General features: G+C 66.0%; 47 protein-coding genes, 1 tRNA gene and 4 pseudogenes (1 of these 52 running past the window's edge). 23 read left to right on the plus strand and 29 right to left on the minus strand.

Annotated elements, in window-relative coordinates; genetic code table 11:
• Nucleotides 1–9: 9 nt before the first annotated feature.
• From AC5Y5O_RS24370 to AC5Y5O_RS24400, 7 genes are all read right to left on the minus strand, one after another.
• Nucleotides 10–82, minus strand: a tRNA-Arg gene (locus tag AC5Y5O_RS24370).
• A gap of 55 nt (nt 83–137) precedes the next feature.
• Entirely contained in the window at nt 138–962 is an 825-nt protein-coding gene (locus tag AC5Y5O_RS24375) for an LLM class F420-dependent oxidoreductase (RefSeq protein ID WP_096289955.1), read from the minus strand.
• 25 nt (nt 963–987) lie between these two features.
• Entirely contained in the window at nt 988–2,052 is a 1,065-nt protein-coding gene (locus AC5Y5O_RS24380; RefSeq protein WP_500027810.1) for a poly-gamma-glutamate hydrolase family protein, read from the minus strand.
• Between the two features lie 142 nt (nt 2,053–2,194).
• Nucleotides 2,195–2,515 (minus strand): DUF732 domain-containing protein, encoded by a 321-nt coding sequence (locus AC5Y5O_RS24385; protein ID WP_096289953.1) that lies wholly within the window; start codon nt 2,513–2,515, stop codon nt 2,195–2,197.
• A gap of 128 nt (nt 2,516–2,643) precedes the next feature.
• Nucleotides 2,644–3,873 carry an Nramp family divalent metal transporter gene (locus tag AC5Y5O_RS24390; protein ID WP_096289952.1) on the minus strand — a complete coding sequence of 410 codons (1,230 nt, stop codon included), beginning with the start codon at nt 3,871–3,873 and terminating at the stop codon, nt 2,644–2,646.
• A 137-nt stretch (nt 3,874–4,010) separates the two neighbouring features.
• Nucleotides 4,011–5,087 (minus strand): NAD(P)H-dependent amine dehydrogenase family protein, encoded by a 1,077-nt coding sequence (locus AC5Y5O_RS24395; RefSeq protein ID WP_096289951.1) that lies wholly within the window; start codon nt 5,085–5,087, stop codon nt 4,011–4,013.
• Between the two features lie 80 nt (nt 5,088–5,167).
• Nucleotides 5,168–5,959: an SDR family oxidoreductase gene (locus AC5Y5O_RS24400; RefSeq protein ID WP_096289950.1), complete on the minus strand. Its 792-nt coding sequence runs from the start codon at nt 5,957–5,959 to the stop codon at nt 5,168–5,170.
• Between the two features lie 239 nt (nt 5,960–6,198).
• Here AC5Y5O_RS24400 and pstS (AC5Y5O_RS24405) point away from each other — a divergent pair, with 239 nt between their 5' ends.
• The 4 genes from pstS (AC5Y5O_RS24405) (at nt 6,199) to pstA (ending at nt 10,534) form a co-directional block, all read left to right on the plus strand.
• Complete coding sequence (gene pstS, locus AC5Y5O_RS24405; protein WP_500027814.1) at nt 6,199–7,311, plus strand: phosphate ABC transporter substrate-binding protein PstS; 1,113 nt, start codon at nt 6,199–6,201, stop codon at nt 7,309–7,311.
• Nucleotides 7,312–7,496: 185 nt separating this feature from the next.
• Nucleotides 7,497–8,612 carry a phosphate ABC transporter substrate-binding protein PstS gene (gene pstS / locus AC5Y5O_RS24410; RefSeq protein ID WP_096289948.1) on the plus strand — a complete coding sequence of 372 codons (1,116 nt, stop codon included), beginning with the start codon at nt 7,497–7,499 and terminating at the stop codon, nt 8,610–8,612.
• 42 nt (nt 8,613–8,654) lie between these two features.
• Nucleotides 8,655–9,614 (plus strand): phosphate ABC transporter permease subunit PstC, encoded by a 960-nt coding sequence (gene pstC, locus AC5Y5O_RS24415; protein ID WP_500027816.1) that lies wholly within the window; start codon nt 8,655–8,657, stop codon nt 9,612–9,614.
• Entirely contained in the window at nt 9,611–10,534 is a 924-nt protein-coding gene (gene pstA, locus AC5Y5O_RS24420; RefSeq protein ID WP_096289947.1) for a phosphate ABC transporter permease PstA, read from the plus strand. The genes pstC and pstA overlap by 4 nt, the downstream gene beginning before the upstream one ends.
• 16 nt (nt 10,535–10,550) lie before the next feature.
• On the opposite strand, the gene ku is transcribed toward pstA, so the two are convergent.
• From ku to AC5Y5O_RS24450, 6 genes are all read right to left on the minus strand, one after another.
• A complete protein-coding gene (gene ku, locus AC5Y5O_RS24425) occupies nt 10,551–11,456 on the minus strand; it encodes a non-homologous end joining protein Ku (RefSeq protein ID WP_096289946.1) in 906 nt (301 codons plus the stop codon).
• 166 nt (nt 11,457–11,622) lie between these two features.
• Nucleotides 11,623–12,696, minus strand: coding sequence for a GGDEF domain-containing protein (locus AC5Y5O_RS24430; protein WP_243394178.1), 1,074 nt, complete (start codon nt 12,694–12,696; stop codon nt 11,623–11,625).
• Nucleotides 12,697–12,800: 104 nt separating this feature from the next.
• Nucleotides 12,801–13,703: a carbohydrate kinase family protein gene (locus AC5Y5O_RS24435; protein WP_500027819.1), complete on the minus strand. Its 903-nt coding sequence runs from the start codon at nt 13,701–13,703 to the stop codon at nt 12,801–12,803.
• Entirely contained in the window at nt 13,700–15,109 is a 1,410-nt protein-coding gene (locus tag AC5Y5O_RS24440) for a mannitol dehydrogenase family protein (RefSeq protein ID WP_500027821.1), read from the minus strand. Before AC5Y5O_RS24440 ends, AC5Y5O_RS24435 begins: the two co-directional genes overlap by 4 nt.
• Before the next feature lie 60 nt (nt 15,110–15,169).
• Nucleotides 15,170–16,027, minus strand: a complete 858-nt coding sequence (locus AC5Y5O_RS24445) for an HAD family hydrolase (protein ID WP_500027823.1) — start codon at nt 16,025–16,027, stop codon at nt 15,170–15,172.
• Nucleotides 16,024–17,547, minus strand: a complete 1,524-nt coding sequence (locus tag AC5Y5O_RS24450) for a mannitol dehydrogenase family protein (RefSeq protein WP_500027824.1) — start codon at nt 17,545–17,547, stop codon at nt 16,024–16,026. Before AC5Y5O_RS24450 ends, AC5Y5O_RS24445 begins: the two co-directional genes overlap by 4 nt.
• 130 nt (nt 17,548–17,677) lie before the next feature.
• Here AC5Y5O_RS24450 and AC5Y5O_RS24455 point away from each other — a divergent pair, with 130 nt between their 5' ends.
• The 3 genes from AC5Y5O_RS24455 to AC5Y5O_RS24465 all read left to right on the plus strand — a co-directional run bounded on the left by AC5Y5O_RS24455 (nt 17,678) and on the right by AC5Y5O_RS24465 (nt 22,818).
• Nucleotides 17,678–19,945 carry an ATP-dependent DNA ligase gene (locus AC5Y5O_RS24455; RefSeq protein WP_500027826.1) on the plus strand — a complete coding sequence of 756 codons (2,268 nt, stop codon included), beginning with the start codon at nt 17,678–17,680 and terminating at the stop codon, nt 19,943–19,945.
• A complete protein-coding gene (locus tag AC5Y5O_RS24460) occupies nt 19,942–21,876 on the plus strand; it encodes a fumarylacetoacetate hydrolase family protein (RefSeq protein WP_500027827.1) in 1,935 nt (644 codons plus the stop codon). Before AC5Y5O_RS24455 ends, AC5Y5O_RS24460 begins: the two co-directional genes overlap by 4 nt.
• Before the next feature lie 141 nt (nt 21,877–22,017).
• Complete coding sequence (locus AC5Y5O_RS24465) at nt 22,018–22,818, plus strand: enoyl-CoA hydratase/isomerase family protein (RefSeq protein ID WP_207768624.1); 801 nt, start codon at nt 22,018–22,020, stop codon at nt 22,816–22,818.
• A 3-nt stretch (nt 22,819–22,821) separates the two neighbouring features.
• Here the strand turns inward: AC5Y5O_RS24465 and AC5Y5O_RS24470 are convergent, their stop codons facing one another.
• The 3 genes from AC5Y5O_RS24470 to AC5Y5O_RS24480 form a co-directional block, all read right to left on the minus strand.
• Nucleotides 22,822–23,688 carry an LLM class flavin-dependent oxidoreductase gene (locus AC5Y5O_RS24470; RefSeq protein WP_096289937.1) on the minus strand — a complete coding sequence of 289 codons (867 nt, stop codon included), beginning with the start codon at nt 23,686–23,688 and terminating at the stop codon, nt 22,822–22,824.
• Nucleotides 23,689–23,786: 98 nt separating this feature from the next.
• A complete protein-coding gene (locus tag AC5Y5O_RS24475) occupies nt 23,787–24,560 on the minus strand; it encodes an STAS domain-containing protein (protein ID WP_243394176.1) in 774 nt (257 codons plus the stop codon).
• A gap of 257 nt (nt 24,561–24,817) precedes the next feature.
• Nucleotides 24,818–26,035 (minus strand): DUF4873 domain-containing protein, encoded by a 1,218-nt coding sequence (locus AC5Y5O_RS24480; protein ID WP_500027829.1) that lies wholly within the window; start codon nt 26,033–26,035, stop codon nt 24,818–24,820.
• Between AC5Y5O_RS24480 and AC5Y5O_RS24485 the strand changes: the two are divergent.
• Nucleotides 25,988–26,092, plus strand: a pseudogene (locus AC5Y5O_RS24485) (hypothetical protein); the annotation flags it as partial. The gene AC5Y5O_RS24480 and the pseudogene AC5Y5O_RS24485 overlap by 48 nt on opposite strands.
• 50 nt (nt 26,093–26,142) lie before the next feature.
• Here AC5Y5O_RS24485 and AC5Y5O_RS24490 read toward each other — a convergent pair.
• A pseudogene (locus tag AC5Y5O_RS24490) lies at nt 26,143–26,988 on the minus strand (AurF N-oxygenase family protein); the annotation flags it as partial.
• A gap of 125 nt (nt 26,989–27,113) precedes the next feature.
• On the opposite strand from AC5Y5O_RS24490, the gene cobF reads away from it, so the two are divergent.
• The 4 genes and pseudogenes from cobF (at nt 27,114) to AC5Y5O_RS24510 (ending at nt 29,563) form a co-directional block, all read left to right on the plus strand.
• Nucleotides 27,114–27,866 (plus strand): precorrin-6A synthase (deacetylating), encoded by a 753-nt coding sequence (gene cobF / locus AC5Y5O_RS24495; protein WP_096289935.1) that lies wholly within the window; start codon nt 27,114–27,116, stop codon nt 27,864–27,866.
• 42 nt (nt 27,867–27,908) lie between these two features.
• Nucleotides 27,909–28,151: pseudogene (locus AC5Y5O_RS24500) on the plus strand (DNA-formamidopyrimidine glycosylase family protein); the annotation flags it as partial.
• A gap of 150 nt (nt 28,152–28,301) precedes the next feature.
• Nucleotides 28,302–28,772: a zinc finger domain-containing protein gene (locus tag AC5Y5O_RS24505; protein ID WP_243394221.1), complete on the plus strand. Its 471-nt coding sequence runs from the start codon at nt 28,302–28,304 to the stop codon at nt 28,770–28,772.
• Between the two features lie 41 nt (nt 28,773–28,813).
• Nucleotides 28,814–29,563 (plus strand): SDR family oxidoreductase, encoded by a 750-nt coding sequence (locus AC5Y5O_RS24510; protein WP_096289933.1) that lies wholly within the window; start codon nt 28,814–28,816, stop codon nt 29,561–29,563.
• 1 nt (nt 29,564) lies between these two features.
• On the opposite strand, the gene AC5Y5O_RS24515 is transcribed toward AC5Y5O_RS24510, so the two are convergent.
• Nucleotides 29,565–30,884 (minus strand): oxygenase MpaB family protein, encoded by a 1,320-nt coding sequence (locus AC5Y5O_RS24515; RefSeq protein ID WP_096289932.1) that lies wholly within the window; start codon nt 30,882–30,884, stop codon nt 29,565–29,567.
• Nucleotides 30,885–30,975: 91 nt separating this feature from the next.
• On the opposite strand from AC5Y5O_RS24515, the gene AC5Y5O_RS24520 reads away from it, so the two are divergent.
• Nucleotides 30,976–31,560, plus strand: a complete 585-nt coding sequence (locus AC5Y5O_RS24520; protein WP_165796503.1) for a TetR/AcrR family transcriptional regulator — start codon at nt 30,976–30,978, stop codon at nt 31,558–31,560.
• On the opposite strand, the gene pgi is transcribed toward AC5Y5O_RS24520, so the two are convergent.
• Nucleotides 31,557–33,221 carry a glucose-6-phosphate isomerase gene (pgi, locus tag AC5Y5O_RS24525; RefSeq protein ID WP_096289930.1) on the minus strand — a complete coding sequence of 555 codons (1,665 nt, stop codon included), beginning with the start codon at nt 33,219–33,221 and terminating at the stop codon, nt 31,557–31,559. The two genes, AC5Y5O_RS24520 and pgi, sit on opposite strands and share 4 nt — an antisense overlap.
• 110 nt (nt 33,222–33,331) lie before the next feature.
• Nucleotides 33,332–33,655 carry a chorismate mutase gene (locus AC5Y5O_RS24530; protein WP_279304562.1) on the minus strand — a complete coding sequence of 108 codons (324 nt, stop codon included), beginning with the start codon at nt 33,653–33,655 and terminating at the stop codon, nt 33,332–33,334.
• Between the two features lie 299 nt (nt 33,656–33,954).
• Here AC5Y5O_RS24530 and pcrA point away from each other — a divergent pair, with 299 nt between their 5' ends.
• A complete protein-coding gene (gene pcrA, locus AC5Y5O_RS24535; RefSeq protein WP_500027831.1) occupies nt 33,955–36,294 on the plus strand; it encodes a DNA helicase PcrA in 2,340 nt (779 codons plus the stop codon).
• 80 nt (nt 36,295–36,374) lie between these two features.
• Here the strand turns inward: pcrA and AC5Y5O_RS24540 are convergent, their stop codons facing one another.
• Together AC5Y5O_RS24540 and AC5Y5O_RS24545 are read right to left on the minus strand one after the other, a co-directional pair.
• The gene (locus AC5Y5O_RS24540; RefSeq protein WP_500027832.1) at nt 36,375–36,938 is read right to left on the minus strand and encodes a hypothetical protein; all 564 of its coding nucleotides are present in this window, start codon (nt 36,936–36,938) and stop codon (nt 36,375–36,377) included.
• A gap of 1 nt (nt 36,939) precedes the next feature.
• Nucleotides 36,940–38,028: a M23 family metallopeptidase gene (locus tag AC5Y5O_RS24545; RefSeq protein WP_243394174.1), complete on the minus strand. Its 1,089-nt coding sequence runs from the start codon at nt 38,026–38,028 to the stop codon at nt 36,940–36,942.
• 264 nt (nt 38,029–38,292) lie between these two features.
• Between AC5Y5O_RS24545 and sucC the strand changes: the two genes are divergently transcribed.
• From sucC to AC5Y5O_RS24560, 3 genes are all read left to right on the plus strand, one after another.
• Nucleotides 38,293–39,456, plus strand: a complete 1,164-nt coding sequence (gene sucC / locus AC5Y5O_RS24550) for an ADP-forming succinate--CoA ligase subunit beta (protein WP_500027834.1) — start codon at nt 38,293–38,295, stop codon at nt 39,454–39,456.
• Between the two features lie 12 nt (nt 39,457–39,468).
• A complete protein-coding gene (gene sucD / locus AC5Y5O_RS24555) occupies nt 39,469–40,371 on the plus strand; it encodes a succinate--CoA ligase subunit alpha (protein WP_096289926.1) in 903 nt (300 codons plus the stop codon).
• Nucleotides 40,372–40,479: 108 nt separating this feature from the next.
• The gene (locus AC5Y5O_RS24560; protein ID WP_500027836.1) at nt 40,480–42,015 is read left to right on the plus strand and encodes an acetyl-CoA acetyltransferase; all 1,536 of its coding nucleotides are present in this window, start codon (nt 40,480–40,482) and stop codon (nt 42,013–42,015) included.
• Between the two features lie 14 nt (nt 42,016–42,029).
• On the opposite strand, the pseudogene AC5Y5O_RS24565 reads toward AC5Y5O_RS24560, so the two are convergent.
• Both AC5Y5O_RS24565 and AC5Y5O_RS24570 read right to left on the minus strand, forming a co-directional pair.
• A pseudogene (locus AC5Y5O_RS24565) lies at nt 42,030–43,361 on the minus strand (PPE family protein).
• A gap of 154 nt (nt 43,362–43,515) precedes the next feature.
• Nucleotides 43,516–44,364 carry an LLM class F420-dependent oxidoreductase gene (locus AC5Y5O_RS24570; protein WP_096289923.1) on the minus strand — a complete coding sequence of 283 codons (849 nt, stop codon included), beginning with the start codon at nt 44,362–44,364 and terminating at the stop codon, nt 43,516–43,518.
• A gap of 279 nt (nt 44,365–44,643) precedes the next feature.
• Between AC5Y5O_RS24570 and AC5Y5O_RS24575 the strand changes: the two genes are divergently transcribed.
• The 6 genes from AC5Y5O_RS24575 (at nt 44,644) to AC5Y5O_RS24600 (ending at nt 52,816) form a co-directional block, all read left to right on the plus strand.
• Nucleotides 44,644–45,489, plus strand: coding sequence for a DUF5336 domain-containing protein (locus AC5Y5O_RS24575; RefSeq protein ID WP_096289922.1), 846 nt, complete (start codon nt 44,644–44,646; stop codon nt 45,487–45,489).
• A gap of 39 nt (nt 45,490–45,528) precedes the next feature.
• Nucleotides 45,529–46,959 carry a cell division protein PerM gene (locus AC5Y5O_RS24580; protein WP_096289921.1) on the plus strand — a complete coding sequence of 477 codons (1,431 nt, stop codon included), beginning with the start codon at nt 45,529–45,531 and terminating at the stop codon, nt 46,957–46,959.
• A 233-nt stretch (nt 46,960–47,192) separates the two neighbouring features.
• Entirely contained in the window at nt 47,193–47,822 is a 630-nt protein-coding gene (purN, locus tag AC5Y5O_RS24585) for a phosphoribosylglycinamide formyltransferase (protein WP_096289920.1), read from the plus strand.
• A gap of 7 nt (nt 47,823–47,829) precedes the next feature.
• Complete coding sequence (gene purH, locus AC5Y5O_RS24590; RefSeq protein WP_500027840.1) at nt 47,830–49,401, plus strand: bifunctional phosphoribosylaminoimidazolecarboxamide formyltransferase/IMP cyclohydrolase; 1,572 nt, start codon at nt 47,830–47,832, stop codon at nt 49,399–49,401.
• 54 nt (nt 49,402–49,455) lie between these two features.
• Nucleotides 49,456–50,841 (plus strand): sigma 54-interacting transcriptional regulator, encoded by a 1,386-nt coding sequence (locus AC5Y5O_RS24595; protein WP_500027842.1) that lies wholly within the window; start codon nt 49,456–49,458, stop codon nt 50,839–50,841.
• Entirely contained in the window at nt 50,834–52,816 is a 1,983-nt protein-coding gene (locus AC5Y5O_RS24600) for a vWA domain-containing protein (RefSeq protein WP_500027844.1), read from the plus strand. Before AC5Y5O_RS24595 ends, AC5Y5O_RS24600 begins: the two co-directional genes overlap by 8 nt.
• Here the strand turns inward: AC5Y5O_RS24600 and AC5Y5O_RS24605 are convergent.
• The 5 genes from AC5Y5O_RS24605 to AC5Y5O_RS24625 all read right to left on the minus strand — a co-directional run.
• Nucleotides 52,813–54,168, minus strand: a complete 1,356-nt coding sequence (locus AC5Y5O_RS24605; RefSeq protein ID WP_096289916.1) for a WS/DGAT/MGAT family O-acyltransferase — start codon at nt 54,166–54,168, stop codon at nt 52,813–52,815. The two genes, AC5Y5O_RS24600 and AC5Y5O_RS24605, sit on opposite strands and share 4 nt — an antisense overlap.
• 3 nt (nt 54,169–54,171) lie before the next feature.
• Nucleotides 54,172–55,650: a condensation domain-containing protein gene (locus AC5Y5O_RS24610; RefSeq protein ID WP_096289915.1), complete on the minus strand. Its 1,479-nt coding sequence runs from the start codon at nt 55,648–55,650 to the stop codon at nt 54,172–54,174.
• Between the two features lie 294 nt (nt 55,651–55,944).
• Nucleotides 55,945–56,547 (minus strand): DUF1707 SHOCT-like domain-containing protein, encoded by a 603-nt coding sequence (locus AC5Y5O_RS24615; protein ID WP_096291347.1) that lies wholly within the window; start codon nt 56,545–56,547, stop codon nt 55,945–55,947.
• A gap of 74 nt (nt 56,548–56,621) precedes the next feature.
• Complete coding sequence (locus AC5Y5O_RS24620) at nt 56,622–57,473, minus strand: enoyl-CoA hydratase family protein (RefSeq protein ID WP_096289914.1); 852 nt, start codon at nt 57,471–57,473, stop codon at nt 56,622–56,624.
• Nucleotides 57,474–57,489: 16 nt separating this feature from the next.
• Nucleotides 57,490–57,671 carry the end of an acyl-CoA dehydrogenase family protein gene (locus AC5Y5O_RS24625; protein WP_500027847.1) on the minus strand. Its footprint extends 985 nt past the window's final position, so the window shows 182 of its 1,167 coding nt (coding positions 986–1,167); its start codon lies off the right edge, out of view — the gene reads right to left on this strand; it ends in the stop codon at nt 57,490–57,492.

Below are 57,671 nucleotides of genomic sequence, written 5' to 3' on the forward strand. Positions count from 1 at the left end.
TCCCTGACGTGCCCCCGGCAGGATTCGAACCTGCGACACCGGCTTTAGGAGAGCCGTGCTCTATCCCCTGAGCTACGAGGGCGGACGGGCCTGAGCTTACCGTGACGGCAGGCGCAGACCCCTTGGCGCGACTGTCGTCAGCGCAGTTCGGCGATCACCTTCGAGAAGTTGGCGATGTTGTTGTCCTGCACGGTGAAGGAGGACACGCCGTACTTCTCCCGGTAGCCGCGCAGCGTGTCGGCGATTTCGGCGGGAGAGCCGCTGAGCACCGACGCCTGGGACAGGATCTCCTCATCGGAGAGCTCCGGGGCGTAGGCACGGGTGAGCTTGAGGTCGGGCTCGGTCTCGCCGTCGCGCGGCATCGCCGTGATCGCCAGATTCAGCTCGAGGGACTCGAAACGGTCACCGGCGGCCTTGCGGACGAAGTCGACTCTTTCGGCGAACGGGTCCTCGACGTCGTTCACCTTCGAGCCGGTCAGCCCGATGATGTTGGCGTTGCGGGCCGCGATTCTCAGCACGCGGTCACCGTTGCCGGCGATAATCAGCGGTGTCGAGGGGTGGTGCTCCTTCAAATATTTCGTCATGTGCTCGAGGTAGTCGACCCGGGCACCGGCGCTCGGGTAGGGGATCTCCGCGGCTTCGAACTCTTCCCGGACGTAGCCGGTGCCGAGCCCGATTTCGAGGCGGCCGTCACTGAGTAGGTCCAGGCCTTGCATGTCCCGGCTGAGCAATGCCGGTTTGTAGAACGCGGAGTTGAGCACATACATGCTCAGCCGCAGTGTCGTGGTCACCATCGCGACCGCGGTCAGGGTGGGAAAAGGTGCCGCGGCGCCCAAATGGTCTGGCACACAAAGAATGTCGAAGCCGGAATCCTCAGCGCGCTTGGCCTTGTCGAGGAGCGCCTCGCGCGACTTGTAGAACCGCATGCTCATGCCAAATCGAAAATCCTTGGCCACCAACAACCTCCGTAAAATGAGTTAGGAATAATTACCAGGAGCGAGCCGCGGCCGCCAACCCCTGAACCAGGGCAGAGGTGACCGACGATAGGCCATCAGGTCCCGGCAGCGGGCTGCGCGGACTGAGACCCCTGACGCGAACGGACAATTCGAGTTGTGTTCCGCCTTCGCGTACCCGGTTTACCGGGTTGTCAGGATGTAACCCCCGTAGTTCGAGCGGGATATCGTCAAGGTCGGTGACGACCTGATAGCCGCTCAGCTGAATGTGTTTGGCGAGGTGGACGGCCAGCGCGCGATTGCGGCCCCCGGCCAGTAGTTGTGTGCTGCGCCCGAAGCGGCCAAAACCGTGCAGTGAAACCGCGACGTCGACATGGCCGAGAAACTCGGCGAGCCGTGGCGACTCGGCCGGGTCGAACCGCGCCGAGGGTAAGTGATGGGGGTAGCGCTCGGGATGGCGCACCACGTATACCGATGCCCCGGCGGCCTCGGCCGCGCGCTCGGCAATGACGTCGGTCATCTCTTCCAGGCCGCCGCCGTGGATGGCCATGAAACCGAAACGCGACCGCAGCTGACTCGCCTCGAGCACCCCAGGCTGAATCAGCAGCTCCGAAAGTGATTGTGGCCCAGGCCCGGACGCCGATCTCTTGGACGCTGGGCGAGGCCAGCGGGTGGGGTCCCAGCGCCGTAGGTAGTCGATCCAGCGTTGCGGAAGCCCGTGATGGACGGCGCCATCGATGACCTTTGACAGGTAGCCGGGGCGGGGCGGTCCGGGGGTCACCCGGTGATCGATGTAGACCCAGGCCGGTGACGGGCCGTCGTTGGTGTGCACGGTCAACTCGTCGCGTCGATAGCGCACCGGAACGCCCTCGGCGCTGTCCAGGGTGGCCAGGTCGTGATCGGAGAGTTGCCAGAGCACCCCGTGCACGTGGTTGCCGGCGAAGGGTTCGACGGTCGCCACACCGCGCTGATTGATCAGCCAATCGTGATCGGAGAGCACCGCCGGGCGTGGATCAGTGGCATCGGGACAGCGCCGAGCCATTTGCCTTACGCACAGGTTGGAGCCGTATGCGAAGTAGAAATGCCGGCGCGCCTGCATTCAGCGGCTCACCGTCAGACAAATCGGCACCAGGTGAGCCTATGTGCTTCGTATAGCTATGTAAAACAACTCTCGAATTTCGGGGCGGTGCCCCGTCCGATATCGCCCGCGGACCTGGACGAACGTCGGCTGACCACGCGCCCTACGGGCAGTAGGTCGACACCGCCAGGTTCACCATCGAGGTGGTGTCGCCGAAATTTATGCCGCGCGGGCCCAGCGTGTTGTGGATGTCGTCGGCAATCTGTTGTGACGACCATCCATTCCACCGGTCGGCGCAAATGTGGTGCGCCATAAAGAGGATGTCGGGGTCCTCATTCGGCGGCCAGGTGAATCCCAGGGCGCGCATTTGGGTCAGGAAGTTGGTGTCGGTGGCGTCGGCGGCCGCAACCGCAGCGGTGGTTACCAGGGCGGCGCCAACGATTAGCGGGGCGGAAAGTCTGGCCAGCCAGCGAGGTGAAGGCATTTGACGCGTTTCCTTCCGTATTCACGTTTAGGCCGCGTAAGTGTGCGAGCCGAAAGCGGCGCAAATATGAAGAATAGAGAAACCTCGGACAAATCACACGGAACGGCTGAACTGTGAACGTGCGGTTGTCAGTGCCCTGTGACGGTGAGGTAGATCAGCACCACGTTCAACAGGGTCACCAGTATCGCGACCGCCCAGCCGATGGCCGTCGTGATCGGGTGGTTGGTGTCATCGCCCATCAGCTTGCGATTGCTGGTGAGTCTGACCAGCGGCAGCACCGCGAACGGGATGCCGAACGAAAGCACGACCTGCGAAATCACCAGTGAGCGCGTCGGGTCGAGACCGATCGCCAGCAGCGCCACCGCCGGGCACAGCGTGACCAAGCGGCGCACCATCATCGGTATCGACCGATGCAGCAGACCCTGCATGATCATCGCGCCGGCATAGGCGCCCACCGACGACGACGCCAAGCCGGAGGCGAGCAAGCCGACCGCGAACAGCACCGCGATCGCCGGGCCCAGCGTGTGGTGGATCGCGCTGTAGGCGCCGTCGATGGACGCGACGTCGTCGTGGCCCTGCAGGTTGATCGCGGCCACGAGCAGCATGGCCGCGTTCACCGTCCCGGCGACGGCCATCGCCAGCACGACATCGACGCGGGTGACCCGCAGCAGCCAGCGCCGCTGAGGGCCGGGCTCGGGATGCCCGTGCCGATCCAGGACCAGACCCGAGTGCATGTACACCGCATGCGGCATCACGGTGGCGCCCAGGATCGCGGCGGCCAGCAGCACGCTTTCGGCGCCGTGGAAGCGCGGCACCAAGCCGCCGAGTACGGAGTCGGACGGTGGCGTGGCGACGAAGAAACTGGCCGCGAAGCCGATTGCGATGATCAGCAGCAGCCCGGTGATGACGCGCTCGAAAATGATCTGGCCCCGACGGTCCTTGATCGAGAGCAACAGCAACGAGATCACTCCGGTGATCACCCCGCCCAGCGGCAGTGGCAGACCGAACAGGATCCGCAGCGCGATCGCACCGCCGATGACTTCGGCGACATCGGTTGCTATCGCGACGATTTCAGCCTGCGCCCAGAAGGTCAGCCGCAGCGGGCGGCTCATCTCCTTGCCGATCGCCGAGGGCAACGAGCGTCCGGTCACCAGCCCGAGTTTGGCCGAAAGGTACTGCACCAAGCCGGCCATCACGTTGGCGGCGACGATGACCCACAGCAGCAGGTAGCCGAATTGCGCGCCGGAGCTGACGTTGGCCGCGACGTTTCCCGGATCGACATAGGCGATCGCGGCGACGAATGCCGGCCCCAGCAGATACCAGGTGGTCTTCAACGAGGCCCGGGTGCCCTGCGCCAACTGTCCGACCTTCGATGCGTATTACCGAATAAAAAAGTGAGGCTATCCGATAAACGCTACCCGGCGAACTGTGCCCCCGGGTCGGTGGCCCGCCCGCAGCCGCGACCGACAGCGGTCCGTCGCACGCCGGTATTCGATCACCCGGGCAGGTAGAGCCCCTTGCCCGTGACCAGTGGCAGGTCGAGAGTTGTCACGATTCCCGGCGCGGCGGCCACCACCGCCGGGATCGCGTTGACCACCCGCATCGCGGTGGCCACCAGTCCGGCGTGGTTGTGGTCGCCGTTCGGGCTGCCCAGACAGACGTCGACGGCGTACGAGGGCTCGCCGGTGATCTCGATGCGGTAGGAACCGCCCTCCTGAGCGGGCTGCGGCCACTCGGGCTGCAGGTCGGGGCGCAACCGGGTGACGTGTTCCAGGACCACGGCGGGCTTGCCATCGACCATGCCGAACACCTCGAAGCGCAACGCGGCGGCGGTGCCCTTGGCGATATGCCCCGACGCGATGTCGAAGTCCTCGGGCGCCGGGATCCGGACATACTCCTGAGTGACCGCGTCCAGCGTGATGCCCAGCCCCGCCGCGATCTGCCGGATCACCGAGCCCCACGCCAAGCTGAGCACGCCGGGCTGCAGCAGCATCGGGATGTCGTCCATCGGCTTACCGAATCCCATGACGTCGAACATCACCGCGGCGCTGTCGTAGGTCGCATAGTCGACGATCTCCATGCACCGGATCTGCTGGATGCTCTGACAGGTGCCGGCCAGCGCCAGCGGTAGCAGGTCGTTGGCGAAGCCGGGGTCGATACCGTTGACGAACAGGCTCGAATTACCTTCGCGGGCGGCATCTTCCAGTGGCTTGATGAGATCCTCCGGAATCACCTCCCACGGGTACTGCAAGAAAACCGGACCGCTGCCGACGATGTTGATGCCGGCCGCCAGGACGCGGCGGTAGTCCTCGAGCGCCTCGGGCAGCCGGTTGTCGGCCAGTGCGTTGTACACCGCGCATTGCGGCCCGGTGGCAAGCACGGCGTCGAGGTCGGTGCTGGCCAGCACGCCGGTCGAATCCGGAAGTCCGGCAAGTGATGCCGCGTCCTTGCCGGCCTTGGCGTCGGACGAGACCCAGACGCCGCGCAGTTCGAATTCGGGGTTTGTGATGAGTGCTCTCAGTGCGTGGATACCGACATTGCCGGTGCCCAATTGGACGACGGGGATAGGCATTACTGGTTCCTTAGCGGTCGAAGGTGAGGGTCGGCACGGCGAGCAGCCCCCGCGAGCGGGGGGCCGCGTGCGTCATCGGATCACAGGTCCGGAACAGGGATGTCGAGATTGGGATAGGTGAGGCCCCCGTCGACCTCGAGCGTCTTGCCGGTCAAGAAGTTGCCGGCTGGAGACGCCAAATACACTGCGGCAGCGGCAATGTCGACTGGATCTCCGAGCCGGCGCATCGGGGTCACCTTCTCCATCGGCTCGCGTAATTCGTCGTTGGAGGCCACCACGTCCAGCGCGGAGGTCAGGATCGAGCCGGGTGCGATCGCGTTGACCCGGATGCGTGGGCACAGGTCCAGCGCTGAGGACCGGGTGTAATGCGCCAGCGCGGCTTTGGCGGTGGCGTAGGCGGCGAAACCCCGCCCGGCCAGTCGGCCCATGGTCGAGGTGATGTTGATGATGCTGCCGCCGCCGGAGTGCTCCAGCATCAGCGGCACCGCCGCGATGGTGAGCGCGTGCGCGGTGGCGACGTTGAAGGTGAACGCGTCCTTGAGGTCCTTCGTCGACGTGGTGAGCAGCGTGTTGGGCATGGTGCCGCCGACGTTGTTGACGACGATGTCCAGTTTCCCGAACGCCTCGACGGCCTGTTCGGCGAGCTTCGCGGTGGCCTCGGGATGGGCCAGGTCGGCGGCGACGATGTGTGCCTTGCGGCCCGCGGCGCGGACCTCTTCGGCGACGGCCTCTAGTTGGGACTGCGTGCGCGAGGCGATGAGCACGTCGGCGCCGGCTTCGGCGAACGCCACCGCGATGGCCGCCCCGAGACCACGGCCGCCACCAGTGATGACGGCGACTTTATCGTCGAGACGGAACCTGTCAAGGATCATTGCGGCCTCTCTTCGTTGAGGTGTCGGCCGAAACGGAAGCAAGACTGACCGTCTCGGATCGCGGCATTTCTGGAACAGGTTCTAGTTTGGCATACGGTAGTCGCGTTGTGGCGTCCGCATACCGGGTCGGTGTGGCCGCCGGGGAATTGCGACCAAAATTGCACACGCGGGCGATGGCCTGCGACGATGGCTGACGAATTCGCCGAACATTGTCTCGTTTGTAACGACGAAGGATTGAATTGAGAATCAACCGATTTGGTGCCGTCCTGTGCGTTCTGGCCACCGCTGCGGTGATGTTGTCGGCGTGTGGCAATGACGACAACGCGGTTGGTGAGAAGACGACCACACCGGCCGCACCGGTGAAGGTGGTCTGCGGCGGCAAACCAAAACTCAAGGCCAGCGGATCCACGGCGCAGGCCAACGCGATGACGCGGTTCGTCAAGGCGTATGAGCAGTCGTGTCCGGGCCACACGGTGAATTACACAGCCAACGGGTCAGGTGCTGGAATCAGCGAATTCACGGGCGATCAAACCGATTTCGCGGGCTCGGACTCGACGTTGGGGCCCGGCGAATACGAGGCCGCCCAGCGTCGCTGCGGCTCGCCGGCGTGGCAGCTGCCTGTGGTGATCGGGCCGATCGCGATCACCTACAACGTCGACGGGCTGACTTCGCTGACCCTCGATGGTCAGACCGCGGCCAGGATCTTCAACGGCGGCATCACCAAGTGGAATGATCTCGCGATCCAGGAACTCAACCCCGGCGTCAGCCTGCCCGCCGAGCCGATTCAGGTCGTGTTCCGCAGTGACGAGTCGGGGACAACGGACAATTTCCAGAAGTATCTCGACGCCGCTTCCAAGGGCGCATGGGGTAGGGGCGCGGGAAAGAAGTTCAACGGCGGCGTCGGCGAAGGCGCCAAGGGTAACGACGGCACCAGCGCGGCGGTCAAGGCCAACGACGGGTCGATCTCCTACAACGAGTGGTCGTTCGCGCAAGCCCAACATCTAGGCACCGCCAAGATCGTCACGTCGGCAGGACCGGATCCGGTGGCGATCAGTGCCGACTCGGTGGGCAAGACGATTGCCGGAGCTGCGATTATCGGACAGAGCAACGACCTGGCGCTCGACACGATTTCGTTTTATCGCCCGAATCAGCCTGGCGCGTACCCGATCGTGTTGGCGACCTACGAGGTGGTCTGCTCGCGGTATCCCGATCCGGAGGTCGGTGCGGCGGTCAAGGCGTTTCTGCAGAGCACCATCGGTGCTGGCCAGAATGGCTTGGGGGACAACGGATATGTTCGCGTTCCGGATACATTCATATTCCGTTTGTCGGTTGCCGTCAACGCGATCTCGTAAGTTTAGGCGGTTCGAATTCGCGATCGCGAGCGGGGTGCGTCACCGAGCCGAAAGGTGATGGCGGGGACAAATTTTGCCGAACGTTAACCTGTTCTTACTGTAGCTTCCCGGTCGCGAGGATGACGGTTGGTTTTGTAAGCTGCGGCTAGTGCTGCGGCATCCAATCGTAAAGGTGAGGAACTGAATTGAAACTCAACCGGTTTGGCGGCTTACTCGGGGTGCTGGCTGCTGGAACATTCGCTATCGCGGGGTGTGGCAGCGACAACAACGCGACCGGGGGCGGTACCACGTCGGGTGCGCCGTCGGGCAAGGTGACCTGTGGTGGCACCAAGACGCTGAAGGCAAGCGGTTCGACAGCCCAGGCGAACGCGATGACGCGGTTCGTCAAGGCGTTCGAACAGGCCTGCCCGGGTCAGACGTTGAACTACACGCCCAACGGCTCGGGTGCCGGCGTCCGCGAATTCACGGGCGGTCAAACCGATTTCGGCGGCTCCGACTCGCCGTTGAGCCACGATGAGTACGCGGCGGCTCAAACCCGCTGCGGCGGCTCGCCGGCGTGGAACTTGCCCACGGTGTTCGGCCCGATCGCGGTCACCTTCAACATCAACGGCGTGACTTCGCTGAACGTCGACGGTCCCACCCTGGCGAAGATCTTCAACGGCGGTATCAGCACGTGGAACGATCCGGCGATCCAAGCGATCAACGCCGGCGCAACTTTGCCAAGCGAGCCCATTCACGTCGTATTCCGCAGTGACGAGTCCGGCACGACGGACAACTTCCAGAAGTATCTCGACGCCGCTTCCAACGGCGGGTGGGGCAAGGGCGCCGGCAAGAAGTTCAACGGCGGCGTCGGCGAGGGCGCCAAGGGTAACGACGGCACCAGTGCAGCCGTCAAGAGCACCGAGGGATCCATCACCTACAACGAATGGTCCTTCGCCCAGGCGCAGCACCTGAACGTGGCCAAGGTCGTCACGTCGGCGGGCCCCGACCCGGTCGCGATCAGTAGCGACTCGGTGGGCAAGACGATTGCCGGTGCCTCGATCATCGGGCAGGGCAACGACCTGGTCCTCGACACGATTTCGTTCTACCGGCCGAAACAGTCGGGTGCGTACCCGATCGTGCTGGCGACGTATGAAGTTGTCTGCTCGAAGTACCCCGACTCCCAGGTCGGTTCGGCAGTCAAGGCATTCCTGCAGAGCACCATCGGTCCCGGTCAGAATGGTTTGGCGGACAACGGATACATCCCGATTCCGGACGCCTTCGGTTCGAGGCTGTCGACTGCCGTCAACGCCATCGCGTGACCTGAGGTTGTGGTGTCCGAAACGCTGCGTGTGAGTCCGCCGGTGACGAAGCCCGTCCCGGCGGCGGTGACTCGGCGCGTGGTGCGGCGGGGCGACCAAATATTCAAGTCGGTCGCCGCCGCCGCCGGATCCACGATCGTGATCGCGATCGCGTTGATCGCGATATTTCTGTTGATTCGCGCTATCCCATCGCTGCAGGCCAATCACGCGAATTTCTTCACCAGCAACGAATTCGATACCAGCGACCCCGCGAAGCTGGCGTTTGGTATCCACGACTTGCTGATGGTCACCGTGCTGAGCGCGACCAGCGCACTGGTGGTGGCCGTGCCGGTAGCGATCGGCATCGCGGTCTTCCTCACCCAATATGCGCCGCCGCGGCTGGCCCGCCCGTTCGCCGCGATGGTCGATTTGTTGGCAGCGGTGCCGTCGATCATCTTCGGGCTGTGGGGAATATTCGTGCTGGCGCCCAAACTGGAGCCGTTGGCCGAATTTCTGAATCGCAACCTGGGGTGGATCTTTCTGTTCAAGCAGGGCAACGTGTCCTTGGCGGGCGGCGGGACGATCTTCACCGCCGGGATCGTGCTTTCGGTGATGATCTTGCCGATCATCACCTCGGTTTCACGAGAAGCCTTCCGCCAAACCCCGCGCATCCAGATGGAGGCGGCCCAAGCGCTCGGTGCCACCCGGTGGGAGGTGGTGCGGTTGACCGTGCTGCCCTACGGCCGCAGCGGTGTGGTCGCGGCCTCGATGCTGGGACTGGGCCGCGCGCTGGGCGAAACCGTTGCGGTGCTGATTATCTTGCGCGCAGGGGCCCGTCCCGGTAACTGGTCGTTGTTCGACGGCGGTTACACGTTTGCCTCGAAGATCGCCTCGGCGGCATCCGAATTCAGCGAGCCGCTGCCGACTGGGGCCTATATCTCGGCTGGGTTCGCGTTGTTCGTGATCACCTTCGTGGTCAACGCTGCCGCCCGTGCGGTCGCCGGCGGGAAGGTCAACGCATGAGCACCGAGACACTGCGTGGGCCGGTCAAAGCGTCGGTCGTCGAGCCGGTCGGTATGCGGCGCAAGATCAAAAACAACGTTGCGACAATGCTTTTCCTCACGTCGTTCGGTGTGGCGTTGGTGCCGCTGGTCTGGGTGCTCTGGGTGGTGATCGAGCGGGGAGGGTACGCCGTCACCCGGTCGCATTGGTGGACCCACTCGCTGCGCGGAGTGCTGCCGGAGGAGTTCGCCGGCGGGGTGTACCACGCGCTGTACGGGACGTTGGTGCAGGCCGGCGTGGCTTCCCTGCTGGCCGTACCGCTTGGTTTGATGACGGCGGTGTTCCTGGTGGAATACGGTTCGGGACGGTTGGCGCGGGTGACCACTTTCATGGTTGACGTGCTCGCCGGGGTGCCCTCGATCGTGGCGGCACTGTTCATCTTCAGCCTGTGGATCGCCACGTTGGGTTTCCAGCAGAGTGCCTTCGCCGTGGCGCTGGCGCTGGTCCTGCTGATGTTGCCGGTCGTGGTGCGGTCCACCGAGGAGATGCTGCGGTTGGTACCCGACGAACTTCGCGAGGCCAGTTACGCGTTGGGCGTGCCGAAATGGAAAACGATTGTGCGGATTGTCTTTCCGATCGCGATGCCGGGCGTCGTGTCGGGCATTCTGCTCGCCCTCGCGCGCGTCATCGGCGAAACCGCCCCGGTGCTGGTCTTGGTCGGTTACAGCCGGGCTATCAACCTCGATGTCTTCCACGGCAACATGGCGTCGCTGCCGCTGCTGATCTATACCGAGCTCACCAATCCGGAGCACGCGGGCTTCCTGCGGATCTGGGGCGCGGCGCTGACCTTGATCATTATCGTGGCCGCCATCAACCTCATTGCCGCGGGATTCCGCTTCTTGACCGGCCGACCGCGCGGAGAGAGTTTCACCCGGGCTTGACGGCGATCCTCACCGATCAGGATCGCGACGCCGCTTTGGCGGGCGACTTCTTGGCCGGCGCCTTCTTTGCGGCAGTCTTTTTGGCGGGCGCTTTCTTGGCGGCCGTCTTCTTCGCCGGTGCCTTCCCGTCGCTGGAGCGCGCCTTGACGCTGGCCTCCAGCTTGGCGAGCAGATCGGAGACATCTTCGGTCTCGTCCAATTCCTTGGGCTTCTCCTCGGTGGTAAACGCCTCTCCGCCTTCGAGTTTCGCGTCGACGAGTTCCTGTAGCTGCTCCTGGTAGGTGTCTCGGTAGCGGTCCGGATTGAAGTCCTCGGCCATCGACTCGACCACCTGCCCGGCCATCTTCAGCTCCGCGGGCTTGATCTCGACCTTCTTGTCCAGCACCGGAAAGTCGGGATCGCGAATCTCGTCCGGCCACAACAAGGTGTGGACCACCATGACGTCACGCTTGCCAAAGTCCTTGACCCGCAGGGCCGCAAGCCGGGTCTTGTTGCGCAGTGTGAAATGAACGATCGCCATGCGGTCCGTCTCGGCCAGTGTCTTGGCCAGCAGTACATACGATTTGGACGACTTGGAGTCCGGCTCGAGGAAGTAGCTGCGATCGAACATCATCGGGTCGACGTCGGCGGCAGGGACGAACTCCAGCACCTCGATTTCGCGGCTGCGTTCTTCGGGCAGCGTGGAGATGTCGTCGTCGGTGATGACCACCATCTGCCCGTCGTCGGATTCGTAGGCACGGGCGATGTCCCGGTATTCGACAACCTCGCCATCTAGCTCGCACACTCGCTGGTAGCGGATGCGGCCGTTGTCCTTGGCGTGCACCTGATGGAACTTGATGTCGTGGTCTTCGGTGGCGCTGTACACCTTGACCGGCACGTTGACGAGCCCGAACGCGATCGAACCCTTCCAGATGGAGCGCATGTTGTCAGTATGCCCATACCGCCGCCGGCAAAACAGCCCGACAGGCCCGTGAGCTGGGATTGAGCGGATTTCACCGGGGTCGCCGCGGGCCGGATCGCCCTGGGCCGCGGCTACCGATCATCGGCGAAAACGGCGAAACGTGTTGAGAGTCAATGCGGTCAGGCGGTCACCGGAAGGGCGTGTCCCCGCAGTAGTGGCGAACCTGATTGCCGCCGGCGCGTTTGGCCTCGTACATCGCGGCGTCTGACGTCCTGATCAGATCGTCGATCAGCTCCGTGGCCGGGGTAGGCGGGCCGGTGTGCAGCGGCGCGCTGGAGGTGCCGATGCTCGCGGTGATATCGAACGGGATGGCGGCTATCGCGTCGCAAATTCGTTCGGCCATTCTCGCGGGATCGGGTGTGGTCCTGACGTCGGCGACGACAAATTCCTCTCCACCGGCCCGGCCGATCACGGCGGTGGCGCGACAGCTCTGCTGAAGCGCCGCGGCGACCGCGACCAACGCCTGATCACCCGCGGCGTGGCCGTGCGTGTCGTTGAGCCGTTTGAAGTCGTCGAGATCGATGACCGCAACCACCAGATAGGAGCCCGCGGTGTTGCGGTGGGCCCGGATCAGTTCGTACGCCGAGTTGGTGAAGGAGCGCCGGTTGTGCAGGCCGGTAAGGGGGTCGCGACCGGAGCTTTGCAGATCGGTCCGCAGCGTATGCACCAACGACTGCATGCCCAACGGCACACCGATGTTGAGTCCTACCACCACGATCACCGAAGCGACGGTCAGCGCTACATCGCCGGTGCCCGCGATGATGCGATACGACAGAACCGCCACGCACGTTGCGGCCACGGCGAAGTTGGTCAGCACGTAGCCAAAGGCGTGGAAGTAGGCGATGTAGCCACCCAGCATCGAGAAAGTCGTGCAACACATCAATCCCACGTACGGGTTCGACAGCGTTAACAGCACCGCCGCGATGCCCGCCATGCCGATGAGCAACCAGCTGCTCGACTGACGTCGTGACGGCCAGCGTTTCAGCCGCAGGCCCGCGCCGACGATCCCCAGTGCCGATGCCGCGAGTGTCACCGTTCGGGTCACCGGTTCTGCGGGTCCGGCCGGGCTGCAGAGCATGATCAGCGGAAACGCGGTGAATGAGGCGATGAAGACCGCCGATATCCGGCGCCACGGTGTCAGAAGGCCATGACCGTCCAGGTAGGCAGTGATCCAGTCGAACTGGTCTGGCTGCTTTGCCACGGAACTCGCCATACCTCCCGGTGTTCGCCAACCCTCACCAGCGCCGACTCAAAGGCAATGCGCTGCGGCCTGACGAGCCGACTCTACGCTCGAATTCGACCGGGCTAGAAAGCGATTGAGCGCAGGGCGGCACGGTCGGGTAAATCAGCGCCGGCGCGGCCGACGGTCAGTGCCGACACCAACCCTGCCGCCTCGCATGCCGCGGTCAATTCGTCGAGCTGGATTTTGGCCAGAGCGGCCCGTCGCCGGCCGCCCAGTAGGTCCATTTCCCAGAGTGCATCGAGCAGGCCGACCATGAAAGCGTCGCCGGCGCCGATGGTGTCGACCACTTCGGCTTGCTTGGCGGCCACGTGTGCCTCACCGGCCGCGCAGAAGGCCCGCGAACCGTTTTCACCCATCGTCACCGCCACGATCGCGGGCCCCAGTGCCAGCCAGCCGCGGGCCGTATGCTGCGGCTCGCGGTCGGGATCGACCCAGCGTAGATCCTCGTCGCTGACCTTGACGATATCGCTGCGTGCGACGAGATGCTCGATGCGTTGCCGCGCCAGATCCCGGTTCGTGATCAGCGACGGCCGGACGTTGGGATCCAGCGTGATCGTGGCCGACAACCGGTAGGCGTCGAGCAGCGCCGCGACCGCCAAGCACCCCGGCTCGCGCACCGCCGCGATCGACCCGGTGTGCACGAACAACGGCGGTGGAACTTCGGGTGTGCCGCAGAGCTGCCAGTCCAGATCGAAGGTGTAGGTGGCAGATCCGTCCGCGGCGATCGTCGCCGTCGCGGTCGGTGTGCGACCGGCAGTCATACTTCCCGGAACCAGTTGTGCGCCAGAAGAATTGATGTAGTCCGCGATCCGTCGCCCACGCGAGTCCCCGGCGATGTGGGTCAGGAATTCGACGTCGCGGCCCAGGCGGCCGAGTCCGACGGCGACGTTGAGCGGACTGCCGCCGACATGTTCGCCACCTTCGACGATATCGATCAGCGACTCGCCGATCACCAGGCCCCTCATTGCACCAGCGCTTCCAATGTCGCGCGAGCTCCCTTGCCGTGCAACGAATCCAGCGCCCAGCGGTATGCCTCGACAAACCGATGCTGATGGGACAGGTCGGCGAATACCGCGGTGATTTCAAGGAACGCGCATGCGTTTTCGCGATGCGACCGGGCAATCGGGACGAGCGAATCCGACAGCTGGTCGAGCACCTCGTACGGCTCGCCCCACTCGTCGACGCCTTCCGCGTAACGGGCCCAACTGGCCACGGCCGCCGACGCCATCTGAATCGGACCATCGTTGGCCAGGTTGTCGCGGATGACGGGGAACAGCCATTTCGGTATGCGGTCCGAAGAGTAGGCGCACAACCGGGCGACGGTGTCGCGCACCGCGGGGTTGGCGAACCGCTCGATCAGGGTGCGTCCGTAGTCATGCAGATCGATCCCGGGCACCGCCGGCAGCGTCGGGATGGCCTCGGTGTCGAAGTAGGCAAGCAAGTACTTGGCGAACAGCGGATCCTGCGCCGCTTCGTGCACGAACTCGAAGCCGCAGAGATGGGCGAAGTAGCACAGGCACTGATGCCCCGCGTTGAGCAACCGCAGCTTCATCAGCTCGTACGGGCGCACATCGTCGACCATTAACACGCCCGCCTTCTCCAGGGGCGGCCGGCCATCGGCGAAGTCGTCCTCGAGCACCCAGGCGGTGAACGGCTCGGCCACGACCGGCCACCGGTCGTTGACGCCGAAGTCGCGCCGCACTTCCGCGGCCATCTCCAAAGTCGTTGCCGGAGTGATGCGATCGACCATCGAACTCGGAAACCGGGTGTGCTCGGCGACCCACGCCGCCAGCTCGGGGTCGATGCGTTCAGCACTTGCGAGCACCGTACGCCGGGCGACCTCCCCGTTGTTCTCGATGTTGTCGCAGGACACGATCGTCGGCGCGGGGAGTCCTCGATCGCGGCGCCGGGCGAGCGCCCGGGTGATCAAGGTGAACGCGGGCCCGTCGGGATCGCGGTACCCACCTTCGGTGATCGTCAGCGAAATGATCCGGGTGGACGGCGCGGCAAGCACCTCCAGCGCCGACTCCGGATCATCGGGGGCATAGCGGTAATCGACGATTGAGCCGATCACTTGGGCATCCCGGCTGCCGTCGGGGTTCTCCAAGATCAGCGTGTACAGCCCGTCCTGATCGGTCAGGACATCGCGCATGGTCCAGTCGGCGGGCATCACACCCACCCCGCAGATACCCCAGTCGTGCGCCAGGCCCTGCTGCTGCAGCAAGTTGATGTACGCCGCCTGATGCGCCCGATGGAAGTGACCGGCGCCGATGTGCGCGATACCGACGGTGACGCGGTCGCGGTCGTATTTCGGCGCGTCGATCGGCAGTCGGGAGAGCGACGCATTGCTCAGATTGATTGCGCTGGCCATCGTTGGCCACCTCCTCCCCGGGCCACCGCCCGGATCGCTACTGCGGGGGCCGTCGCCCCCCTACGCGAGCGGGGAACCTCCGGCCGGCACCGCCGACAGCAGCAGGAAATCGGCCAGCGCACGCCACGACTCGGTGATCGCGACTGCGCCGGCGTCGATCAATTCCGCACGGCGGCAATCCCGTTCGTCAGGTAGTAGAAACATCAGGTTACCGACGGTGGGGTAGCCCGCTGCCACCGCGGAAGAAACGCCTGCCACGGAGTCTTCGATGGCGAGACCCTGTTCGGGTGCGACGCCCAGCGTCTGGCCGGCATGCAGGTACACCGCCGGGTCGGGTTTGCTGGTCGGCACCGGAAGCGAATCCTCCGCGCTGAAGGTCACCGACTCCGATATCAGCGCATCGAGGCCGGTGGCAGCGAAGCAGGCGCCCAGCCGCGTGGTGGCACTCGAGCTGACCGCCGCGAGGGCGTAATGCGCCGCGAGGTCGCGCAAGGGTTCGAGCACCTGCGGATCGGGTGTCAGGGTGAGAGCCAGATGAGCGGTGACTCGTTCACGCTCCTCGCGCACCCACCCCTCGAGTTCGTCGACCGACAACGCGTTGCCGCCGGCCAAGTCGCCGTCCGAGGCGACCAGCGCCGCGGGACGGCCCTGGGCCAGCGTCTGCTCGAGCGGGACGTCGCACTGCACCGCCAGGTCGAGCGCGGTGGTTCGGAAGTTCTTCCCGACCGCCCGCTTGCGCAACTCCTCCGCGCTGAGCGGGGCTGTTACGCCGAACCTGGCCAGGAAACGATTCACCACCTCGGTTGATGCTTCGAACGCAGGTCGCTCCGAAGCAAACAAGTTGTCGTCGGCGTCGCAGAGCAAGGTCGTTACCGGTGCCGGTTCGAAGCTGTGCACCAGCGTCAGTCCGCCGTTCATCGCGACACCAACTCCCGCTCGTCCGCGCGCATCGCGTCCCGCAGCGTGGGCACCACACCGCGCTCGTCGATATCGGCGATCATCTCGCCCAGGCGCTCGGCAAAACCGGGAACCCGGCGCACCTCGGCGAACATTTCATGGCCCAGCAGCGGATCGGGGTTGTTGCTCGCCATGTTGGCCAACCTAGCCACCGGAATCGCCTGCGAGTCCTCGAGGCTGATTTTGCGCCCGTCGAGGTCGTGGCCGCGCATGTAGCGAGCCCACCCGGCAACAGCCAACGTCAGCAGCGTGTGCGGCCTGCCCTGCGCAATCGCCTCCTCCAGTGAGGGCATCACAAACTGGGCGATCTTGCTGGTTCCCCGTCGAGCCAGCCGCGACAACTGATCGCTCATTCGGGGATTGCTCAGCCGATCGAGCAAAGTGGCCCGGTAGTCGGGGGTGTTCATCCCGGGGACGGCGGGCAGCAGCGGTTGAATCTCGTCACGCAGCAGCTTCTCGACGTAGCCGAAAATCACCCGATCCCGCATCGCCTCGTCGGTGCGCCGGTACCCGGCCAGGGTGGCCAGACACCCGAGCGCGATGTGGGATCCGTTGAGCAGGCGGGTCTTGATCAGCTTGTGGTCGCGAACGTCGGCCACGAATTCGGCACCGACGAGGTCCAGCGGCGGACGCCAATTGCAGAACGAGTCCTCGATCACCCATTGGCGATACGGCTCGGTCACGACCGGTAGTTTGTCGGCCACGCCGAAGGTCTGCTCGACGAACTTGCACTCCGAATTGGAGGTCTGCGGGGTGATGCGGTCGACCATCGTCGACGGGAACGCGACATACGTGTCGATCCAGCGCGCGAGCGCGGGGTCCGTCAAGGCGGCGAACGACACCAGCGCGGTTCGCGCCGGCTGGCTATCGCCGGGAATGTTGTCGCAACAGAGCACGGTGAACGGTGCGACGCCCGCGCGGCGGCGACGGTCGAGAGCTTCGGCCAGATAGCCCCACGCGGTGGCGTACCCGTCGGACGCGACCAGGTCGGCGCGCACGTCGGGGTGCTCGGCGTCGAACTCGTCGGTGACCGGGTTGAGGAAGTATCCGTTGTTGGTGATGGTCAGGCTGACGATGCGGGTTTGCGGGTCGGCCAGGGCGGCGCGGACTGCCGCGCCGTCATTCGGTGCGTAGTGGACGGAGCCGATCGAGCCGACCACGCGGGCATTCTGGCGGTCGTGGCCGCGCTGTACGACCGTGTACAGCCCATCCTGCGCCGAAAGCAGGTCTTTGGCGTTTGGGGAGTTCAGGCTGACGCCGGTCACGCCCCACCGGTCGGAAATGCCTGAGCGGGCGAGGTCGTCGAAATAGACGGCCTGGTGTGCGCGGTGGAAGTTGCCCGCACCGATGTGAACCACACCACGCTGCAGCGCCGACCTATCGTAGGTGGGCACGTCAACGCGCTGCGAATGCAGTTGTAAGGTCGCGTCGCTTAGCGGGACGCCGCTTTTTCGACGCCAGGGCGCAGTGACATCAAACATTGTCCATCTGTGCCCGAGGCGACCACGGGTCTAATCGCTCCGTGGTTGATGTCACAAAGAAATCGACGACACCGAGCCATAATCGGCGGTCAGCGGAGTTAACAACGCAGAAACGCGTAGGTTGACTCTCATGGCACTGAGGGTGAAGCTGACGAACCCCGATAAGGTGCTTTACCCCGCGACCGGCACCACCAAGTCCGACGTTTTCGACTACTACACCGGCATCGCGGAGGTGATGCTGCCGCATATCGCCGGACGTGCGGCCACCCGTAAGCGGTGGCCCAATGGTGTTGAGCAGTCATCGTTTTTCGAAAAGCAGTTGGCTGCCTCGGCTCCGGAGTGGCTGCCGCGCGCCAGTATTTCGCACCGGTCCGGGACGACGACGTATCCGATCATCGACAGTGTCGACGGGCTGGCCTGGATCGCGCAGCAGGCGGCGCTGGAAGTCCACGTGCCGCAGTGGAGGTTCGTTGCGCAGTGGACCCGCAGTAAGGCCGAAGAACTCAAGCCCGGTCCCGCAACACGATTGGTGTTCGACCTGGACCCGGGCGAGGGCGTCACGATGGCGCAGCTGGCCAAGGTGGCCCGCGCCGTCCGCGACCTGATCGCCGACATCGGGCTGACGACCTTTCCGCTCACCAGCGGCAGCAAAGGACTGCACCTCTACGCGCCACTGGAGAAGCCGGTGAGCAGCCGCGGCGCCTCGGTGCTGGCCAAACGTGTTGCCCAGCAATTGGAAACCGCCATGCCCAAGCTGGTCACGTCGACGATGACGAAGAGTCTGCGGGACGGCAAGATCTTCCTGGACTGGAGCCAGAACAACGGCGCAAAGACCACCATCGCGCCGTACTCGTTGCGGGGCCGCGAACATCCCACGGTCGCGGCACCGCGCACCTGGGACGAACTTGACGACCCGGGCTTGGGGCAGCTGCGTTACGACGAGGTGCTGGCCCGCGTCGCCCGCGACGGAGATCTGCTGGCGGCACTGGACGCCGACGCTCCCGTCGCGGACCGGCTGAGCAAGTACCGCAGCATGCGCGACGCGGCCAAGACGCCGGAGCCCGTTCCTCACGCTAAACCCACTGCGGGACGGGGAAATACATTCGTCATCCAGGAACACCATGCCCGCCGGCTACATTACGATTTCCGGCTGGAACGTGACGGCGTGCTGGTGTCGTGGGCTGTGCCGAAAAATCTGCCCGACACCACATCGGTGAACCATCTCGCGGTGCACACCGAGGACCACCCGCTGGAATACGGCAGCTTCGAGGGCGCCATCCCGAAGGGCGAGTACGGCGCCGGCAAGGTGATCATCTGGGACGCCGGCACCTACGAGGCCGAGAAGTTCAATGACTCCGCCGAAAAAGGTGAAGTCATCGTCAACCTGCACGGTAGCCGAATATCCGGTCGCTACGCGCTGATTCAAACCAACGGCGACCAATGGCTGGCACACCGGATGAAGGACCAGCAGGTATTCGACTTCGACGGGATAGCGCCCATGCTCGCCACTCACGGCTCCGTCGCGGCGTGCAAGGCGGGCCAGTGGGCGTTTGAAGGCAAATGGGACGGCTACCGACTGCTGGTCGAAATCGACCACGGCACCCTGCGGGTCCGGTCCCGGCGCGGCCGCGAGGTCACCGACGAATATCCCCATTTACGTTCGCTGGCAAAAGATCTGGCCGATCATCATGTCGTGCTCGACGGCGAAGCCGTGGTCTTGGACGCCGGTGGGGTGCCGAGCTTTCACGCGATGCAGAACCGCGGCCGGGGTAGCCGCGTGGAATTCTGGGCCTTCGATGTGCTGTATCTCGACGGGCGTTCCCTGCTGCGGGCCCGCTATCGAGACCGCCGAAAGTTATTGGAAACACTGGGAAGTGGCAGTGAACTCATCGTCCCCGAGTTGCTGCCGGGTGACGGCAAGCAGGCGCTCGAGCATTCCGGCAAGCGTGGGTGGGAGGGTGTGGTCGCCAAGAAGCGCGACTCCACCTACCAGCCGGGCCGACGCTCGGCGTCCTGGATCAAGGACAAGCATTGGAACACCCAGGAGGTCGTCATCGGCGGCTGGAAGGCCGGGGAGGGCGGGCGTAGCAGCGGCATCGGCTCGCTGCTCATGGGCATTCCGGTCGACGGCGGCCTGCACTTCGCGGGTCGCGTCGGTACCGGGTTCACCGAGCGTGACCTGGCGAACCTGAAGAAGACCCTGGCGCCGCTGCACACCGACCAATCTCCCTTCACTCCAACGCTTCCCCGCAGCGAGGCCCGCGGCGTGACCTACGTCGAGCCGGTCCTGGTCGGTGAGGTGCGCTACAGCGAATGGACCCCGGACAACCGGCTGCGCCAATCGAGTTGGCGCGGGCTGAGGCCGGACAAGGAACCAAGTGAGGTGGTACGCGAATGAAATGGCTGACCTACCGCGATGCCGGCGGGCAGCGGGCCGGTGTGCTGTCCGGCGACGAGATCCATGCTGCTCCACCGGGGGTGACCCTGCTGGACCTGGTCGGTCGCGGGGAAGACGGCCTGCGGCAGGCCGGCGAGGAGGCGTTGCGGTGCGGCGCCGCCGCGCGGCTCGACGATGTGACATTGCTGGCGCCCATCCCGAACCCGCCGTCGATCCGTGACTCGCTGTGCTTCCTGGACCATATGCGCAATTGCCAGGCGGCCCTGGGTGCCGGGCGTGAACTCGGCGATACCTGGTATCGCATACCGGCCTTCTATTTCGCTTGTCCGGCAACAGTTCTGGGGCCTTACGACGATGCGCCGATGGCACCCGGAAGTGCCTGGCAGGACTTCGAATTGGAGATTGCCGTGGTCATCGGGACCGGCGGTAAGGACCTGACCGTCGACGAGGCGGAGCGGGCCATCATCGGTTACACGATCTTCAACGACTGGTCCGCGCGCGACCTGCAGCAGTTGGAGAGCCAACTGGCGATCGGGCAGGGCAAGGGCAAAGACAGCGGAGTCACGCTGGGCCCCTACCTCGTGACACCCGATGAGCTCGAGCGGTATCGCCAAGGCGGCAAGCTCGACCTGCAGGTCACCGCGCTGGTCAACGACGACGTGATCGGCTCCGGCTCGACGGCCCAAATGGATTGGAGCTTCGGCGAAGTCATCTCCTACGTCTCACGCGGTGTAGCGCTCATGCCCGGTGACGTCATCGGCTCCGGTACGGTGCCCACCTGCACGCTGGTCGAGCATCTCAGCCTGGCCGATCTGGAATCCTTCCCGGGCTGGCTGCGTGACGGTGACGTCGTCGCGCTGCGGGTGCAGGGTTTGGGGGAGACGCGCCAGACCGTTCGGGCCAGCATCCCGCCGCACCCGTTGGCTCCCCGGGCCAATCCGGCAGCCGCGCCCGCGCCGAACCGGGTCAACCGGGCGCCGGCGCGGGTGCCCTACACCCGCGGGCTGCACGAGGTCGGTGATCGGGTGTGGGCGTGGACATTGCCGGACGGGGGCTACGGCTGGAGCAACGCCGGTCTGGTCAGCGGTGACGGCGCTTCACTATTGGTCGACACCCTCTTCGACCTGGCGTTGACCCGCGAAATGCTGACGGCCATGGGCCCACTCACCGAGCGGGCGCCGATCACCGACGCGCTGATCACCCACTCCAACGGCGACCACACCCACGGCAACCAACTGCTCGACGCGTCGGTGCGGATCATCGCCGCGCAGGGCACGGCCGACGAGATCGAGCACGGGATGGCACCCGCCATGCTGGCCATGGTGCAGACCGCCAATCTCGGACCCGTGGCGACGCCGTACACGCGAGACCGGTTCGGGCCCTTCGACTTCAGTGGCATCCAGGTGCGCAACGCCGACCAGACCTTCGAGCGTGAGCTGTCCATCGAGGTCGGCGGCCGGCGGATCGAGCTGCTGAATCTGGGTCCGGCGCACACCGCGGCGGACTCCGTGGTGCATGTGCCCGACGCCGGGGTGCTGTTCGGTGGCGATCTGCTGTTCATCGGCTGCACCCCGATTGTGTGGGCGGGCCCGATCGACAACTGGATCGCGGCCTGCGATGCGATGATCGCGCTGGACGCCGCGACGGTGGTACCCGGGCACGGTCCGGTGACGGACCCGGATGGGATCCGTGCTGTCCGTGGCTATCTCGTGCACGTTGCCGATCAGGCCAAGGCCGCACATGACAGGGGTCTGTCGTGGGCCCAGGCCGCGGACACCATCGATCTCGGCGAGTACGCTACCTGGCTGGACGCCGAGCGAGTGGTAGTCAACGTCTACCAGTGCTATCGCGAACTCGACCCGGACACACCGCAATTGGAGACGATGGCGTTGCTGGTGATGCAGGCCGAATGGTTGGCCAAACGCTCTTAGCCGCGAGACTGTAACTGGCGACGCGTATCCCGGGAGCGGCCGTCGGTAGTTACAGTTTCGCGGCCTAACGCGTGGCTGTCACGAAGCCGATGTGCCTGTTCGGCGGATAACGGCGTCGCATACGGTTTCGCTATGCCTGCCGTGGAATTGGAAACTCTCGAGGACAACATCGCCTGTATCACCCTGAACCGCCCGCAGCGCCTCAACGCGATTGACGGGTCGTTGATCGACGGCGTAGACGCCGCCTTGGACGTGCTCAACAGCGGTCAGTACCGGGTCGCGATCATCACCGGTGCCGGACGCGGATTCTGCGCCGGCGCCGATTTGAGCGGCACCGGCCAGCCCTGGACCAGGCCCGCCGGCCCGGAAACTCCGGCGTTCAAGGTCAACTACGACGCGCAGGTGCGGCTGGCCGGCCTCTACACCCGGATCTACGAACTGAACATCCCCGTGATCGCGGCGGTCAACGGCGTCGCGGTCGGCGGCGGCCTGGCGTTCACGTTGGTCAGCGACATCCGGGTGGCGTCGCAGCAGGCCCGCTTCGGGTCGGTGTTCATCAAGGCCGGCTTCTCCTCGATGGACATGGGCACCAGTTACCTGCTGCCGAAAATCGTCGGTGCGGGCGTGGCGCGCGAGCTGATGCTGACCGGCCGGATCATCGACGCCGACGAGGCTTACCGCATCAAGCTGGTGCACGAGGTGGTCGCGCCGGACGACCTGATGCCTGCGGCGTTGCGCAAGGCCCGCGAGATCGCCGCGAATAACGCTTATGGCGTGTGGCAGACCAAGATTGGGTTGAACGCCGCGCTGGACGCCCCCAGTCTGCGGCACGCCATCGAGATCGAGAACCGCACTCAGATCCTCAGCGGCTTCACGAACAACCCGGTCGAGGCCGCCAAGGCGCACATGGAGAAGCGGGCTCCGCACTGGGATCCGCTGTGACGGTCAGACCTTCGCGATGACGTTCTCCGCGAACCACTCCAGGTTGCGGATCTTGTCTTCGAGCGGCTCGGTGTCGGTTCCCATGATGTAAGGGATGCGGAACCCGACGATGGCGTCGGTGACGCCCTTGTCCTCCAGTCGCTTGACGCCGTCCACGGTGAAACCGTCGGCCGAGATCACGTGAATCTGGAACGGGCCCGTCTTGCCCGCCTCCTCGCGGTACCGCTTGAGCTTGGCGAGCAGCGCGTCCAGTTCCTCCGGGTCACCGCCGCCGTGCATCCAGCCGTCCAGCCGCGCGGCGCGTTTCAGCGCGGCGTCGGCGTGCCCGCCGATCAGGATCGGGATCGGCTCGGTGGGAGCCGGTGTCATCTTCGTCTTGGGGATGTCGTAGAACTCGCCGTGGAATTCGAAGTAATCGCCTGAGGTGAGGCCCTGGATGATCTCGATGCACTCGTCCATGCGCTTGCCGCGCTTGGCGAACGGGACACCCAACAGCTCGTAGTCCTCGACCCAGGGGCTGGTGCCCACCCCGAAGCCGACCCGGTTGTTGGTCAGCGCGGCCAGCGATCCGATCTGCTTGGCCACCAGCGCCGGCGGCCGGATGGGCAGCTTGAGGACGAAGAAGTTGAAGTGCAGCTTCGTCGTCACCGCGCCCAATGCCCCTGTCAGCACGAAGGTTTCGATGAACTCCTTGCCGTCCAGAAATTCGCGATTGCCGTCGGGCGTATACGGATACTTCGAGTCGGACTCGAAGGGGTAGGCGATGCTGTCGGCGATCGTCATCGCGTGGTACCCGGCCGCCTCAGCGGCCTGGGCCAGCGGGATGTAGTACCGGTAGTCGGTCATCGCCTCTGCGTAGGTGAACCGCACGTCATCCGCCTTCCTTGTGGGGGCCGTCACACGACACTAGAACGTGTTCTAGTTTGGCTTGCGGGCGGGGTCCTACACAACGGGATGGAGCGACCCGGCTACAGCTGATTCTCGGGGCCGATAACGGCCCAGACCGTCTTGCCCGACGCCGTCGGCGTGCTGCCCCAGGCGCGCGACAGCGCGTCGACGATCGCCAGCCCCGACACATCGATGCCTTTGTCCGGCGACGGCAGCCGCACGGCCGCCGAAGTGCTCTCGTCGGATACCGCGATCGTCGCGGTTTCGCCGTCGGTCTCGATCCGCATCTTCGGAACGCTGCCGGTGTGTTCGAGCACGTTTTCCACGAACACGTTGACGACGACCAGCGCGACTGGGATCAGCCCGGATTGCTTCCATTCGGTCAGCCACTCGCGGACCAGCCGGCGTGATTCGCGCAGACTGGTCAGGTTCGCGGGCAACACGGAATCGGCCCGCTGGATGGTCTGACGGGTGAGCTTGCCGAGCGCTTTGATAGCCGCCTTTTCCGTCGAGTAGACCGGCATGAAGCGCGCAACCTCGCTGCGGGTGAGCGCATCGCGGGTCGTGCGCTGCGCGCTGACCAGCACAATCGGAACCCTTGTCTGAGTGCCCAGCTGCAAGTGGGCACTGATGAAGGCCGACCATGCCGACTCCGCGGGCACCTTGAGTTCGCTGATGTTGACGATGACGGCCGTCGGCTCGTCCAGCGTTGCCTTTGAGATGCTCTCGCGCAGCGCCCCGAAGTTGCTGGCGTCAAGCACGCCGCCGACGGTCAGGACGGCGATCGAGTCTTCCGTCCGAGTCGCAACGGCCAGCGAGCTCGGCGACTCAGCTACCGCACTCACGAGAGGCACTCCTTTCCGTCTAGGACATTATCCCTGCTTATCGCGCTCCGTGATGCAGCGGTTTGTGGGCGCGTGTCCTAATTGCGGTTAGGGCACACGAATCCTAGCGCGGTCGGAAAGTAACCGAACGTATCGATCCGGCATTCCATCTCCTGCTCCCTCGAATTCCCATCCGGCAAACCGAATCAGGAACCGCCCCCCGGCGGCAGAGACTTCTCACGTTAGTTCAGTGGCATCGATGCCACCAGACGAGAGAATCGGAGCCGTCAGGAATTCGTCATTGCAAAGGGGGGAGTACCCACACCGGCCACCGCGTGGGTGCCCCACGGTGTCTGTTCGACGATGCGGGCCGCCGCGCTGCGTTCGCCGACCGTCAGCGTCGCCGTACGGATCTGCTTGAACGCTTCGTCCGGCAGGGGCTGGGCCGGGGAGCCGAAGAGCGTTCCCTGCCAGTGGTAACGGCCGTCGATCGGATCGAGGCGCCCGGCCAGCCGCACCCGTACCGGAAGGGACGTGCCGGCGATGGTCAGCGTCGCGCCGCCGTCGTATATCGCATCGTCGGCCGCACCGGATGACAAATCGAACGCGGAGGTCACCCGAAATGGCGGGGTGGGCTGGAAATGTGCGCGTTCGTTGAAGACTTGCTGACTACTGCGCAATACCTCGATACGGGTGCTCTCGCTGCGTTTGCACAACGCGAGGCACTCGACGACATAGCGCGTTTGCGCGACGACATCGGGCCCGGTGATCGTGAAGTAGTTAGGGAAACCGTGTATCGCTACGCCCAGAAAGGGCTCGGTGCCGTCGGCCCAGTTGTGCTCGAGCGATAATCCGCCGCTACCGATCAGCGCGGGCGCCTGATCGCTGATGGTGAACCCGGTGCCGTAGATGATCGCGTCGGCGCGGTGGTCGACACCATCGCTGGTGCGAATGCCCGACGCGGTGATCGCGGCGATGGGCGACGCCACGCGTGTGGGTCGAGATTGGCTGCGGCCCAAGGATGCCAGGGCTTTGCGGCGCAGCCACCGCCTGACACGGGTTGGCGGCAAGGGCATTTCGGCGACGATCCGGCGCGGCGGGTGCGCGAAGACGGTGACCGAGGCCGCCGCCGCGGTCAGCCGCGGCAGGTGGTGGCCGGCGGTGGAGTCGGTGCCGACGACCGCGATGTGCTTGCCGGTCGGATCGAAATCGGCGTCCCACTGCGCCGCGTGAAACGAGATACCGCGAAAGTCATTGCGCCCGGCCAGCTCTGGCGTCCATGCGACGAACATCGATCGATCGACCGCGACGACCGCCCGGGCGTGCAGCGTCTCGCCCGCGGCGGTGCGCAACTCCCAGGCGTGGGTGCCGTCGTCGAATCGCGAGCTGACCACCGGGGATTCATCGAGGACGACGACGTCGGTGAGGCCCACCGCGAGCAGTTCGGTCGCGACACCGTGGCTGGGCGCTCCCGCGCCGATAACGATGACCTGCGTCGGGCTCACAGAAAGCCGGTGCGCTTCCAAGCGCGACGCGCGATCGGGCCCAGCAGGCCGATCTCGGTCAAAAACGCTGCGAGCGGGGCGAATCCGGCTGCCTGGACGTCGTTGCGGTGCGGGCTGCTGCGCGCGATGGCCCGCGCCCGTGCGGGATCCAGCCCGGTCCGCGCGTAAGGGATCGGATTGCTGAACAGAAAACGGAAGAAATACCCGCCGAGCCCGTTGATGTTGGCCATGAAGAATTTGTTGAATCGCGGCATGGTCTGTGCGCGCTTGCGGGCGCCGTCGCGGGCGAACTGGATATGGCGGGCCTCTTCGGTGACGTGAATACGCATGAGCCGCTGAATGATTGGCTGCAATTCCGGATCGTCCATCATCTGGCGTTGCAGTGAATCGAAGATCTCTTCACCGATCAGGGCGGCTATCCACAGCATCGAGCCACGCTGGAAAAACAGTGGCAGCGTGTTGATGATCATCCGGTGCAGCCGCCGGGGGCGTACCGGCTTGGCGCCGATGCGCTCGATGGCTTTGCCGAACATCACCATGTGCCGGGTTTCGTCGCCCAGCTCGGTCAGCTTGTAGTGCGTGGACCGGCTTGTCGGGTCCTCGTGCAGGATCGTGCGCAGCAGTGACTGGTTGAGCATGTTCTCGAACCAGATTCCGGCCGACAGCGTATTGACCAGTTCCTGGCGGGACAGCTCGATTTGTTGCTCACGGCTCATCTCGTCCCACATCGGCGTGTGGTACAGCGAGACCAGCCGGGGCGGCAGATAGAACTTGTCCGGGTCCAGCGGGGCATCCCAGTCGATGTCGACGATCGGCTCGTAGGACTTCTTGACGGAGCCTTTCAGTAACCGCTCCGAGAACTCTTCACGACTCGGCCCGCCCGGCCTCACCGCAGCGGTCACAGCGCCGCTCCTCCTCATCGCTTCGCCCTGCATCGTCTCGGCGCGGGTCATCGCTGGCGTCCCTTCATCGGGTGCTTCAGACGGTACCCATGGTACTGGGTACTTGCGACCCCGACTAGGTGTTCGAGGTTGCGATTCGGCAATGTGGCGGGGAACGAGGCATGAGGAGGTAGCGGGTGAGTCGGCATATCCACGTGATCGGCATTGGCGCCGGCGACCCCGACTACGTGACCATGCAGGCGATCGAGGCGCTCAACGACACCCAGGTGTTCTTCGCGGCGGACAAGGGCCAGGCGAAAAGTGATCTGGTCGCGCTGCGACGGGAGATCTGCGCGCGGTTCATCCGCGAACCCGGCTATCGCTTCGTGGAATTGCCCGATCCGAAGCGGTCCAGCCCGGGCGACGAGCAGGGCCAGTACCGGGACGCGGTCGCCGATTGGCACGCGGCACGTACCCGGATCTGGGCGCAGGCCATCGCCACCGAGCTGGGCCCAGACGGCGTCGGGGCGTTCCTGGCCTGGGGGGATCCGTCGCTGTACGACAGCACGCTGCGGATTCTGGACGCGGTCGTGGCCGAGATCGACTTCACCTTCGACGTCATCCCGGGCATCACCGCCGTCCAGGCGCTGACCGCCCGGCACCGCATCCCGCTCAACGACGTCGGCGAACCCGTGCTGATCACCACCGGCCGCCAGCTACGCACCCACGGGATGACGGGCTCGACGGTGGTGATGCTCGACGCGGACTGCTCGTTTGCGGCCTGCCCCGCCGACACCCGGATCTGGTGGGGCGCCTACCTGGGTACCGACGACGAGGTGCTGGTCGCGGGCACCGTCGGCGAGGTGGGGTCGCGCATCGTGGCGCTGCGTTCGCAGGCCCGCGAACGGCACGGCTGGATCATGGATACCTACTTATTACGGCCATCCTGAGTTCGATGGACACGTCACAGCTGCGGTCGGCAAACTGAATAGATGCCCGAACTGCCCGAGATCGAAGCGCTCGTCGACCATCTGCGGCGCCATGCCGTCGGCTCGACGATCGGCCGCGTCGATGTCGGGGCATTGTCGGTCCTGAAAACCTTCGATCCGCCGATCAGCGCGCTGCACGGCCTCACCGTCACCGGGGCCAACCGGTGGGGGAAGTATCTGGGGCTGCAGGCCGGCCATCTGTTGTTGATCGCCCACCTTTCCCGCGCGGGCTGGTTGCGCTGGTCGGACAAGTTGGCCGCGGCCCCGCTGCGGCCCGGTAAAGGACCCATCGCGCTGCGCGTGCACCTGGGCACGCCGGGCGAGGCGCCGGGCTTCGACCTCACCGAGGCCGGCACCCAGAAGCGGCTGGCAGTGTGGCTTGTCGACGACCCGGAGGTGGTGCCGGGCATCGCCGCGCTGGGCCCGGACGCCCTGGATCTGGGCGTCGACGACCTGGCCGTGGTGCTGGCCGGCAATACCGGGCGGATCAAGACCGTCATCACCGACCAGAAGGTGATCGCCGGAATCGGCAACGCCTACAGCGACGAAATCCTGCATGTCGCCAAGATGTCGCCGTTCGCCACGGCCGGAAAGCTGACGCGCGAACAGCTCGTCACCCTGCACGACGCGATGATCTCGGTGCTGACCGACGCGGTGAACCGCTCCGTCGGCCAAGGCGCGGCGATGCTCAAAGGGGAGAAGCGCTCCGGGCTGCGGGTGCACGCCCGCACCGGGCTGCCCTGCCCGGTGTGTGGCGACACCGTGCGGGAAGTGTCGTTCGCGGACAAGTCTTTCCAGTACTGCCCGACGTGTCAGACCGGCGGCAAGGTGCTGGCCGATCGGCGGATGTCACGGCTGCTCAAGTAGCCGATCGTGGCGAACTTGACACCTGTCGATATGCTGCCCGGGTGACACGCCAGAAGATCCTCATCACCGGGGCCAGTTCCGGCCTGGGCGCCGGCATGGCGCGTGCTTTCGCCGCCAAAGGGCGCGATCTGGCGCTGTGCGCCCGTCGCACCGACCGGCTCGATGAGCTGAAAGCCGAGCTCTCGCAGCAGTATCCGTCGATCAAGGTCGCGGTGGCCGCGCTGGACGTCCGGGAGCACGAGCAGGTGCCGAAGGTGTTCGCGGAGCTCAGCGACGAGTTGGGCGGCATCGATCGCATCATCGTCAACGCCGGGATCGGCAGCGGGGCGCCGCTGGGAAGCGGCAAGCTGTGGGCGAACAAGAAGACCATCGAGACCAACCTGCTGGCCGCGCTCGTGCAGATCGAAACCGCTCTCGAGATGTTCAACAAGAGCGGCTCGGGCCACCTGGTGCTGATCTCGTCGGTCCTCGGCAACAAGGGCGTCCCCGGCGTCAAAGCCGCCTACTGCGCAAGCAAAGCCGGACTGACGTCGCTGGGCGAGTCGCTGCGCGCCGAGTACGCCAAGGGCCCCATCAAGATTTCGTCGATCGAGCCCGGTTACATCGAGTCGGAGATGACCGCGAAATCGGCGAGCACAATGTTGATGGTGGACAACGAAACTGGCGTTCGGGCACTGGTGGCCGCGATCGAGCGCGAGCCCGGCCGCGCCGTGGTGCCGCGCTGGCCCTGGGCGCCGCTGGTGCAGCTGTTGCGGGTGCTGCCGCCGCCGCTGACCAAACCCTTCGCCTGATTCAGTGCGGTACGGGTGTGTAATGTGTTGCGTCGCTGGTGAATTCGGGCTTACCGTAGGTCTTTAGCCGCAGCTTGAGCAGCCCGATCACGTAGGCGTCCGTGATGTCCCGAAGCACGGGGATGCGACTGGCGTGGCTGACCGCGGTGAACCGTCCGAGGATGAACGGCGCGGTCAGCGCGATGCGCAGCAGATCCGTCGGGTCGAGGCAGACGCCCATGGCCTCAGCGACGTCGCGATTGCCGCCGCAGAACGTGCGCACGAAAGTGAACTTGCTGAAACTCTTTTCGACCGCGTCGGCGCAGCGGTCGAACAGCGTGGTGTCGGGGCGCAGATACGCGGCCATGGTGCCGCGCACCAGCTCCTGGCAGATCTTGTCGAATCCGTGCCGCAGCAATGCCGAGCGCGCATGCATGACGTGGATGATGTCGGCGGGTTCGGCCGGCAGCAGTTCTTCCGGCAGGCCGAGCAGAAAGCAGCGATACCGGGCGAATTCGACGACGGCACGTTCTTCGGCGGTGAATTCGGTGCGGCCTTGCTGTCTTGCCTTGCGCGCCAACAGATACTGGCCGATCATCCCGGCCGGCATCTGGTCGACCTGCGGCACCGGCATACCGTAGATGGCGACGTCCCACTTGTCGGATTTCTTCAGCGCGTTGTAGCGGACCATCGAGTGCATCAGCCGGACCATCGCCGCGGCTTCGAATCCGGGGCCGTAGCGGTCCAGTGCACCGGGCAGGGTGGTGACGGCGAAGAAGCTGGCCGTCTCGTTGACCCGTCGGGCGGCCCGCTTGCCCGAGAGGGCTCCGGTCAGAGCCATCGGCAGCGCGGCGTAGGTGTTGGTGAACGTCGCGACGAAGGCACCGCGGGTGATGAATGGGGCCAGCAGCGCCGCCGGAATGCGTTCTTGCCGAGCACCTTCGCGCACCAGGTCGAAGTCGATCCACCGCGGGGTCGCCTCCATCGCGGCGATGAACGACACCAGCTCGGGGGGTGCGTCGGGCACCGCGTCGAGCCCGTGGCGGCAGGCCGTCTTGAGCATGTCGATCAGGTGCGTGACGCTGTGCGTGTTCATCAGCGCCGCATAGGGATCGGCGACCACATCGCCGAGTAAGGTCGCCGTGCTCATCAACTCGACGACGCGGTCGTCCTGCAGGATCGGCTCCCGGTCGGCGACCCACGCGGGCAGAGCCGTGTCGACGTCGGGCTCGGTGGCCAGGCGATCGGGCCGCTGGTCGAAGTCGAAGTTGCCGTAGAGCTCGGGCTGCAGATCGCGCTGGCTACGGACCCTCTCCGCGAGTTCGGGGTAGTACGTGACCATCACAACCTCCGCTAACTAACAGTTAGTGAGTAATACTCACAATTTGTTAGTTATGCTGTCAAGCGTGACTGTGGTCAGCCCCAAGCGGCGCATGACCGCCGAGGAGCGCCGCGAGCAGATCCTCGACGTCGCGCATGCGATCGTCGACGCCGAAGGCTTCCACGCGGCGACGCCACAACGCATCGCGGCCCAAGCCGGTATCGACCGGTCGTTGATCTATCAGAAGTTCGGCGACTTGGCCGGGCTGTTCGTCGAGCTGATCGACCGCGAGGCGGCGCGGGCCGGCGCCCAGTTCGCCGAGGCGATCTCTGGACTGGAAACCGTCGCCGAAGATCAGTCGCTCGTGCTTGCGTTCGACGGGGTGCTGGCCGCCGTCGACGCCCACCCGGCGACGTGGCGGCTGTTTATGTTCCCGCCGCAGGGCGCGCCGCCGCAGTTGTATGCCCGCCTGGCCCAGTCCGAAGCCGTCGTGCTCGAGTTCTTCGTCCGCGAACTGCTGCGCATCAACCCGCAGGTGCACGATCCCGAATACACGGCCCGGATCCTGCACGCCTCCGGTCGCGAACTGCTGCGACTACACCTGTCTGACCCGCAGACCGCGACCGTGGAACGGCTTCGCACCTTTGTGCGGCGACTCGGGTCCGACGTGATGAGCCCGACTGCCGCAGACGCCTAGCTGACTCGTCCGCGTTCGGTCCGGTAACGACGAACCAGGGCGTCGGTCGAGCTGTCCGACTGTGGCGCCGGGGAGGTGTCGCTGGTAAGCACCGGAAGCAGCGCCTTGGCCTGTGTCTTGCCCAGCTCGACACCCCACTGATCGAACGAGTCGATGCCCCACACCACGCCCTCGGTGAACACCTGATGCTCGTACAGTGCGATCAGCTGTCCCACCACCGACGGCGTAAGCCGTTCGGCCAGAATCGAAGTCGACGGCCGGTTGCCGGGCATGACCTTGTGCGGCACCACGTCGGCGGGCGTGCCCTCGGCGGCGATCTCCTGCGCGGTCTTGCCGAATGCCAGCACCTGGGTCTGCGCGAAGAAGTTGCTCATCAACAGGTCGTGCATGCTGCCGGTGCCTTCGATGGTGGGCAGGTCGTCGGTGGGTTGGCTGAAGCCGATGAAGTCGGCCGGTATCAACCGGGTGCCCTGGTGCAGCAATTGGTAGAAGGCGTGCTGACCGTTGGTTCCTGGTTCGCCCCAATAGATTTCACCGGTATCGGTGGTAACCGGTGTGCCATCCGCACGCACCGACTTGCCGTTGGATTCCATGGTCAGCTGTTGCAGGTAGGCGGCGAAGCGGGCCAGGTCGTTGGAGTAGGGCAGCACGGCGCGGGACTGGGCGTTGAAGTAGGTCGAGTACCACAGCCCGATCAGGCCCAGCAGGGCGGGCGCATTGGACTCCAGCGGCGCGGTTCTGAAGTGCTCGTCGACGATGTGGAATCCGGACAGGAAATCGGCGAAGGCCTCCCGGCCGATCGCGGCCATCACCGACAGGCCGATCGCCGAATCGACCGAGTAACGTCCGCCGACCCAGTCCCAGAACCCGAACATGTTGTCGGTGTTGATACCGAACTCGTCGACCAGGCGCTTGTTCGTCGAGACCGCGACGAAATGCTTCGACACCGCGGCGTCGCCGAGCGCGTCGGTCAGCCAGCGGCGCGCGGCCGTCGCATTGGTGAGCGTTTCCAGGGTCGAGAACGTCTTGGACGCGACGATGAAAAGGGTTGTCGCGGGGTCTAAATCGGCAAGCTTTGCAACCAGGTCCGCGGGGTCGACGTTGGAGACAAAACGTGCCGAAATTCCGGCGTCCACGTAATGGCGCAATGCCTGATACACCATCACCGGACCCAGATCCGAACCCCCGATGCCGATGTTGACTACGGTGCGAATTCGCTCGCCGGTGGCGCCGGTCCATTCGCCGCTGCGCAGCCGATCGGTGAAATCGCCCATCGCATCCAGCACGCTGTGGACGTCCTCGACGACATTTTGGCCGTCGACCACCAACTCGCTATCCCGGGGCAGCCGCAGCGCGGTGTGCAGAACCGCGCGATCCTCCGAGGTGTTGATGTGCACGCCGGAGAACATTTGATCGCGGCGCTCTTCGAGGTTGGCTGCGCGCGCCAGTTCGACCAGCAGCCGCAGCGTCTCACGGCTGACGCGGTGCTTGCTGTAGTCGATGTAGAGGTCGCCGACCGTCACCGCCAGATCGCGACCGCGATCGGGGTCGTCGTCGAAGAGTTGGCGCAGGTGGGTTTCGCCGATTTGCTCGTGATGCCTACGCAGGGCGTCCCACGCCGGAGTGGCGGTGATGTCGGGGATGGTGAGCACGGAGGTCATGGTTCGACCCTAGTGCCGAGTCACCGGCCACAGCCACCGCTGGCGGGCAGCACGATTCGCCGCGGGAATAGCAGAAATTCGCGGTAAAAAATCCTCGGTGTCGGGGATTGTCAGTGGCCGAGCCGGCCCCGGCCCAGGCGCAGCAGCAGCATCGCCAAGTCCTTGCCCTCCGGGCCGAGCTCGCTGTAACGCTGGATGACCTTCATCTCCCGGCTGTGAACCAGGCGCGTCCCCCCGGACGCCATCCGGGCACGGCCGATCTCCCGCGAAACTTCGGCACGCCTTCTGACGGCCGCAAGAATCTCGGCATCCAGCCGGTCGATCTCAAGGCGCAACTCTTCAATGTTCGCCAACTGTTCAATGTCGATCATCTCGACGCTCATCCCTGCTACCCCCGTGTTGTTTTGTGTTGTTCTTTTCGTCTTGTTCGCTATTCGGCTTGAAAACGTTTCTCGCTCTGGAAAAAGTTCGAGCCCTGAATCCGGAAGGCGGACCACAGGGCTCTAGCAATCACAGCTAGACCATGGGCACCGCGGGCCGGTACCCACAGAAAAATCGGCGACGCCACTCGAGGATCGAGAGGCGGCGATGGAGCTGCGTATTGTCCATGTAACGAGTGTGCCACACCCACGGACACGCGGGAGCAAAACGAAAAGTTGATCCCGTTCGACCCCGCAATGCGGCCGTGGCCTGGGCACTTGCCGTCGGTGGTCGGCGGTAAATTGAGGCGGACATGACTGTGCACGCAACCGATGCCAAGCTCGCCGCCGAGATAGACCAGCTGCTCGACGGACTCAATCCGCAACAACGCCAGGCCGTCGTCCACGAGGGCTCGCCACTGCTGATCGTGGCCGGCGCGGGCTCCGGGAAGACCGCGGTGCTGACGCGCCGCGTGGCCTATCTGGTCGCCGCACGCGGCGTCGGGGTCGGGCAGATTCTCGCGATCACCTTCACCAACAAAGCCGCCGCTGAGATGCGCGAACGGGTGGTGCGGCTGGTCGGCAACCGCGCTCGCGCGATGTGGGTGTCCACCTTTCATTCGACGTGCGTTCGCATCCTGCGCAACCAGGCCTCCCTGATCAAGGGTCTCAATTCGAACTTCTCCATCTACGACGCCGACGACTCGCGGCGCCTGCTGCAGATGATCGGGCGCGACATGGGTCTGGACATCAAGCGGTACTCGCCGCGACTGCTCGCCGTCGGGATCTCCAACCTGAAGAACGAACTGATCGATCCGGACCAGGCTGTGGCCAAACTCACGGACGAATCCGATGACTTGGCTCACACCGTCGCCTCGGTTTACAGCGAATACCAACGCCGGCTGCGCGCGGCCAACGCGCTGGACTTCGACGATTTGATCGGCGAGACCGTCGCGGTGCTGCAGACCTTCCCGCAGATCGCTCAGTACTACCGCCGCCGGTTCCGCCACGTTTTGGTCGACGAATACCAGGACACCAACCACGCCCAATATGTGCTGGTGCGGGAATTGGTCGGGCGCCGGGACGCCAATTCGTCCGACGACGACGTGCCGCCCGCGGAATTATGTGTGGTCGGCGACGCGGATCAGTCGATCTACGCGTTCCGGGGCGCCACCATTCGCAATATCGAGGAGTTTGAACGCGACTACCCCGACGCCACCACCATTCTGCTGGAGCAGAATTACCGCTCGACGCAGAACATACTTTCGGCGGCCAATTCGGTGATCGCGCGCAACTCCGGGCGCCGGGAGAAGCGGCTGTGGACCGACGCCGGTGAAGGGGAGTTGATCGTCGGCTATGTCGCCGACAATGAGCACGACGAGGCCCGGTTCGTCGCGCAAGAAATTGACGCGCTCGCCGAGCAGGGCGAAATTACCTATAACGATGTGGCCGTCTTCTACCGCACCAACAATTCGTCGCGGTCGCTCGAGGAGGTGTTCATCCGCGCCGGCATCCCGTACAAGGTTGTCGGGGGGGTGCGCTTCTACGAGCGCAAGGAAATCCGCGACATCGTCGCCTACCTGCGGGTGCTGGACAACCCCGGCGATGCGGTCAGCATGCGGCGCATCCTCAACACCCCGCGCCGGGGTATCGGCGACCGCGCCGAGGCGTGCGTGGCGGTCTACGCCGAGAACACCGGCGCCAGCTTCGCCGACGCGTTGGTCGCGGCCGCCGAGGGTAAAGTTCCGATGCTCAATTCCCGTGCGGAGAAGGCGATTTCGGGATTCGTCGAGCTGCTCGACGAGTTGCGGGGCCACCTCGATGACGACCTCGGCGATCTGGTCGAGGCGGTGCTGGAACGGACCGGATACCGTCGGGAGCTGGAGTCCTCGACCGATCCGCAGGAGTTGGCCCGGCTGGACAACCTCAATGAACTCGTCAGCGTCGCACACGAATTCAGCATTGACGAGGCCTTAGAAACCGGGGGAGCCGCCGCGCTCGATGAGGCGCCGGAGGACGAAGACGTGCCCGAGACCGGTGTGCTGGCGCAATTCTTGGAACGGGTGTCACTTGTCGCCGATACCGACGAGATTCCCGAGCATGCGGCCGGCGTGGTGACGCTGATGACGTTGCACACCGCGAAGGGTCTGGAGTTCCCGGTGGTGTTCGTCACCGGCTGGGAGGACGGGATGTTCCCGCACATGCGGGCGCTCGACGACCCGACCGAGCTGTCCGAGGAGCGGCGGCTGGCCTACGTGGGCATCACCCGCGCCCGGCAACGGCTGTATCTGAGCCGGGCGATTGTGCGTTCCTCTTGGGGGCAGCCGATGCTGAACCCCGAATCGCGTTTCCTGCAAGAGATTCCGCAAGAACTGATGGAGTGGCGGCGCACCGCGCCGGCCCCGTCGTACAGCGCGCCGGTGAGCGGGGCCGGACGGTTCGGAACGCCGCGCGCGGCGCCCACCCGCTCCGGGGCAGGCAAGCGCCCGCTACTGGTGCTGGAGCCCGGCGATCGCGTGACCCACGACAAGTACGGGCTGGGTCGCGTCGAAGAAGTGTCCGGAGTCGGTGAATCGGCAATGTCGCTGATCGACTTCGGCAGCTCCGGGCGGGTCAAGCTGATGCACAACCACGCGCCGGTCAGCAAGCTCTGAACCATTGCGCCGAGCGTGCGGCCACAGCGAAAAGATGGCCGCCGCATTTTCGCCATCGAAGCACGTTCGGTGAGACGGGCTTACCTCTGTAGCCAGCGGGTGGTCTGCGGGTGCATCGCCAACAGGACACTGGCGATCGGCAGCACCGGGAAGGCGTGCACGATCCAGGCGACGCGGGCCCCCGCGATGAAAACACCGCCGTAGGTCAGCACCGCGACCACCGCTCCGGTGATGATCAGGTAGCGGCCCAGCGCGCGACGTTGCAGCAGCATGATCACGCCGGTGATGGTGGCGGTCGCGAACACCAGCGCCAGGAACGCGATCGCGATGCAGAACAGGCGATCGGTCCGCCACCAGCCGGCGATCAGATCCGTGGCGACCACCGACGTGGCCCAGCCGCTGACGATGCTGACCGCGGCGGCCGCGGTGACCGTCCGGGGAGCCGGTTCATCGATCGGCCGGTCGGCCAGGCTGCTGCGCGCGGCCGCGCGCGTGGCTCCCTGATCGAGTGCGGCCGGGCCTGGCAGGTGCGTGGTGGGGTGGTCCGGGATCGAGGGCATCGGCCCGCTCGGGGCACGTCGAATGATCCGTGTTCGTGATTCGGCGGGCGGCTCAGTTGGTCCGGGGTCGTTCGGCGCGGTCACCTCAACCAGCGTAATTGCCGACGAAAATTCCTCGCTTGGCCAGCCATGGGACCGGGTCGATGCGTTCGGTGCCGCCTTGGAGCACCTCGAAGTGCAAGTGTGGGCCGGTGGAATTACCCCGGTTGCCCATCGTGGCGATCTGGTCGCCGGCCATCACGCGCTGGCCCACACTGACCAGGGCGGTGTTGATGTGGCCGTACAGCGTGACGGTGCCGTCGGCGTGGAGCAGCTTGACCCACATGCCGTAGCCGGCGGTCGGGCCGGCGTCGATCACGACACCGTCGGACACCGCCACGATCGGCGTTCCGATCGAGTTGGCGAGGTCGATGCCGGCATGCAGCACGCCCCAGCGATAGCCGAAGTTCGACGTGAAGATCCCGTGGGTGGGCATCACGTACAGCGGTTGCTGCAGTCGCGCCTCGCGCTGGGCGCGGTCGTTGGCGAAAGCGACGCCCTTGGCGAGCTCCTGGTTGTGCAGGGCGTTGGCCGCCGGCTGGACCGCGATCACCTGGGCGCCGCGGGTCGCGTTGCCGCTCGATCCGCCGGTCAGGGCCGAGGCGTTGGCGGTCAGCACCGTCTCGGCCTTGGTGGTCTCGGCTTGGCTGGTCGCGGTGTGGGCCGCGGCGGCCGCCGCGCCCGCGGCCATCGCCGAGATCAGAACCCGGCCCTTGGCCGCACTGGTCGGCTGCTTGCGGTGCTGGCCGCTGCGGCGCACACCGCTGACGTCGATGTCGTCCGAGCCCGGGTCTGCGCCGAGCTTGAGGGCGAGCTGGGCCAGGCCCTCGTTCACGGCAGTGGCGGCCACCGTGGCGGGAGCCGCCAGCCGCAGCGGGGTCAGGTCGTCGATCTCGGCGAGGTCGTCGAGCTCGGGAGCGAGCAGCACCTGCGCTTCGTAATCGAACGTCGAGTCATTGCTGAGGTCCAGCTCGTCGAGCTCAACGGAGTCCGCGAAGTCCAGGTCGTTGAAGTCGAAGCCGTCCAACGGCAGGATCTCGGTGACTTCGTTCTGGTGCGGTTGCGCCCACAGGTCGCGATGGTGGCGACCGGCTCCTGACAACGCAGGAGTACGCGCGAGACGGTGTTGGGACAAGCTGAAATGTCCTCGTATCGTGACCATAACGTTATCTGGACTTTAGGACGTTAACCGTTTACCGATCCGGCTGGCAACCTCGGGGACGGATTGTGAACTGGATCACGTTTGAGCTCTCCGGGCGTGTCGTGACCTGTGCCACATGGGTGGATGCGGCGGTAGGGGCCGTTTTGCGGGTGGATACAGTTCCACCGTGCGAGTCGCCGATTCCGGCACCGCCCAGCTGTAGGCCTTGCAAATAACTCGAGCGAAGACAGTGAGTTCATGGACCTTTTCGAGTATCAAGCGAAAGAACTGTTCGTTAAGCACAACGTACCTACTACGCCCGGTCGTGTAACCGACACCGCCGAGGGTGCGAAGGAAATCGCGACCGAGGTCGGTGCCCCCGTGATGGTCAAGGCGCAGGTCAAGGTCGGCGGCCGCGGCAAGGCCGGTGGCGTGAAATTCGCCGCGACACCCGACGACGCGTACGAGCACGCCAAGAACATCCTCGGCCTGGACATCAAGGGTCACGTCGTGAAGAAGCTGCTGGTCGCCGAGGCCAGCGACATCGCCGAGGAGTACTACATCTCGTTCCTGCTCGACCGCGCCAACCGCACCTACCTCGCGATGTGCTCGGTCGAGGGCGGGATGGAGATCGAAGAAGTCGCCGCCACCAAGCCCGAGCGGCTGGCCAAGGTCCCGGTGGACGCCGTGACCGGTGTCGACCTGGCGACCGCCCGGTCCATCGCCGAGCAGGGCCACCTGCCGGCCGAGGTGCTCGACGCCGCCGCGAACACCATCTCCAAGCTGTGGGAGCTTTTCGTCGCCGAGGACGCCACGCTGGTCGAGGTCAACCCGCTGGTGCGCACGCCCGACAACCAAATCCTGGCTCTGGACGGCAAGGTCACCCTCGACGCCAACGCCGACTTCCGGCAGCCCGGCCACGCCGAGTTCGAGGACCGCGACGCGACCGACCCGCTGGAGCTCAAGGCCAAGGAGCACGACCTCAACTACGTGAAGCTCGATGGCGCCGTCGGCATCATCGGTAACGGCGCGGGTCTGGTGATGTCGACGCTCGACGTCGTCGCCTACGCCGGGGAGAAGCACGGTGGGGTCAAGCCGGCCAACTTCCTCGACATCGGCGGTGGCGCCTCGGCCGAAGTGATGGCCGCGGGTCTCGACGTCATCCTGAACGACAAGCAGGTCAAGAGCGTGTTCGTCAACGTGTTCGGCGGCATCACCTCCTGCGACGCCGTCGCCAACGGCATCGTGACCGCGCTGAACATGCTCGGCGACGAGGCCAACAAGCCGCTCGTGGTCCGGCTCGACGGCAACAACGTCGACGAAGGCCGCCAGATTCTGGCGAAAGCCAACCACCCGCTGGTGATCCAGGCCGAGACCATGGACGCCGGTGCCGACAAAGCCGCCGAGCTGGCGAATAAGTAAGGGAGCCAAGCAATGTCTATCTTCCTGAACAAGGACTCCAAAGTCATCGTCCAGGGCATCACCGGCGGGGAGGGCACCAAGCACACCGCCTTGATGCTGAAGGCCGGCACCGCGGTGGTCGGTGGCGTCAACGCCCGTAAGGCCGGCACCACCGTGTCGCACGTCGACGCGAAAGGCAAGGACGTCGAACTTCCGGTGTTCGGCAGCGTCGCCGAGGCGATGAAGGAGACCGGCGCCAACGTGTCGGTCGTGTTCGTTCCGCCGAAGTTCGCCAAGGACGCCATCATCGAAGCCATCGACGCCGAGATTCCGCTGCTGGTGGTCATCACCGAGGGAATTCCGGTGCAGGACAGCGCATATGCGTGGGCCTACAACGTCCACAAGGGGCGCAAGACGCGGATCATCGGCCCGAACTGCCCCGGCATCATCACTCCGGGTGAGGCGCTGGCCGGCATCACCCCGGCCAACATCAGCGGCCCCGGACCGGTCGGGCTGGTGTCCAAGTCCGGCACGCTGACCTACCAGATGATGTACGAGCTGCGTGATTTCGGCTTCTCGACCTCGATCGGTATCGGTGGTGACCCGGTGATCGGCACCACCCACATCGACGCGATCGAGGCGTTCGAGAAGGACCCCGAGACCAAGATCATCGTGATGATCGGCGAGATCGGCGGTGACGCCGAGGAACGGGCCGCCGACTACATCAAGGCCAACGTGTCCAAGCCGGTCGTCGGCTACGTCGCGGGATTCACTGCGCCGGAAGGCAAGACGATGGGCCACGCGGGTGCGATCGTGTCCGGCTCGTCGGGCACCGCGGCCGCCAAGAAGGAGGCCCTGGAGGCCGCCGGGGTCAAGGTGGGCAAGACGCCGTCGGAGACCGCGGCACTCGCCCGGGAGATCCTGCAGAGCCTGTAGTTCTTTCGAGACCGCGGTCGGGTCGCGAATTCGCGATCTGGCCGCGGTTTCGTTTTGGTCCCAGGCATCGATTAGCCTGTCGAACTAACAGTTGCCAGGAGGTTTGTCATGCCGGTGGATCCGCGTACTCCGGTGCTCGTCGGCGTCGGGCAGTTCACCGAGCGCATCGACGACCCCGACTATCGGGGCATGTCGGCGGTCGAGCTCGCGACGGCGGCCGTGGCCGAAGCGCTTGCCGACACCGGCGCCAAAGGCGTTGCGCAGGCCGTCGACACGGTATTCGCGCTGCGGCAGTTCGAGATCTCGGGACCGATGCCGGCCACGCTCGGCAAGTCGAACAACTACCCGCGTTCGGTGATGAATCGTCTCGGCGGCGACCCGGCCCGAGTGGTCCTCGAACCCGTCGGAGGACAGGGTCCGCAGAAACTGGTCACCGAGGCGGGCAACACGATCGCCGCGGGCGACGCCGACGTCGTGCTGATCATGGGCTCGGAGCCGGGATCGACGGCTCGCTTTTGGCGCCAGGCCGCCGAGAGCGGAAAAGCCAAGCCCAACTTCACCGAACACATCGAGGGTCAGCTGGAGGATCGCGGCCACCAGATCTTCAGCTACATCGACGATTACACGATCCAGCACGGCTTGACCGGGGCGCCCGTACAGTACGGGCTGATGGAGAACGCTCGTCGCGCGCGCCTCGGCCACAGCGTGGCGCGCTATCGGCGCGAGATGGCCGAGTTGTTCGCCCCGATGTCGAAAGTGGCTGCCAAGAACCCGCTTTCGTCATCGCCGCTTGAGCGCTCCGTCGACGAGATCATCACCGTGAGCGACGACAACCGGATGATCTGTGACCCGTACCCGCGGTTGCTCGTCGCCCGCGATCAGGTCAACCAGGGTGCCGCGGCGGTGCTGATGTCCGTGGCGGCGGCGTCCCGACTCGGGGTCGCGCAGGACAAGTGGGTTTATCTGCACGGCCACTCGGACATGATCGAGCAGGCGATGCTCGATCGCGTCGACCTCGGCGCCAGCCCCGCGGCGGTTCATGCGGCCCGAGAAGCGTTGCGGGTGGCCGGAATTGGCGTCGACGATATCGCCACCTTCGATCTATACAGCTGCTTCCCGTTCCCGGTGTTCGTCATTTGCGAAGCCCTGGGCATCGAGGGCGACGACCCGCGCGGCCTGACCCTGACCGGTGGATTGCCGTACTTCGGCGGCCCCGGCAACAGCTACTCGCTGCACGGTATCGCCGAGACAGTCACGCAAATGCGAGACAGGCCAGGGCAATTCGGCCTGGTCGGCGCCAACGGAGGCATCATGAGCAAGTACTCGGTCGGCATCTACTCGACCAGACCGGTGGACTGGCGCACCGACAACTGCGCGGCGCTGAAAAAGGAGATCGATGCGCTGCCGAAGGTCGAGGTCACGAAAACGCCCGACGGCGCGGCGAGGATCGAGACGTACTCCGTGCGCTACGACTGGCCGATCCGCACCGGCATCATCGTCGGCAGGCTCGCGGCGGACAACAGCCGGTTCATGGCCACCACCGACGACGAGGATCTCGTCGCGTTGATGTGCAACGACGATCCGCTGGGTGCGGAGATCTCGGTGTGGACGACCGACAACGGCAACCGGGCTTCGCTGGGGTAGGTACGGCGCCCGAGTTAACCGGCAACTGGCGCCGCATCGGCGGCGAGGTCGGCGCCAGATACGCTGCGCGCCAAGTCCATGAGGCCATCCACACTGAGCTGCGGCTGGATGCCTGAGGTTCCCGCCAGGCCGGGTGCGCTCATGCCCGGCGGCGCGATTGCGCCGGGAGTCGCCGCTGCCGGCGCGACAGGGACAACAGACGAGCCGGTGGACGTGATGCTGAGATGACCCGCGGCGATCGCGGCTTGGATTCCGGCAGTGTCGGTGGCGCTAGCGGTCACGATGCCGCTGTGGATGCTGGTGACGGCTCCCCCGAGCTGAAGGTTCGCTCCACCAGAGACGGTGACCAAGCTATTGGCCAGGGCGAGCGAGCCGCCATGGACGGCGAGCACACTCTGGTTGACAGTCAGTGTCGCGCCGGAACCGACACTAAGGGAGCCGGTGTTGACGATAACGCTTCCGCTGAGGCCAGCGATGTTGAGGGCGCCTCCCGACGCTACGGTGAGAGATGCTCCCGCCTGCAGATGGAGGGTGCCGTTGACGATCAGGGTTCCGCCCTGTGCGATGGTCAAAACGTCGGTGGCGTCGAGGATCTGGATGATGCCGTTGCCGCTGAGGCTGCCCTCGATGGTGTACGTGAAGGGGCCGTTGGCATTGTTGATGATCGTGATGCCGCCGTAGGTGGCGATGTCCCCCGGGCCGACGGTGAAGCTCCCGGTGTTCTGGAGCTGCGCCAATTGGACCAGGGATTGGGTGCGGGCGGTGGTGGTCTTGGCGGTGGTTTGGGCCACCGAGCGGGCCTGGGCGTCCTGCCCGGCCGGGTTGGTGGTTTGCGGCGGCTCGGTGAACGGGGTCAGGGTGCTCGCGGGCGTCGACGCGCCGGCGTAGGCGTACATCGCGTCGGCGTCTTGGGCCCACATCTCCATGTACTCGGCTTCGGTGGCCATGATCGCTGCGGTGTTCTGCCCGAGGAAGTTGGTCGCCACCAGTGCCGTCAACTGCGCCCGGTTGGCTGCGATCAGCGGCGGGGGCACCGTCATGGCGTACGCCGTCTCGTAGGCGGCCGCCGCGGTGTAGGCCTGGTTCGCGGTTTGTAGTGCTTGGGCGGCGCTAGTGGTCAGTCATTCAAAGTAGGCGTTCGCTGCGGCCGTCATCAGCATCGATGAGGGGCCCGTCCATGCCTGGGCGGTCAGCCCGGACACCGCGGCGGAGTAGCCGTTGGCAGTGGATTCCAGCTCGGCGGCCAGCGCATCCCACTCCGCGGCAGCCGCCAACATCGGCCCTGACCCGGGGCCGGAATACAGCAACCCGGAGTTGACCTCCGGAGGCAACAACAACCAATCCATGGGCGCTCGATCTCGTCACAACATACGGCCTGCAAACGTGCCGGTAATTGTGCGCAGATTCGACGACGATTCGACCCGGGACTGACTACTGCAATTTATGTCCGGTTCGGAGACCGACTACTGCATGCACCGTACGGGTGTGCAGCTGACCGCCTCAGACCATCGACGAGAGCTTGCCCGCCAAACGTTCGACGTAGGCGGCGACCTCGTCCGCGGACTTGTCCGGCAGGCCGAACAGCACCTCGGTCACCCCGAGCTCCGACCAGTGCGCCAGTTTCTCGGGCACCGGCTTGAAGTCCAGCGCCACGATCTGGGGGGCGCCATCGCGCCCGGCGGCCGCCCAGGTGTCCTGCAACAGCTTCACCGGCTCGTCGATGTTGAAGTCGCGGGGTGTGGTGATCCAGCCGTCCGCGCTGCGCGCGATCCACTTGAAGTTCTTTTCATTGCCTGCGGCGCCCACCAGCACCGGAACGTGCGCCTGCACCGGCTTGGGCCAGGCCCAGCTAGGGCCGAACTTGACGAACTCGCCGTCGTAGGAGGCTTCCTCTTGTGTCCACAGCGCGCGCATCGCTTCGAGATACTCGCGCAGGCAGGTGCGCCGGCGTCCGGCCGGCACGCCGTGGTCGGCCAGTTCGTCGGTGTTCCAGCCGAATCCGACACCGAGGCTGACGCGGCCACCGGACAGGTGGTCCAGCGTGGCGATGCTTTTCGCCAGCGTGATCGGGTCATGCTCGACCGGCAGCGCCACCGCGGTGGACAGCCGCACGCGCGTCGTCACCGCGCACGCGGCGCCCAAGCTCACCCACGGGTCCAACGTGCGCATGTACCGGTCATCGGGCAGCGACTCGTCACCCGTGGTCGGGTGCGCGGCCTCCCGCTTGACCGGGATGTGGGTGTGTTCCGGCACGTAGAACGTCTTGAAGCCGTGGTCGTCGGCAAGTTTGGCGGCGGCCGCCGGAGAGATGCCACGGTCACTGGTGAAGAGCACTAGCCCGTAATCCATGCACAGAATTAGAACGTGTTCTACCTGTGCCGAGCAACCCGCCCCCCGCGGAGTCCCTCGCGGACGGGGTGCCGCGGCGATCCGCCCTGGTCGCACGCGGGGGCCGGTCGCTCCGGCATGCCCGCCCGAACGTGCGCTAGCGTGGTGGATCGATCGCGCGTAACGCAGGCGCGGGCACGTCTTGGCAGTCGAGTACGGCGGGCCTTGGAAGCACAGCGTCGCACCGCAAAGGTGGGGTGGCGCCTGTCGAGGTAAGGCACTGAAGCAACAGGAGGAGTCATGACCTACTCGCCCGGGAGTCCCGGTTATCCCCAAGCGCAGCCGGGTGGCTCCTACCCCGGTGCCACCCCTTCGTTCGCGAAGACCGACGACGGCGAGAGCAAGTTGCCGTTGTACGTCAACATCGCGGTGGTCGTGCTCGGCCTGGCGGTGTACCTGCTGAACTTCGGGCCGACCTTCGTGCTCAGCTCCGACCTGGGTCCGGCCGCCGGCGGACGCGCGGGCGACGCCGGCACCGCCGTGCTGGTCGCCGTCCTGGCCGCGCTGCTCGCCGGGTTGAGCCTGCTGCCCAAGGCCAAGAACTACTCGGGAGTCGTGGCCGCCGTCGCCGTCCTGGGTGCGCTGCTGGCGATCGCCGAGGTCATCAACACCCCGTCCGGGTTCGCCGTCGGCTGGGCGATGTGGCCGCTGGTTGCGGCCAGTGTGCTGCAGGCCGTCGCCGCGGTCGTCGCGCTGCTGCTGGACGCCGGCGTCATCACCGCGCCGCCGCCGCGGCCCAAGTACGACCCTTACGCTCAGCAGTACGGTCAATACGGTCAGTACGGTCAGTACGGCGGTCAACAGCACGGCGGCTACTACGGTCAGCAGACGCCGCAGCAGCACAACCCGCAGTCGGGATATGGATCGCAATACGGCGGCTACAACCCCTCGAGCCAGGCCCCGACCCAGGGTGCGATCCCGACCGGCGGCTTCGGCGCCCAGTCTCCGCAGTCCGGGCCGCAGCCAGCCGCGCAGCAGCAGGGCCCCTCGACACCGCCCACCGGCTTCCCGAGCTTCAGCCCGCCCCCCTCGGTCGCCGCTGAGCAGCCCGGGGACCAGTCGCCCTCTGGACCGGCCCCCTCCTAACCGCGAGTTCTCGCGCCTCGTAGGCCACGTGCGCCAAGAGTGAAAAGGGTGCCAGAGAGCGGGGACAACCGGGCAGCGGGCGCTCGCCAGGCGCGTGACCTCGTCCGGGTCGCGTTCGGCCCGGCGGTGCTGGCACTGGTCGTCATCGCCGCGGTCACGTTGCTGCAGCTGTTGATCGCCAACAGCGACATGACCGGCGCGCTCGGGGCGATCGCCAGCATCTGGCTGGGCGTGCACAAGGTGCCGATTTCGATCGGCGGCCGCGAGCTCGGTGTATTGCCGCTGCTGCCGATCCTGTTCATGGTGTGGGCGACCGCGCGTACCACCGCGCGGGCCACCAGCCGTTATTCCTCCTGGCTCGTGGTCCGTTGGGTCGTCGCGTCGGCGCTGGGTGGCCCGCTGCTGATCGCGGCGATCGCGCTGGCCGTCATCCACGACGCGTCCACGGTGCTCACCGAGTTGCAGACACCCAGCGCCCTGCGCGCATTCGCCAGCGTCGCGGTGGTGCACGCCATCGGCGCCGCGATCGGGGTGGGATCCCGGGTCGGCCGGCGGGCGCTGGCGGCGGCGTCGCTGCCCTTCTGGCTGGCCGATTCGGTGCGTGCCGCGGTCGCCGGCGTGCTGGCGCTGGTCGGACTCTCCGGCTTGGTGACGGCGGGATCGCTGGTTGTGCACTGGGCGACGATGCAGGATCTCTACGGGATCACCGATTCCATCTTCGGCGAGTTCAGCCTCACCGTGCTCTCGATTCTCTACGCGCCCAACGTCATCGTCGGAACCTCGGCGGTCGCGGTGGGGTCCAGCGCACATATCGGATTCGCGACGTTCAGTTCGTTCACCGTTTTCGGCGGTGACATTCCGGCGCTGCCCGTGTTGGCCGCCGCGCCCACGCCGCCGCTGGGGCCGGTGTGGGTGGCGCTGCTGATCGTCGGCGCGTCGTCCGGTGTGGCGGTCGGCCAGCAATGCGCCCGGCGTCCGCTCCCGCTGCTTGCAGCGCTGGCCAAGCTGTTGGTTGCCGCGGTGGTCGGAACGCTGGTGATGTCGCTGCTGGCATTCGGCAGCAGCGGCCGGCTGGGCAACTTCGGCGACGTCGGGGTGGACCAGGGCACCCTGTGGATCGGCACCTTCTTCTGGTTCGCGGTCATCGGCTGGGTCACGGTGGTGATGGCCGGCGGGGTCAGGCCGGTCCGGCTCGGCAGGCTCCGGCGGCCCAAACCGAAGCGTGCGCCCGTACCGCCGGCCGAAGAACCGAAGGATTTCGCGGACGTGTTTTCCGAGCCCGTCGAGCACGAAATGTTTCTCGAAGACGAGGAGGAGTTTGCGGAGCCTTCGTTGGACGAACCGCCGTTGGACGAACCGCTGCCCCGCGAGCCATTGCCCGGCGAGCCCGCGTTCGACGAGCCCGCGGCCGGGGTGCCCGAGCCCGACGAACCGGAGCGCAGCGCGACCGAGCGCGATCGTCCGGACTAGCCGGTTGCGGTGTTCGGCCGGTCGTATCGTCGGCCGGGCGCCGTCGTCGCGGCCTGATTGCCCGACTCCTCCCGCGTCGCGCGGCGACGCGCATCGTCGTCGGGCTGCGGCCTGATTGCCCGACTCCTCCCGCGTCGCGCGGCGACGCGCATCGTCGTCGGGCTGCGGCCCGATTGCCCGACTCCTCCCGCGTCGCGCGGCGACGCGCATCGTCGTCGGACTAGGCTCGCGATGTGGTCGAACCGCTCCGCGTGCCCCCGAGTGCGCCGGCGCGGCTGGTGGTGCTGGCGTCGGGCACCGGATCGCTACTGAATTCCCTGCTGGCCGCCGCCGTCGACGACTACCCGGCGCGGGTGGTCGCGGTCGGCGTGGATCGCGACTGCCGGGCCACCGAGATCGCCGCGGCCGCATCGGTGCCGACCTTCACCGTCCGCCTCGGCGACCACCCCGATCGGCAGGCCTGGGACGCCGCGATCACCGAGGCCACCGCCGCGCACTCGCCCGATCTGATCGTCTCGGCCGGTTTCATGAAAATCCTTGGACCGCAATTCCTTTCGCGATTCGTCGGCCGCACACTGAACACGCATCCGGCGCTGCTGCCGGCCTTCGCGGGAGCGCATGCCGTTCCCGAAGCGCTGGATTACGGTGTGAAGGTCACCGGCTGTACGGTGCACCTGGTAGATGCCGGCATGGACACCGGGCCGATATTGGCGCAGGAGCCGATTCCGGTGTTCGACGGCGACACCGAAGAAACGTTGCACGAACGCATCAAAGTCATCGAACGGCGATTGCTGGTGGACGTGGTGGCCGGGGTCGCGACCCGCGGCGTGACCTGGATCGGACGAAAGGCGACCTTGGGATGAGCACAGCATGAGCACCGACGAGTCAAGAAGGCCGATTCGCCGCGCGTTGATCAGCGTCTACGACAAGACCGGCCTGATCGAACTCGCTCAGGGGCTGAGCGAGGCCGGCGTCGAGATCGTCTCGACCGGGTCGACCGCGAAAACCATTGCAGACAAGGGGATCCGGGTTACACCCGTGGAGGAGCTGACCGGCTTCCCCGAGGTGCTCGACGGACGGGTCAAGACCCTGCACCCGCGCGTGCACGCCGGGCTGCTGGCCGATCTGCGCAAGCCCGAGCACGCCGCGGCGCTCGAGGAGCTCGGGATCGCCGCCTTCGAGCTCGTCGTCGTCAACCTCTATCCGTTCAGCCAGACCGTCGACTCCGGCGCGGGCCTGGACGAATGTGTCGAGCAGATCGACATCGGCGGGCCGTCGATGGTCCGGGCGGCCGCGAAGAACCACCCGAGTGTGGCGGTCGTGGTGGACCCGCTCGGCTACGACGGGGTGCTCGCGGCGACGCGCAACGGCGGATTCACTCTCGCCGAGCGCAAGAAGCTGGCATCGCTGGCGTTTGCGCACACCGCCGAGTACGACATCGCGGTGGCGAGCTGGATGGAGTCGACGCTGGCGCCCGAGCATCCGGAGACCGCCTTCCCGCGGTGGTTCGGCCACAGCTGGCGCCGCTCGGCGATGCTGCGTTACGGCGAGAACCCGCACCAGCAGGCCGCCCTCTACGTCGACCCCGCGGCGTGGCCGGGTCTGGCGCAGGCCGAGCAGCTGCACGGAAAAGAGATGTCCTACAACAACTTCACCGATGCGGACGCGGCCTGGCGGGCGGCCTTCGACCACGAAGACACCTGTGTGGCAATCATCAAGCACGCCAACCCGTGTGGGATCGCCATCTCGTCGGTGTCGGTCGCTGACGCACATCGCAAGGCTCACGAGTGCGATCCGCTGAGCGCCTTCGGGGGCGTCATCGCCACGAATACCGAAGTGAGCGTTGAGATGGCGGAATACGTCAGCACCATCTTCACCGAAGTGATCGTTGCCCCGGCCTACGCGCCGGATGCCCTCGATGTGCTGACGCGCAAGAAGAACATCCGGGTGCTGGTGGCTTCCGAGCCGCTGGCCGGTGGCGCCGAACTGAAACCGATCAGCGGTGGACTGCTGATGCAGCAGCGAGACCAGCTTGACGCGCACGGCGACAACCCGGCCAACTGGACGCTGGCGGCCGGATCACCGACAGACCCGGCGACGTTGAGCGACCTGGTGTTTGCGTGGCGCACCTGTCGCGCGGTGAAGTCGAACGCGATCGTGATCGCCTCCGGCGGCGCCACCATCGGCGTCGGCATGGGTCAGGTCAACAGGGTCGACGCGGCTCGGCTGGCCGTGGAAAGAGGTGGTGACCGAGTCGGTGGTGCGGTTGCGGCCTCCGACGCGTTCTTCCCGTTTCCGGACGGGTTGGAAACGCTGGCGCGTGCCGGCGTCAAGGCGATCGTGCACCCCGGCGGCTCGGTACGCGACGACGAAGTGACCGCCGCCGCCGCCGAAGCCGGTGTCACCTTGTACCTCACCGGTGCGCGCCACTTCGCTCACTAGCGCGCACTAAAGCCGGTGCGCATGACGCACCTGTGTATCGCGACGTAGCGTGGAGTGGTGACATCACCGAGCAATCTGCCCCGAACCGTCGGCGAGCTGCGTGCGGCCGGTCATCGCGAACGGGGCGTCAAGCAGGAAATCCGCGAGAATCTGCTGACCGCGCTGGCCGAGGGTGACGACATCTGGCCGGGCATCCTCGGATTCGAGGACACCGTATTGCCTCAGCTGGAGCGGGCGCTGATCGCGGGTCACGACTTCGTTCTGCTCGGCGAACGCGGCCAGGGCAAGACTCGACTCCTGCGTGCGCTGACCGGGCTGCTCGACGAATGGACGCCGGTGATCGGTGGCGCGGAACTCGGCGAGCACCCCTATACGCCGATCACGCCGGAGTCGATTCGCCGGGCCGCCACCCTCGGCGACGACTTGCCGGTGGAGTGGCGGCACCGCAGCGAGCGGTACACCGAGAAACTGGCCACCCCCGACACCAGCGTCGCCGACCTGGTCGGTGACATCGACCCGATCAAGGTGGCCGAGGGCCGCAGCCTCGGGGACCCGGAGACCATTGCCTACGGCCTGATCCCGCGCGCCCACCGCGGCATCGTCGCGGTCAACGAACTGCCCGACCTCGCCGAGCGCATTCAGGTGTCGATGCTCAACGTGATGGAGGAACGCGACATCCAGGTCCGTGGCTACACGCTGCGCCTGCCGCTGGACGTGCTGGTGGTCGCCAGCGCCAACCCCGAGGACTACACCAACCGCGGGCGCATCATCACCCCGCTCAAAGACCGCTTCGGCGCCGAAATCCGTACCCACTACCCGCTGGAGCTGGACGCGGAGGTCGGCGTCATCGTTCAGGAAGCGCACCTGAGCGCACAGGTGCCCGATTACCTGAACCAGGTGATCGCGCGGTTCGCCCGCTACCTGCGCGAGTCCAACTCGGTCGACCAGCGCTCCGGCGTCTCGGCGCGGTTCGCCATCGCCGCCGCCGAGACCGTCGCCGCCTCGGCCCGCCACCGCGGCGCGGTACTCGGCGAGAGCGACCCGGTGGCCCGAGTTGTGGACCTGGGCACCGTGATCGACGTGCTGCGCGGCAAGCTGGAATTCGAGTCCGGTGAGGAAGGCCGCGAGCAGGCGGTGCTCGAGCACCTGTTGCGCCGCGCGACCGCCGACACCGCGTCCCGCGCGCTCGGCGGCATCGACGTCGCGCCGTTGGTCGCCGCGGTGGAAGCCGGCTCCGCGGTGACCACCGGCGAGCGCGTCTCCGCCAAGGACGTGCTGGCCGCCGTTCCGGGGCTGCCCGTCGTCGAGCAGATCGCCGACCGGCTGAATGCGGAATCCGAGGGCGAACGGGCCGCGGCATTGGAACTGGCGCTGGAAGCGTTGTACCTGGCCAAGAGAATCGACAAGGTATCCGGGGAGGGCCAGACCGTCTATGGCTAAAGGGCATTCCTCGCGATACTCGGCATACACCGGCGGGCCCGACCCGCTGGCGCCGCCGGTGGATCTGCGCGAGGCGCTCGAGCAGATCGGGCAGGACGTGATGGGCGGCACCTCCCCGCGCCGGGCGCTGTCCGAGCTGCTCCGCCGTGGTACCGAGAACATGCGCGGCGCCGACCGGCTGGCCGCCGAAGCGAACCGGCGCCGACGGGACCTGTTGCGCCGCAACAACTTAGACGGGACACTGCAGGACATCAAGAAGCTGCTCGACGAGGCGGTGCTGGCCGAGCGCAAGGAATTGGCCCGCGCGCTCGACGACGACGCCCGCTTCGGCGAACTGCAGCTCGATGCCCTGCCGTCCTCGCCGGCCAAGGCGGTCCAGGAACTGTCCGAGTACAACTGGCGCAGCCAGGAGGCCCGCGAAAAGTACGACCAGATCAAGGATCTGCTCGGCCGCGAGATGCTCGACCAGCGCTTCGCCGGGATGAAGGAGGCGCTTGCGGGCGCCACCGACGAGGATCGCCAGCGTGTCAACGACATGCTGGACGACCTCAACGACCTGCTGGACAAGCACAATCGCGGCGAGGACACCCAGCAAGACTTCGACGACTTCATGGACTCCCACGGCGAGTTCTTTCCGGAGAACCCGCGCAACATCGACGAGCTGATGGACTCGCTGGCCAAGCGGGCCGCCGCCGCGCAACGCTTCCGCAACAGCCTGAGCCCCGACCAGCGCGCCGAACTGGATGCCCTGGCGCAGCAGGCTTTTGGCTCTCCGTCGCTGATGAACGCGTTGAACCGCCTCGATGCGAACCTGCAGGCCGCCCGGCCCGGTGAGGACTGGATGGGTTCCGAGCAGTTCTCCGGCGACAACCCCTTCGGCATGGGCGAAGGCACCCAGGCCCTGGCCGACGTGGCCGAGCTGGAGCAGCTGGCCGACCAGCTTTCGCAGAGCTATCCCGGCGCCACGATGGACGACGTCGATCTGGATGCGCTGGCGCGCCAGCTGGGTGATCAGGCCGCGATCGACGCGCGGACCCTGTCCGAGCTGGAACGGGCGCTGGTTAATCAGGGCTTTTTGGATCGTGGTTCCGACGGCCAGTGGCGGTTGTCGCCCAAAGCGATGCGAAGGCTCGGCGAGACCGCGTTACGTGATGTGGCACAACAACTTTCGAGTCGCCGAGGTGACCGCGAGCTGCGGCGTGCCGGGGCAGCGGGCGAGCTGACCGGCGCGACCCGGCCGTGGCAGTTCGGTGACACCGAGCCGTGGAACATACCCCGCACCCTGACCAATGCGGTGTTGCGGCAAGCGGGAACCTCGACTCTCGACGGCCCGGACGCGCGGTTGAACATCACCGTCGACGACGTCGAGGTGTCCGAGACCGAGACGCGCAGCCAGGCCGCGGTGGCGTTGTTGGTCGACACCTCGTTTTCCATGGTGATGGAGAACCGCTGGCTGCCGATGAAGCAGACGGCGCTCGCGCTCAACCACCTGGTGTGCACGCGGTTCCGGTCGGATGCCTTGCAGATCATCGCTTTCGGCCGGTACGCCCGGACCGTGTCCGCGGCCGAGCTCACCGGCCTGGAGGGGGTTTACGAGCAGGGCACCAACCTGCATCACGCGCTGGCGCTGGCGGGCCGTCATCTGCGGCGTCATCCCAACGCGCAGCCCGTCGTGCTGGTGGTGACCGACGGCGAGCCGACCGCACATCTCGAGGATGTCGACGGCGACGGGTCGTCGGTGTTTTTCGATTATCCGCCGCACCCGCGGACCATCGCGCACACCGTGCGTGGCTTCGACGATATGGCGCGGTTGGGTGCACAGATCACGATCTTCCGGCTGGGCAGTGACCCGGGCCTGGCGCGGTTCATCGACCAGGTCGCGCGACGGGTCGAGGGACGCGTCGTGGTGCCCGATCTCGACGGCCTGGGTGCCGCGGTGGTCGGCGACTATCTACGATCTCGGCGCCGTCGCTAGCGCGATGCCGCGCTGGCGGTGCGCCAGCCCGCGATGGCGGTCAGCGAGAATTCGCTCAACGCGCTCGAGATGTGTTCTCTGAGATCATCATTCGAGTTGTTGCGGCCCAGCTCATAGGCCAGGAACGAGACGAACACCTGCCCGTGCACTCGCCCCGACAACAACGCGAGCGCGCCGTTGGTGTTGTACATCGTCGCGGCGGTGACGCCCGGGTACACCGACTTCATCGCGAAGTAGTCGGCGTCGGTGCCGTCCGGCCGGTTGGCAGCCGGGTCGATCGCGCCGAGATTGGACGACACGACGGTGGTGGCGCTGCCGGTGACCACACTGATCAGCCGCCGGAAGACCGGCTTAGGAATCAGGGGGATCAGCGGTAGCAATGCCCACCGCTCGTCGGGCAGCTCCTGACTGCGGATCAGCGATTGCTTGATCGCGGCGCGGATTTCGCCCAGACCGGTCGCCGCGGTCGGCGGTCTGACCGTGACGTCGACATTGATCACGGCGTTGGCGCGGGTATCGTCGGCGGCGCGCTCGTTGAGCGGCATCCCGACGTTGACCGAGCCGTCCGCCGCGACCCGGCCCACGCGCTGGGCGAGATAGGTGGCCAAGCCGGCGAGGAGCGCGTTGCTGGTTCCGCCGAGCGCCTCTGCGCGGGCGTCCCAGTCGTCGGCGTCGAAGAAGAGCATCGCCATGGGCAACGAGATGCTTTGGTCGGGTCCGCTGGGCGGCGCGGGGCGCTTCTTCGCCGACTTGGCGGGGGCACTGTCGTTGGCCTGTCGGGCCATTCGCGCGGCGGCGACGATGGCTCGCCCCATATCCGTTGTGTCGCGCGCGGTTTGGCGTGCGTCCTCGCGCAGCGCCTGCCACCGTCGCCGCGACGCCGCGGCCGGCCAGGTGATCGCGTCGTCGCGTCCGCACGCTGCGTCGGCCAACGCCTCGCAGAGCCCGACACCGTCGGTAAGGCAGTGCGTGACAACGAAACTCACTACCGCGCCGCCGTCGGTCAGCGGCAACATCGCCAGGTGCCAGCCGGGTCCGTGTTCGGCGTCCGGCCGGTAGCTCGCCTGCGTTTCGAGCCATGCGTCGATCTCGTCACGCGGCCGGGCCGTTGTGGCGATCTCGAGGCTGGGACGGTCGCCGGACCTCACCCAGCGGTGCCGGCCGAACGGCAAGGGGGACCGTTCGATTCGGCGTGACAGCCGTCCCCGGCCCAGGTGGTGGTGGAAACGCCGCAGACCATCGACGTCGATGGCGTGGTCGTACACCCAGATACATTGCAACACACTGGTGGTCGCGGTCGCCCGCTCGCCGAGAAAGAGCGTCTGGTCGGCCAAGTCCAGCACATTGCTCATATTCTAAGCCGCCTCGTCGTCGTCTTTCGTCGGGGAAAGGGCATACAGGCCACCCGAACTCGCCTCAGCCGCAACGACGCTCGACTGCTCCAGGGCCTTGCCCGCGATGCGGGAGAAAATCCGATTCAGGGTCTCGACGTATTGGTGCGCCGACTCCCTGGCGACCTCGTTGTCCGGGAACGAGATCGTGACCGTGGTTCGCTCGGCGTGCCGGTTGATCCAGACATTCACTCCGCCGTGAGACAGACTGTCGCCGTAGGTGCCGAAGTTCGTCTCTGCCCACAGCCCGGCCAGGGGAATCTTACGAAAGTCGAGGAAGGACAGCATCATCGGTAGCTGCGATGGCAGCTTGATGCCCAGCTCATCCGGTGTCGCGAGCTCCAAGACCCGCTCGACCGGCACATGAGCGAGATCCTTGGCCGCATCGAACGACTTCTGGGCGGCCCGGGCCGCCTCGGGGAACGAGCCGCCGGCGGTCGGCACGACAACCGGAACCATGCTTGCGAACCATCCCACCGTCATCGTGTCGATGCCCTGGGTCCGGGTGTCCCTGGCGGTGAATCCGCGATGAATCTCGTTGCCGGTCAATATATAGTCGGCCAACGCGGTGCACGCCAGAACGCCGCCGAGGAACCGGGCGCCGGCCGCGATGCAGGCGGCGTCGAACGCCTCCGTTCCGGCGGCGTCGAGCAACTCGACGGTCACCAAGTCGCCCGCGCTGCTGGTCCAGGTGTCGCCCAGGGGCAGCGGGAAACTCGGCCAGTTACCGTCGGCGTCGCGTGCGAACGCGATCCAGTCCTTGATCTCCGGCGATTCCAGGGTCAGATCCGCAACCTTCTCGCGCTGCCGCGTGGTGTAGTCGCGGTAGCTTCGGAGCTGGGGAGGTGTGGCGGGCTGGTGCGCCGCGCCCGCCGACAGCTCCTGATAGGTCAGGTGAATGTCGAAGAAGATGACGCCGGCGGACAAGCCGTCGATGTGCAGATGGTCGACGCTGGCGTAGAAGGTGAAGTAGTCGGCGTGCTGGATGATGCCGAAGCTGAAGCATCCCCATTCGAGCGTTTCGCGGGTCGTCGTCAGGACATGGGTGCGCACCTGGTCGGGGGTCATATGTCCCCACGACACGGGGACCAAATCAATGTCTTCCGGGTCCTCGATGGGGCGGCGCACGATCGCGCCGTCTTCGAATTCGAACCAGTTGTGATATGTGTCATGGCGACGGACATGGGAGTTGACCGCCGTCGTCATGATCGGAATGTCGCACGTGCCCGCGATATCCCAGGCCACGACCATCAGCCGCGGTAGCTGCCTTTCCATGGCCCTGCCGTGAAACGCGGCCCAGAGGTGTTGGGCCTGCTGGTAACTCGGGGCGAGAGCGCTTCGCTGGGCGGTGCGGGCCGCCTCATGCGCCGTCGGTACGGCGGTCCACATGGTCAGCGGACCGTGTGGCGGCTGCCATTCGTTGATGTTCCCCAGTGCGACCATTCTTGCGCCTCGCTGTGCGTGATGCCGGCATTCGTGGCGGCTCGGGAGGGGCGGAACTACCGTTGTCACATCGTTTTTCGCGCAGTCTTGATAAGCCTTTGCGCTGGAATTCGTGCGACGCGCGTTCCCGATACTTCGGGGCCCAACCCTGTGGCGTCGCTTGCACCCCCTGAGCCGCTGCTCTGGACGCTAGTCGACGGGCGTCACGTTTTCGTGGTTTTGCGAAGATACGCAATCCCACGCATTTGCGAAACGATGCCAGTAGCCTTGACGCCCTCAACCGGTCCGGCGGGTTTACCCATGGGGTCGGCGGGCTTTGCGCTTAATGCCCACACCGCCCCACAGCGAGAAGCCGTGGATATTCACCCGCGGCGCGCCCGGCGTACCCTGGCCGACGATATTGCGGTCGAAACCACCCATGACGCCGCGGCCGTGGATCTCGACATTGACCTCGGGCGGCAACAGGATGTTCTGCGCACCCATGATCGAGACCACGTGGATATCGACTTCGGTCGACGTGAAGTCGGCATAGCGCAGATCCACCACCCCGCTGCCCCACAGCGTGAACGTGGTCAGCTTCTTCGGGACGTTCCAGCGCCCCCGCCGCTCGAATCCACTCAGCAGCGCGAGCAGCAGGGTGGAGGGCGCCGGATTCTGCTTCCCGCCGCGGCGCGGGCTTATCGGCGCACCCGGCAGATCGGCCCGGAGCTGATCCAGTTCTTCGTACGTCGTGGCCGCATACGCCCTGGTCAGACGGTCTTCGTAGTCCTTGAGCTGCAGGCGACCCTGCTCGGCCGCGTAGGCGAGTAATTGCGCAATTTGTATGCGATCGGTATCGGCCGCACGCGAGAAATCCTCACGCGCGTCCTTCGCATCGTGCTGCGCTGAATCGCTCATCATCCACGAGCGTACGACGTACAACTTTTGCTGCAAGAGGGTTGGCTAAATCGCAACCAACCTCCTACGCATGCCTAATTGCGATCGGCATCGTCGGTGGCCGCGGGCGGCGCCCAACTCGGTGGACGTTTCTGCAGGAATGCGAGCATGCCTTCGCGGGCCTCGTCGGAGACGAACAGCCGGGCGGATTCCTCGGTGAGCCGCTGCGCGTCGCGGTCGAACCCGTCGAGCACCGCGGCCGTCGTGAGCGCCTTCGACGCGGCCAGACCCTGGGGCGATCCGCGGCCGATATCGGCGACCAGTTCGGCCACTGCGGCATCGACATCGTCGGCTGCGATCGTGACCAATCCAATCGCCGCGGCCGCGGCCGCATCGAACGTCTCGCCGGTGAGGTAATAGCGCGCGGCCGCCCGCGGCGACAACTTCGGCAGCAGCGTCAGCGAGATGATGGACGGGGCCACACCGATGCGCGCCTCGGTGAGCGCGAAGGTGCTGCGCGGTCCGGCCACCGCGATGTCACAGGCGCCGACCAAACCGAATCCGCCCGCACGCACATGACCGTCGACCGCGGCGATGACCGGCAGAGGCGAGGAGACGATGGCCCGCAGTAATGCGGTCATCTCGTTGGCCCGCGCCGCGGCCATGTCGTATGCCGACGGTGGCGACCCGCTTCGCCCGGCTTCGCCGCCCTCGCGATCGCCACCCGGGTTGCCGGCGCCGGCTTCGCTGAGGTCCGCGCCGGCGCAGAACGTGCCGCCGGTGTGCCCGAGCACCACCACGCGCACGGCCGGATCCGCCGCCGCGTCGCACAGACCCTGGTGCAGCTGGGTGACCAGGGTGGTCGATAGCGCGTTGCGGTTGTGCGGTGAATTCAGCGTCAGCCGGGCCAACGGTCCCGCGACGGCATATTCGACGAGGGTAGTCATTCAAAAGACCCCGTCATCAGTAGCTTCGGGGCAGGCCCAGGGAGGTCTGCGCGACGAAGTTCAGCACCATCTCGCGGCTGACCGGTGCGATCCGTCCCAGCCGGGCCGAGGCGAGCATCGCGGCGACGCCGTACTCCTTGGTCAGACCATTGCCGCCCATCGACTGCACGGCCTGATCCACCGAACGGGTAGCCGCCT

The sequence above is a fragment of the Mycobacterium sp. NGS40 genome, from assembly GCF_059812735.1.

What these genes read in the sequence shown, in the direction of transcription:
- AC5Y5O_RS24380 (WP_500027810.1), bottom strand. Translation starts at nt 2,052, where the DNA reads ATGCAGGCGCGCCGGCATTTCTACTTCGCATACGGCTCCAACCTGTGC.
- AC5Y5O_RS24385 (WP_096289953.1), bottom strand. Translation starts at nt 2,515, where the DNA reads ATGCCTTCACCTCGCTGGCTGGCCAGACTTTCCGCCCCGCTAATCGTT.
- AC5Y5O_RS24395 (WP_096289951.1), bottom strand. Translation starts at nt 5,087, where the DNA reads ATGCCTATCCCCGTCGTCCAATTGGGCACCGGCAATGTCGGTATCCAC.
- AC5Y5O_RS24400 (WP_096289950.1), bottom strand. Translation starts at nt 5,959, where the DNA reads ATGATCCTTGACAGGTTCCGTCTCGACGATAAAGTCGCCGTCATCACT.
- pstA (WP_096289947.1), top strand. Translation starts at nt 9,611, where the DNA reads ATGAGCACCGAGACACTGCGTGGGCCGGTCAAAGCGTCGGTCGTCGAG.
- ku (WP_096289946.1), bottom strand. Translation starts at nt 11,456, where the DNA reads ATGCGCTCCATCTGGAAGGGTTCGATCGCGTTCGGGCTCGTCAACGTG.
- AC5Y5O_RS24435 (WP_500027819.1), bottom strand. Translation starts at nt 13,703, where the DNA reads ATGAGGGGCCTGGTGATCGGCGAGTCGCTGATCGATATCGTCGAAGGT.
- AC5Y5O_RS24440 (WP_500027821.1), bottom strand. Translation starts at nt 15,109, where the DNA reads ATGGCCAGCGCAATCAATCTGAGCAATGCGTCGCTCTCCCGACTGCCG.
- AC5Y5O_RS24445 (WP_500027823.1), bottom strand. Translation starts at nt 16,027, where the DNA reads ATGAACGGCGGACTGACGCTGGTGCACAGCTTCGAACCGGCACCGGTA.
- AC5Y5O_RS24450 (WP_500027824.1), bottom strand. Translation starts at nt 17,547, where the DNA reads ATGTTTGATGTCACTGCGCCCTGGCGTCGAAAAAGCGGCGTCCCGCTA.
- AC5Y5O_RS24455 (WP_500027826.1), top strand. Translation starts at nt 17,678, where the DNA reads ATGGCACTGAGGGTGAAGCTGACGAACCCCGATAAGGTGCTTTACCCC.
- AC5Y5O_RS24460 (WP_500027827.1), top strand. Translation starts at nt 19,942, where the DNA reads ATGAAATGGCTGACCTACCGCGATGCCGGCGGGCAGCGGGCCGGTGTG.
- AC5Y5O_RS24515 (WP_096289932.1), bottom strand. Translation starts at nt 30,884, where the DNA reads ATGGTCACGTACTACCCCGAACTCGCGGAGAGGGTCCGTAGCCAGCGC.
- AC5Y5O_RS24520 (WP_165796503.1), top strand. Translation starts at nt 30,976, where the DNA reads ATGACCGCCGAGGAGCGCCGCGAGCAGATCCTCGACGTCGCGCATGCG.
- pgi (WP_096289930.1), bottom strand. Translation starts at nt 33,221, where the DNA reads ATGACCTCCGTGCTCACCATCCCCGACATCACCGCCACTCCGGCGTGG.
- pcrA (WP_500027831.1), top strand. Translation starts at nt 33,955, where the DNA reads ATGACTGTGCACGCAACCGATGCCAAGCTCGCCGCCGAGATAGACCAG.
- sucC (WP_500027834.1), top strand. Translation starts at nt 38,293, where the DNA reads ATGGACCTTTTCGAGTATCAAGCGAAAGAACTGTTCGTTAAGCACAAC.
- sucD (WP_096289926.1), top strand. Translation starts at nt 39,469, where the DNA reads ATGTCTATCTTCCTGAACAAGGACTCCAAAGTCATCGTCCAGGGCATC.
- AC5Y5O_RS24560 (WP_500027836.1), top strand. Translation starts at nt 40,480, where the DNA reads ATGCCGGTGGATCCGCGTACTCCGGTGCTCGTCGGCGTCGGGCAGTTC.
- AC5Y5O_RS24570 (WP_096289923.1), bottom strand. Translation starts at nt 44,364, where the DNA reads ATGGATTACGGGCTAGTGCTCTTCACCAGTGACCGTGGCATCTCTCCG.
- AC5Y5O_RS24575 (WP_096289922.1), top strand. Translation starts at nt 44,644, where the DNA reads ATGACCTACTCGCCCGGGAGTCCCGGTTATCCCCAAGCGCAGCCGGGT.
- purH (WP_500027840.1), top strand. Translation starts at nt 47,830, where the DNA reads ATGAGCACCGACGAGTCAAGAAGGCCGATTCGCCGCGCGTTGATCAGC.
- AC5Y5O_RS24600 (WP_500027844.1), top strand. Translation starts at nt 50,834, where the DNA reads ATGGCTAAAGGGCATTCCTCGCGATACTCGGCATACACCGGCGGGCCC.
- AC5Y5O_RS24605 (WP_096289916.1), bottom strand. Translation starts at nt 54,168, where the DNA reads ATGAGCAATGTGCTGGACTTGGCCGACCAGACGCTCTTTCTCGGCGAG.
- AC5Y5O_RS24610 (WP_096289915.1), bottom strand. Translation starts at nt 55,650, where the DNA reads ATGGTCGCACTGGGGAACATCAACGAATGGCAGCCGCCACACGGTCCG.
- AC5Y5O_RS24615 (WP_096291347.1), bottom strand. Translation starts at nt 56,547, where the DNA reads ATGAGCGATTCAGCGCAGCACGATGCGAAGGACGCGCGTGAGGATTTC.
- AC5Y5O_RS24620 (WP_096289914.1), bottom strand. Translation starts at nt 57,473, where the DNA reads ATGACTACCCTCGTCGAATATGCCGTCGCGGGACCGTTGGCCCGGCTG.